Here is a 57274-nt window from a genome sequence, read left to right as displayed (position 1 = left end):
AAGCACCAGTTGCGGCCCCACATCTCCCGCACGAACGGGTGGGTATTGGACAGGCACACCTTGCCAACGTTGGCCTGGCGGATGTGGCCGATCACCACTTCGCTCTTGATCGGGTAACGCTGCACCAGGTTGGCCACTTCAGACTCGCTGCTCGCGGCCGGGTCCTGGAACAGACGCAAGCCACGGCCTTCGTAGAAGCCGATGCCCCAGCCATCACGGTGCGGCCCGGTTCGTCCGCCGCGCTGCATCAGGCCGGTGAAACTGAAAACGATGTCGGTAGGGACATTGGCACTCATGCCCAGCAGTTCGCACATCAGGCGTGTCTCCTGCGCTTACAGACGGGGCTCGACCCGGCCATTGCCGCGGGGTGCGGCAGGGCGTGGGTCGTCGCGGTAACGGTCGCCGCGTTCGGCAGCCAATGGCGCTTGACCGACGACCTGGTGATCTTCGTCCGCCAGCCGCTTGGCGGCCGCCTCGGCGTGCGCACGGCGCTCGCGGGCGCGCTTTTCCAGCGGCCAGCGCGCCAGCACGAAGAGAAAATACAGGCCAAAGGCGATCATGCCGTACATGGCGAAGTCGGACACCGCACGCCAGGCGTTATTGCCAACCTTGAAGGCGACATCCAGGGCGGTGATGGCGATGGCCGGGGCGAAGCTGTCCTTGACCGGATCGACCACGGTCGGGGTCAGCAGCAGCACCGCCAGCACCACCCGCAGCGGTTCGCGCAGCCAGCGCCACATCCAGCCGGTAAGCTTGAAGCCCACCAGCAGGCAGCCCAGCGCGGCCACAGCGTACAGGCCCCAGGCGAAGGTGTAGTCGTTCTCGGTCATGGTGTTCGTGCAAGCCAGGCAAAGAGATGCCTATGATAAACACTTTTCCGGGCGCAGACAGTGTTTGCCTGTCCCTAGCCAAGAGATCACCAATGCCCAACAAGCCTCTGCCGCCCATCGCCCACGCCGACAACGCCGCCGACCCATACGCCTGGCTGCAACAGCGCGACACCCCCGAGGTACTTGCCTACCTGCAAGCCGAAAACGCCTACCAGGAAGCCTGCCTGGCCGACCAGGCACCGTTGCGTGAACAACTGTTCGAAGAGATCAAGGGCCGCATCCAGGAAACCGACCTGTCACTGCCGTCGCCCTGGGGCCCCTACCTGTACTACACCCGCACCACCGCCGGCGACGAATACCCACGTCACTACCGCTGCCCGCGCCCGGCCGACGACTCCAACACCGTCGATGAAAGCCAGGAGCAACTGCTGCTCGACCCCAATGCCTTGGCCAATGGCGGCTTCCTGTCGCTCGGCGCGTTCAACGTCAGCCCCGACCACCGCCTGCTGGCCTACAGCCTCGACACCAGCGGCGACGAGATCTACGCCCTGTACGTCAAGGACCTGGCCACTGGCAACGTCACCTCCCTGCCCTTCGACGACTGCGACGGCAGCCTGACCTGGGCCAACGACAGCCAGACGCTGTTCTTCGCCGAACTGGATGACACCCACCGGCCATGGCGCCTGCGTCGCCACACCCTGGGCAGCGACGCCGCGCAGACCGTCTTCGAAGAGCCCGACGGGCGCTTCTTCCTGCACTGCTACCGCACCAGTTCCGAGCGCCAACTGGTGCTGCTGCTGAACAGCAAGACCACCAGCGAGGCCTGGGTACTGGACGCCGAAACCCCGCAGGCGCCGTTCACCTGCCTGGCACCGCGCGTCGAAGGCCACGAGTACTTCCCCGACCATGGCCAACTCGAAGGTGAGTGGCGCTGGTTCATCCGCACCAACCAGGACGGCATCAACTTTGCGCTGTACCACGCCCCCGTCACGCCAGTGCCAGGCCGTGAGCAATGGCAGGTGCTGGTGGCGCACCGCGATACGATCATGCTCGAAGGCCTCAGCCTGAATGCCAGTGCCCTGACCCTGAGCCTGCGCGAAGGCGGCCTGCCAATCATCGAGGTATGCCCACAAGGCCTGCCGACCTATCGCGTCGAGCTGCCAGACGCCGCCTACAGCCTGTACGTGCAGGACAGCCTGGAGTTCGCCAGCACCCGCGTGCGCCTGCGTTACGAAGCGCTCAACCGCCCGGCACAAGTGCGCCAACTGGAACTGGCCACAGGCGCGCAGGCGGTGCTCAAGCAAACCCCGGTGCTGGGTGCGTTCGATGCCGACGATTATGTCAGCGAGCGCCTTTGGGCAACCGCGGCGGACGGCACCCAGGTGCCCATCAGCCTGGTACGCCGCCGGCAGGACCAGGGCCAGACCGTGCCACTGTACCTGTACGGTTACGGCGCCTATGGCGAAAGCCTGGACCCGTGGTTCTCGCATGCGCGCCTGAGCCTTCTGGAGCGCGGCGTGGCCTTTGCAATCGCCCATGTGCGTGGCGGCGGCGAACTGGGCGAGGCCTGGTACCGCGCCGGCAAGCAGGAGCACAAGCACAACACGTTCAGCGATTTCATCGCCTGTGCCGAGCACCTGGTCGCCGAGGGCGTGACCACGGCCGACCGGCTGGCGATCAGCGGCGGTAGCGCCGGTGGCCTGCTGATCGGCGCGGTGCTCAACCTGCGCCCCGAACTGTTCCGCTGCGCGATTGCCGAAGTGCCGTTCGTCGACGTGCTCAACACCATGCTCGACCCCGAGCTGCCACTGACCGTGACCGAATACGACGAATGGGGCAACCCAGAGGAGCCGCAGGTATACGAGCGGATCAAGGCGTATGCACCTTACGAGAACGTGAAGGCCCAGGCCTACCCAGCGCTGCTGGTGGTGGCGGGTTACAACGACAGCCGCGTGCAGTACTGGGAAGCGGCCAAGTGGGTGGCGCGGTTGCGCACACACAAGACCGACGGCAACCTGCTGCTGCTCAAGACCGAGATGGGGGCGGGTCATGGGGGCATGAGCGGGCGTTACCAGGGGCTGAAGGATGTGGCCCTGGAATATGCGTTCGTGTTTGGCGAGCTGGGTGTGGCGTAAAGACAGATTTGCGCGGTGGCTGGCACCGGCTTCGCCGGTGTTCGCGGCGGTTCGACGCCTCGACAAGCCCGCTCCCACAATCTGGGTTTTACTCAGGCCTGCTGTTCCCACAGGGGCAAGGCAGGTTGGCTGTACTCAATCATCCTCCACCGCCGGTTTCGGCGGCTCTGGCCGCAACCCCGGCAATGGCTGGTCCTTCGGCGGCCCGGGCACCGGCATCGGTGGCAGCAGCGGTGCTCCCGGCTGGTTGTCATAGGCCTTGGGCGGCGTACTCGGGGTTATCTGCGGGTAAGGCGTGGGCGTCGGCGTACCGGGGGCGCCGGGTACCGGAGTAGTGAGCCGGGGTGGCGTGCTGGCCGCTTCGGCCATGGGCAAGCCAGCCAGCAACAGCGCGGTGAGGATCGCGTGAAACATCAGCAACCTCCTGTCGGGAACCTTCCTACAGGCTACGCCTAATTCAAAGCTTTCGCCTGTCCGCCTGCCCTGCAAGCGCGCTAGACTCAATGGCATAACCGTCACCTGCCTGATCAGAACAAAGGAAACACCATGAGCTCCACCTCTTCCGCCGCCGCCACCGCGCGCCTCGACCGCATCCTGGCCGATGCCAAGCGCGACAAGGAAATGGGCTATCGCGACAAAGCCCTGAGAATGTACCCGCACGTCTGCGGCCGCTGCGCCCGCGAGTTCGCCGGCAAGCGCCTGAGCGAGCTGACCGTGCACCACCGCGACCACAACCACGACAACAACCCGCAGGACGGCTCCAACTGGGAGCTGCTGTGCCTGTACTGCCACGACAACGAGCACTCGCGCTACACCGACCAGCAGTACTTCAGCGAAGGCTCCACCAGCACGCCGAGCATCGCCAAGGCCACCCACAACCCGTTCGCCGCGCTGGCGGGCATGCTGAAAAAAGACTAACCATCGATTCGCCCCCCGCTGCTACCGGGCAGCCCGTATAATCGCGCTTTTTTCGCGAAGGGCCCCGGTACGTGGCAAACAAACGATACAGCTGCATCGGCCTGTTCAACCCCAAGTCGGCAGAAAACGTCGGCTCGGTGATGCGCGCCGCGGGCTGCTATGGCGTCAATTCGGTGTTCTACACCGGCAAACGGTATGAACGCGCGCGGGACTTCGTCACCGACACCAAGCGCGTGCACTACGACATCCCGCTGATCGGCATCGACGACCTGCAGCGCATCATCCCGCTGGGCTGCACGCCTGTGGCGGTGGAACTGGTGGACGGTGCGCGACCATTGCCGGAATACACCCACCCGGACCGGGCCATCTATATCTTCGGGCCGGAGGATGGCAGCCTCAGTCCCGAGGTACGGGCGTGGTGTGAAGAAACCATCTACATCCCCACCGAGGGTTGCATGAACCTGGCGGCGACGGTGAATGTGGTGCTGTATGACCGTTTGGCCAAAGGGCTGAATACCCGCTCAGGGCCCAAGTTCAAATAATGAAAAGGCCGCCACTGCGACAGCAGGGCTGGCCTCTTCGCAGCGCAAGGCTGCTCCTACAACAGCGGGCAGTGTGAACCCTGTAGGAGCAGCCTTGTGCTGCGAAAGGGCCGGCACTGACAACACAGGGCGGCCAGGTGCCGAACTCCGTCAGAACAGCACCGGTCTTGCTCAGGTCACGAAGCGTTGATCCAGATGGTCTTCAGCTCCGTGTATTGGTCATGGGCCCAGATGGACTTGTCGCGCCCACCAAAGCCGGACTCCTTGTAGCCACCGAACGGCGTGGTCACGTCGCCTTCACCGAAGCAGTTCACGGTCACCACACCCGCGCGGATTTCCCGCGACAGGCGCAGCGCATTGCGCAGGCTGCCGGTGTAGGCCGAAGCCGCCAGGCCGTAGACGGTGTCGTTGGCCAGTTCGATGGCTTCATCGATGGTCTCGAAGCTGGTCACGCTCAGCACCGGGCCAAAGATTTCCTCGACGAACAATTTGTCGTCGCGGCCAACGTTGTCGACGATGGTCGGCTGCACGAACACGCCGTCCTCGGTTTCGCCCCCCTGAACGATGCTGAGTTTCTGCTCGGCAGCGTATTCCAGGTACGACCTGACCTTCTCGAAATGCGACTTGCTGACCATGGCACCCAGGCGGTTGTCCGGGTCCAGCGGGTCGCCCAGCTTCCAATCCTTCAGGTGCTTGGCGATCAGGCTCAGCAGCTCGTCCTTCACGTCCTTGTGCACGATCAGGCGCGACGAGGCCGAGCAGTTCTCACCCATGTTCCAGAACGCACCGGCGGTGACGAACTGGGCCACTTCGTCGAGGTCCTCGACGTCGTTCATGACCACTGCCGGGTTCTTGCCACCCAGCTCCAGGACGATGCGCTTGAGGTTGGACTCGGCGGCGTATTTCAGGAACAGGCGGCCTGTGTCGGTGGATCCGGTGAAACTGACCATCGGGATGTCCATGTGGCGGCCGATGGCCTCGCCCACTTCGCGGCCACCGCCCGGCACCAGGTTGAACACGCCGGCCGGTATGCCGGCCTCGTGGGCCAGCTCGGCCACGCGCAGGGCGCTGAGGGTGGTTTCCTTGGCCGGCTTGACCACGATCGAGCAACCGGCGGCCAGCGACGGGGCGATCTTCCAGGCCAGCATCAGCAGCGGGAAGTTCCACGGCAGCACCAGGCCGACCACGCCGATGGCCTCGCGCACCACCAGGGTCACGGCAGCGTTGCCGGTCGGGGCGGTGGCGTCGTAGATCTTGTCGATCAGCTCGGCATGCCAGCGAATGGTATGGATGGTTTCCGGCACGTCGACGGTCTGGCACTCGCTGACCGGTTTGCCGCTGTCCAGCGCTTCCAGCACGGCCAGCTCGTGGGCATTGTCTTCCAGCAGCTGGGCGAACTTCTGCAGCACATGCTTGCGGTCGTTCGGCTGCATCTTCGACCAGGTGCCCGCTTCGAACACACGCTTGGCAGCGGCCACGGCGACGTTGACGTCGTTGACGTCGCAAGCGGCGACCTCGGCCAGCTGCTTGCCAGTGGCCGGGTTGGTGGTAACGAAGGTCTTGCCCGAGATCGCATCGCGGAATTCACCGTCGATGAAGGCCTTGGTCCGCAGTTGCAGTTCGGCGGCGATGGCCGCGTATTGTTCCTTGCTCAGCAATTCAGCCATTTTTCCGGCCTCCTTATTGGATCTGGGCGATGGTGGCCTTCAGTTCGGTGACCACGCGCTGCAGCGCCTGCTTCTCGGCAGCATCGAGGTCGTACAGCGGCTTGCGCACGCCACCGGTGCTCAGGCCGTTGAGGGCGCAACCGTACTTGATCGACTGGACGAACTTGCCACCCTCCAGGAAGTCCATCAGCGGCATCATGGCGGCCATGATCCTGCGGCCTTTGTCGAAGTCCTTCTCGATCACGCAGGCCTCGTACAGGGCCACATGCTCGCGCGGGATGAAGTTGGAGCCGGCGCAGACCCAGCTCTTGGCGCCCCAGGCGAAGAACTCCAGGGCCTGGTCGTCCCAGCCGCACGACAGCTGGATGTTCGGGCGATGGATGGCCAGGCGGTGCAACTGGGCCATGTCGCCGGAGCTTTCCTTGATGGCGACGATGTTTTTCACATCGGCAACGGCATCGAAGAATTCTTCACCCATGCTCACGCTCATGCGGCCTGGGTAGTTGTAGAGCATGATCGGCAGGCCAGCGGCGGCGTCGACGGCTTTGACGTGCAGGGCGATTTCCTGCTGGGTCGGCAGCGCGTACGGCGGGGTGCCGACCAGCAGCGCATCAGCCTTGATTTCCCTGGCGTGCTGGGCGAACGCCATGGCGTCTTCGGTGCGGATACCACCGGTACCGACGATCAGCGGCAGGCGGCCGTTGAGCACGTCCTTGGCCTGGGCTGCCAGCTCGATGCGCTCCTGAGTAGTGTGGGCGTAGTACTCGCCGGTGGAGCCACCAATGATGACGCCGTGGATTTTCGACTCGACCAGGTATTCGAGGACCTCGGCGAACGCCGCCTTGTCGATCGAGCCGTCCGCAGCCAGCGGAGTGATTGCCGGGGTGTAGATGCCTTCGAATTTCACGGTAGGTTCTCCAGTGCGTTGCTCAGTGTGGTAAAGGCCGCAACGCAACGACGCTGCGGTGGGTTGTAGGGTTTCAGCTCAGCGAAGCCGCTTGTTGCAGGTTCAACGAACGGGTTTCCGGGGCCAGGGCAACCGAGAAGGCCAGGCCAACGAAGGTCACGGCAGCAGCGGCGTACATGGTGGCGCCGATGCCGTAGCTGTCGAGGGCGATAGGTACCAGCCAGGTGCCGACGGCGGCACCGACCCGCGACATGGAGGTGCCCACGCCCACGGCGCCGGCACGGATTTCGGTGGGGAACAATTCGTTGGGGTACACCAGCTGCAGCACCTGGGCGCCACCGATGAACAAGGCATAGGCACCGAACAGCACCAGGATCAGCATCTCGTTGCCGTTGCTGAAAGCGCCCAGGCCCAGCAGCGCCAGCCCCGACCAGAAGAAGCTGTGCAGCAGCGTGGTACGCCGGCCGAGGGTGTTGAGCAAGCGGGTGCCGACGATGCAGCCGACCACGAACAGGAACGTGATGGCGATGGAGCCGATCGATGCCCAGTCACCCTTCAGGTTCAACGCGCCCAGCACTTTCGGGGCGAACGCGTAGACGGCGAACACCGGAATCACCGAGCAGGTCCAGAACATAGTGACGAACAGCATGCGCTTGCCGTACCCGGAGTGCAGCAGGCTGAGGAACGACAGCTTGCGGGTCTTGGGCTCTTCCGGCAGGTTTTTCAGCGAGAAGCCATTGCCGTAAACCCGCTTGATCACCTGCTCGGCCTCGGCCGAGCGGCCTTTGCTGATCAGCCAGCGTGGCGATTCCGGGGTACCCAGGCGGACGGCGAACAGTAACGCGCCGATCACTGCGGCGCTGGCCAGTACCAGGCGCCAGGCATCGTCGCCGCCGTGGCGCAGGATGGCCTCACCGACCAGATAGGCCGTGGCGGCACCGGCAAACCACAAGACCGTCAGGGTGGCCAGGCGCGGGCCGCGGTTCTTCTTGGGCAGGAACTCCACCAGCAGCGACGTGGCGACCGGATACTCGATACCCACGGCTATTCCAATGGCGAACCGCAGCAGGAACAACGCCAGCGCCGACTCGACCCAAAGCTGCGCGACCGAAGCCAGGATGAACAGGGTTGGGCCAACGAAGAACACACGCTTGCGGCCGAAGCGGTCAGTGAGCCAACCGCCGAAGAAGCCACCGAAGAAAATGCCGATCAACGCCGAGGCGGCGATCATGCCTTGCCAGAAGCTGGTCAGCTCAAGCCCTGCGGACATCTGCACCATGGCCACGCCAATGATGCTCAATACATAGCCGTCGACGAACGAGCCGCCACCGGAGCGTAGGGTCAGCAACTGGTGAAAGTTGTTGATCGGTACATCTTCAATCGAAACATTCGGACTTGTCATTATTGTTCCTACCATTTCTGCTACATGCACATTTGCAAGGCGAGCGCGTCCGCGAAACTGAAAACCGCCTTCAGCCCCGGGTGATCGGACTGCGCATCTCGATCATCGAATTCGGGCAAGCCGCGCCCGTGCCGGCCAACTAACGCCGACGTAAATGTTCTATTGGCCTAACTCAGCTGACGATCAGCTTTCTTTGCCGGCGCGGTACTGTCCCCACATGAGGTTGGCGTTCAGCCCCAGGGAAACCAGGGGTTGCGGCGGGTTTGCACAGGGCCCGGGGGCCTTGAGCAAAAACTCGATCAGTTCGTTCTTGTCGCCGGCCAGCCAGTCGGCCAGCAACTTGCCGCTGACGGTGCCACGGGTAACGCCCAGGCCATTGCAGCACAGTGCGCCCACTACATTGGGCGCCAACTTGCCAAAGAAGCCCATGTGGTTGCGCGACAGTGCCAGTGCACCGCCCCAGGTATATTCGAAGTTCACCTCGGGCAACATCGGGAAGCGCCGGGTGAACGATTCGCGGTGGCGCTGGACGAAACGCTCCAGGTACTTGCGGTTGCTGCGCCCGTCGGGGTTGTAGCTGAAGCTGTTGCGGATCAACAGGCGGTTGTCGACGGTGCGGCGCATGGTGGTGCCGAACGGGTCGGCCGGGATCACACCCCAGTAAGGTTTGCCGCCCAGGCGCGCCTGTTCGTCCTCGCTCAGTGGGCGGGTGATGCTGCCGTAGGTGAATACCGGCAGCATGCGCCCCTTGAGGAAGCCGAAACTCATGCCGAAGGCGTTGGTGGTGAGTACCAGCTTGTCTGCAGTGATCGAACCGTTGGCGTGGCGCAGCACCACCTTGTCGCCGTACTCGACGTCGGTGATGGGGGTGCGCTCGTACAGCGAGACATTGCTCGGCAAGCTGTCGGCCAGGCCTTTGACCAGCGCCGAGGGCTGCAGCAAGGCAGTGCCAGGCGTGAACAGGCCTTTGCGGTAGAAGTGCGTGCCGATGTGCTCGGGCAGGTCGCGGCCTTCGATCACTTCGTAGGGCTGGCCAAGCTTGTCCAGACCACGGCGGTAGGCATCGAGCACGGCGATGCCGCGGTCTTCGATGGCCGCCTGGTACTTGCCGCAGTGGCGGAACTGGCACTCGATGCCGTAACGCTCGATCAGGTCCTTGAGGTACTGCTGGCCACCCAGGTTGAGCTTGAGCACGGTCTTGGCGATGCCGATGTCGCCAATGTAGTCCTCGGCACCGATATCGTGCGGCAAGTCGATGGCAAAGCCGGCATTGCGCCCGGAGGTGCCGTAACCGACTTCCTGGGCCTCGACCAGCACGATCTCGTCGTGGGGAAAGTTCGTTGCCAACTGCCGCGCGGCAGCCAGGCCGGTAAAGCCGGCGCCGACCACCACCCAGCGCGCCTGGCTGTGGCCACTGTGGGCCGGCCGTGGCGTGCGGGGCTGGCTCAGGTGATACCAACCACAGCTGGCATCATCGGCGGGTAACGAACTTATTCTTGTCATGTCACTAACCTGGTTCTTGTAGTCGTCGGATGGTCAGCACCGGCGGGGCTTACCTGTGTAACTCATAGCTGAATCGGCACATCCAGCCCTTGCGGCGCGGCGTACTCGGCCATGCGCCGGCGCGACAGCTCGAAGTGCTCGCGCACCAGCTGGCCGGCGGCTTGCGGGTCGCGGCGCTCGATGGCCTGGATCATCTGCTCGTGCTGTTCACAGGCCAGCTCGAGGTCGCGCTGCATGTCGTCGGTGGTCGGGTGGCGATAGAAGATCTTGCCCAAGCGGGTGTGGTCGATCAGCAGCCGACGCAGGCTTGGCATCAGGTAGTCGTTGTGCGCCATCTTGCCGATTTCCAGGTGGAAGGCGTCGTTGTAAAGCACGCGGTTTTCCACATCGCGCTCTTCGATGGCCTGGCGGAATTGGGCCTGGATAACCTTGAGCGCTTCGATTTCTTCAGCGCTGGCGTAGGTGGCGGCCAGCTGGGTAGTGGCCACGTAGATAAGCGGGGCGGCAACGTAGAAGCTGTGCAGCGACTCGTGGTTCATGGCCGCGACGCGTGGCGCGCGGTTGGCTTCCAGTTCGATGTAGCCTTCGGCGGCAATCTGGCGCAGCAGTTCGCGGACCGGGGGGCGCGACAGGCCAAATTCGTCGCACAGGGCCAGTTCATCCACCACGGCGCCCGGGGCCAGTTCCATGCTCAGGATCCGGCGGCGCAGCGCTTCGGCGAGGACGGCTTTGCGGTCCTGCGGCACTTCTGCGGCGAGTGGTTGGACGGTGGCTTTCATGGCGGCCTTCTTTGTTGTCATAGCGCTGTGTCTACTATTTGTATAACGACTATAGGGCACTGTTAGACAATGTGTCTACAGCATTTTCGATGAACGGTGAAATCTGTCTGGGCCTTTGTTTTCAAGGGCTCCAGCGGATTCAGGGGTGAGATTAAACACCCTCGACGCTGCATTGCCAAACCGGACAAGAAATTCTCCCGATGCGACATGGCGAGCATTTTTGGCGCCTGTACGATCGAGCGCCGCCCGCGCGGCGCATCGCGAGCGAAGCTCGCTCCTACATTTGTTTCGGGACAATTATTCCTGTGACAGCCGCGCGCGACCGCCTTGGTGCATGGCTCGGTATCGAGTCGAACCAACAAGGCGGCCGCGCGCTGTTTTTACAGGCATAACTGGCCCGAAACAAATGTAGGAGCGAGCTTCGCTCGCGATGCGCCGCGCGGGCGGCGCTCGATCTCACAGGCGCCGAAAACCTCTCGGCGTACACCCAGCCATTACCTCAACCGTTCACGAAACCGCTAGCGCCTCCCGCCGCGCATGGCGCTTGCTGGTAATCACCCCCAGCAGCAGAATCACCAGCGCCAATGCCAGCGTCAGCGACACCTCCATGCGGTGCTTGGGCATGACGAACATGGTGCCCAGGGCAAAGATGATGAAGCCGATCACCGCATAGGTCAGCCACGGGTACAGCCACATGCGCAAGGCAATCTCGACATTCTGCCGCTGCAGGATGGCGCGCATGCGCAGTTGCGAAAAGGCAATCGCCAGGTACACCAGCAAGGCAATCGACCCGGAACTGGCCAACAAGAAGGCAAACACCTCGGCCGGGGCGAAATAATTGACGATGGTCGCCAACAGGCCGATCAGCGTACTGCCAATCACCGCCGCCCGTGGCACACCCACCTTCGAGGTACGCTGGATGAAGCCCGGTGCATCGCCACGTTTGCTCAGCGAATAGAGCATCCGCGACGAAATGTAGATCGACGAGTTCAGGCAGCTGGCCACCGCCACCAGCACCACGATGTCCACCAATTGCTTGGCGTAGGGGATGTTCATGATTTCCAGCGCGCGCTGGTAAGAACCCTGCACGGGTAGCAGCGGGTCGTTCCACGGCACCATCGAGATGATCACGAAGATCGACAGCAGGTAGAACACACTGATACGCCAGATGACCGAGCGCGTGGCCTTGGCGATGTTGCGTGCCGGGTCATTCGATTCGGAGGCGGCGATGGTTACCGCTTCGGTACCCAAGTAGCTGAACATGGTGGTCAGCAAGGCACCGATGATCGCCGTCCAGCCATTGGGCATGAAGCCGCCCTGCTGTTCCAGCAACAGGGGAAGGCCACTGACTTCACGCCCCGGCAACACACCGGCCAGGGCTGCTGCGCCGAGGGCGATGAACGCGACGATGGCGATGACCTTGAGCATGGCGAACCAGAACTCGAACTCACCGTACTTGGCCACGCTGAACAGGTTGGTAGCGGTCAACAGCACGGTCATGCTCAGGGCGAAGAACCAGGCATCGATGTGCGGGAACCAGTTGTTGAGGACCACGCCAGCGGCGATGGCTTCGATGGGGATCACCAGCACCCAGAACCACCAGTACAACCAACCGATGGTAAAGCCGGCCCAGCGGCCGATGGCGCGGTCGGCATAGGTGGAGAACGAGCCCGTATCGGGGCTGGCGACAGCCATTTCCCCGAGCATGCGCATCACCAGCACCACCAGCGCACCGGCCAGGGCATAGGCGACGATGGCCGAGGGGCCGGCCGCGGCGATGGCGTGCCCGGAGCCGATGAACAACCCGGCACCGATCACCCCGGCGATGGAGAGCATGGTCACATGGCGTTGCTTGAAGCCTTGCGCCAGCTGATTGCCGGCGCCACTCGCGCTTGTCATTGTCATCCTGATCCCTGCTTTTGTTTTCTTTGTGGGGGGACGTGAAGCTCCTGGATCGAAACCCAGCGTGGATGAGCTTCGCGCCCGCTCACGGTACGCCAGCGAGGGGGCGGTCAAGTTGACTGGATCCGCCACGGACTTGACCATAAATGACATCGGCACCGCTGAAAGGCGGCTTTGCGTTGCCTGTGCCGACCTCTTCGCGGGCACGCCTGCTCCCACAGGCTAGCAACACGCCTGTAGCCATAAGGTCTCTGTGGGAAAGGGCATGCCCGCGAAGGGGCCGGCCGCTCCCTCAGGCTAGCGACACGCCTGTAGCCATGAGGCCTCTGTGGGAAAGGGCATGCTCGCGAAGGGGCCGGCCGCTCCCACAGGCTAGCGACACGCCTGTAGCCATGAGGGCTCTGTGGGAGCGGGCATGCCCGCGAAGGGGCTGGCACCCGCAATAGAGATTCCTAGCGCAGAGCCTTGCTCTGAAGCACCTCGGACTTGCGCCCCAGCACGTTCTCGCTGATCTGCACGAAGTCTTCGGTGCTGACGCTGGGCAGGCGCATCAGCCCGCGCACCACATCGTCCAGCGAACGCTTGGCCTGGGTGTGAATGCGGATTTCCTTGTCCAGCGCCTGCAGCAAGATCACCCCACGGGCCACCTGGGCCGGGCTTGCGCGCTCGCCTTTCAACCGGGTCACCTTGGCCCCCTGTTTGCTCAGGCGGGCCTGCCAGGCCTGGTAACGGTCATCACTCACCCCACCCGCTCGGCGCAGCAACTCACTGGCGTAGTAGTCGGTCAGGCTCTCCACCAACCAGTCACTGCCATCGTGGCCATGGATCTGCGCAAACAGCTGCACCACTTCGCGCAGCAACGGGCTGCTGCCGTTCTCGCTGACCATCGGCCGGGCACTGTGCAGGTACAGCGAGCCCTGTGCAGCCATCGCCCCACGCCACATGCCGTCACGCGCCCCGACCAGCAGCAGCTTTGGCGGGTTACGCGGGAACACCGCCTGCAATTGCGGCCAGACGAACGTGAGCAAGGTCAGGCTGTCCATGCGCCGCATGCCCTGCCCCACCGGCGCGGCCACGGTCACTTCGGTATCGCCCAGCCGGGCGCGGCGGCTGCCCAGATCACCGGCCAGCATCCAACCGGTGGGGCGATCGAACAGGCGCGAAACATTGTCGATGCGGAACTTGTCCTTGCCGATACGCGGCCAGGAGGTCTCGATGCTCTTCCAGCCTTCGGGCAGGTCGAACGCCAGGCGCGCCACCAGCTCGGTGCCATCCTGCTGGTCGAGGCGCGCAGGCGGTATCAGTTGGTCGCCGAGAAACAGCGCCCAGTGCGGGGTGATGCGCGATGAATAAGCGCCGCTGGTCAGCTTTTGGTCCAGTTGCACACGGTAACTGAGGCTGGTCTTGCCGGCCGCTGGCTGCCATACGCCACGCTGGCCCTTGAGTTGCCATTGGCCATCGGCCTGGAAACCACTGTAGGCACCGGCCTTGCCCAGGTCGAAGTCCAGGCTGCGCACGGCGCTACCCTCGGCCAATGTCACACGGACTTCAGCCTGGCCACTGGCTGGCAGCAGGCGCACCTGGTAGTCGAGGTCGACCTTTTTCGCCCAGGCTGGCGAACTGGCCATCAGGCCCAACAACAAGAACAGCTGGCAACGCATACAGAAACTCCTTGTTTCCCCGTGGCAGCGGGCCGCGCCGGTCAGCTGGCGCGGAAGATCAGGTGGTCTTCCCAGTCGTCTTCGTGCACATCCTGCTCCCTGAGCATACGCCCCGACTGGGAAATGCGCTGTTCATGGACCTGTTGCCGATCGCCACAGACCAGGTGATGCCAAGCCGGCAGGTCCTTGCCCTCACTGACCAGGCGGTAGCCGCAGGTGCTCGGCAGCCACGTGAACTGGTCGGCCTTGCCTGGGGTGAGCTGAATGCAGTCCGGCACCTGGGCGAAGCGGTTGGGGTAGTCGCTGCACTGACAGGTTTCCAGGTCCAGCAGTTTGCAAGCGATGCGCGTGTAGTAAACGCTGTTGTCGTCTTCGTCCTCGAGCTTTTGCAGGCAGCACAGGCCACAGCCGTCGCACAGCGACTCCCACTCTTGCGGGCTGAGTTGTTCGAGGGTCTTGCGCCGCCAGAACGGCGCGTTTTCAGCGGTCATCACACGGGGTTCCTGCATTCATCTTGGGGCCACGGCGCGCGGCGGCGCCAGTCTAGAGCCTGGCCTTCGGCAAAGCCAGACCGCTTGTCAGTCGCGACGGGACGCAGTAGCGTGCGCTTTTCCGTCCTGTTGCAGGAGCCGCCATGAGCGCCAACCCCCGCATTGCCGATTACGCCATCAACGAGCAGTTCATCAACCGTTGGTCGCCACGCGCCTTCACCGCCGAGCCGATCAGCGAAGAAACCCTGCTGAGCTTCCTTGAAGCCGCTCGCTGGGCACCGTCGGCGTACAACTCGCAGCCTTGGCGCTTCCTGTATGCCCGCCGCGACACGCCGAGCTGGGAGCGTTACCTGAGCCTGCTGGTGCCGTTCAACCGCAGCTGGGCGCAACAGGCGTCGGCGCTGGTGCTGGTCATTTCCAAGACCACTTTCGCCGCCCCGGGCGCCACGGAAGAAAAACCGGCGCTGTGGCACACCTTCGACACCGGCTCCGCCTGGGGGCACCTGGCCCTGCAGGCCAGCATCAACGGCTGGCATACCCACGGCATGGCCGGTTTCGACCAGGACCTGGCGCGTCAGGAACTGAAGATTCCTGAAGGCTACGTGCTGCATGCCATGGTGGCGATCGGCAAGCTGGGTGACAAGGCCAGCCTGGACGAAGCGCTGCAGGCGCGTGAAGTGCCGAGCCCACGCAAGCCGTTGAGCGAGCTGGCTGCCGAGGGTGATTTCAGCTTGTAAGCCTTTTGCTGGCTGCACTGGCCTCTTCGCAGCGCAAGGCTGCTCCTACAGGCAGCGGATATCCCTGTAGGAGCAGCCTTGTGCTGCGAAGAGGCCGGCAAAGCCCCTACCAATCAATATCCCCGAGCGAAGTCGACCTCGCCACGCAAGCCCTGCCCCGCTTCATAAGCCCGCACATTCTCGACAAACAACCGCACCATCGCCGCCGGCGAGGTAGGCGCCGAGCTGTGCCCGGTCAGCAGCAAGCCCCAGGCGGTCCAGAACGGGTGCTGCCTGGGCAGCGGCTCTTGCCGGCAAACATCGATCACCGCCCCCGCCAGATGGCCTTCTTTCAGCGCCTCCACCAAGTCGGCATCGACCACCGCCACCCCGCGTCCGGCATTGATGAACAACGCCGAAGGCTGGAAGCACTTGAATAGCGCCGCGTCATACAGGTTATGAGTGGCCGGGGTATCGGGCAGCAGGTTGAGCACGTAGTCGACCTGGCCGACCATGCGCGGCAGGTCGGCCAGCGCCGCCACCTCGACAAACGGTGCCTGCTCACGGGCGCTGCTGGCAACCCCGTACAGCACCACGCCAAACGGCTGCAGAAACTCAGCCACACGCTGGCCAATGTCGCCGGTACCGACAATGAGCACCTTGCGCCCTTCCAGGCTGCGCCCTGGGCGGTCATCCCAGCGCCGCTCGACCTGGCTGACCAGGCGCGACAGCACCTCGCGCTCGTGGCCAAGCATGTAGGTGAGCATGTATTCGGCCATCACCTGGCCGAAGATGCCCACGGCACGGGTCAGGCGGTAATCACGCGGCAGGCCATCGGCCAGCAACGGCGTGATACCGGCCCAGGTCGACTGCATCCAGCCCGGCTTGTGGCCCTGGCGCAACAGGCTCGCCAGCAGGTCGGGCTGGCCCAGCCACACCGCGCACTGCGGTGCCTGACGGGCCAGTTCGGCAGAGTCGCCACTGGTCAGAACTTGCACTTCAGGTGCGGCTGCGCGCAACAGCTCGGCGTATCGAGCATGATCATGCTCAGCAATCAGTACACGCATGGTCAGACCGGGTCGTTACGGCGCAGCAGCTCTTCGGGCAGGTGCTCGATGTACTCGTCTTCCACCGGCGGCATCTGCAGGTGGTAACCCTGGCTGTCGAGGTTCTCCAGCACCTTGGCGATGTCCTCGCGGGCCAGCTTGCGCTCAGGGCTGAGCACCAGGTCGAACGCGTGAATCGGGGTGCCGAAGAACGGTAGCAGGCCTTCGGGCACGCGCTCCAGGCCGTCAGCCTTGAGCACGTACAGGTACATTTCGTTCTTGCGGGGGCTCTTGTAGATCGAGCAAATGCGTTTCATCGAATCTCTCCGGCACCTGCAAGGTTGTCCAGCAGGGCCTGGCCCATGCGCTCACGGCGCCAGCCGCGCAGCGAATCGGGCAGTTGATAAGGGCCATGGGGGTAACCGCTCTTGAGCAGCGCCTCCAGGGTTTTCTTGCGCAGCATCAGCTCGGGGGCAATCCCCAGGCGCTCGCCTTCGGCCTGGCCGATGGCACGCAGCTGCTTGAGGATGCCGGCGGCTTCGATCGGCAGCGGCTCGGGCAACACCTGCGGCCATTGCTCGGCAGGCAGGCTGGCGGCGCGCTTGATCAGCTGGATGAGGCACTCACCGTCCTGACGAATGGTGCGCGGGTGCATCTCGTCGATCTTGGCCAGTGCCGACAGGTTGTTCGGCTGGCTCTTGGCCATGGGCCACAGCGAGTGCTCCTTGAGGATGCGATTGCGCGGCACGTCGCGGTGGCGCGCTTCGCGCTCGCGCCAAGCGCACAGCTCACGCAGCACCGCCAGTTGCTGAGGCGCCAGCTTCCAGGCCAGCTTGACGTCGCGGTACAGGGTTTCAGGCTCGACTTCACGGCGCAAGGCCGCCACCAGCTCGGCGCCGTCTTCCAGCACCCAGGCGTACTTGTCGTCACTCAAGCGCGGGCGCAGCACACTGAACAGCTCGGCCAGGTGCACGGCATCTTCGGCAGCGTAGCTGACCTGGGTTTCCGAGAGCGGGCGTTGCAGCCAGTCGGAGCGGGTTTCGCCCTTGGGCAATTCGATGCCCAGCACTTCTTGTACCAGGCGCGAATAGCCCATGGAGAAGCCCAGGTTCAGGTAACCGGCGGCCAACTGAGTGTCGAACAGGGGTTGGGGCAGCTTGCCGGTCAGGCGCAGCAGCACTTCGAGGTCTTCGCTGCAGGCGTGCAGCACCTTGACCACGCCTGTGTCTTCCAGCAGGTCGGCCAAGGGTTGCCAGTCGCCGATCAGCAATGGATCGATCAGGAAGGCCCGTTGGCCGTCGCCGATCTGGATCAGCCCGGCTTTCGGGTAGAAGGTGTCGACCCGCATGAATTCGGTGTCAACGGCGACGAAGGGCAGTTGGTGCCAGTCGCGGCAGTGTTCGGCCAGGCTCTGGTCGTCACGGATCCAGTGAATTTCGATGGCCACAAGGCTCTCCCACTAACATTGGCGCGCAGTATATACGGCGCGGGCACTGCTGGTGAAACCTGCGCCATCCCTGGAATCGATAAATGGTGCTGCAACCGGGCCTTTTTGTAGGAGCAGCCTTGTGCTGCGAAAGGGCCGGTGCAAGCATTTGAGTGATGTGGTGGCTGTACCGGCCCTTTCGCAGCACAAGGCTGCTCCTACAGGGACAAGGTACAGGCATGGATTCAGCGCTTGGCCGCCAGCCAAGGCCGGCAACTGGCGAACATGTCCAGGGACTGCCGGTAGACCTCGGTGCGCACCTGCAACAGGCCGAGCATGGAGTGGAACAGGTTGTCCTGCGACAGCGGGGCATCGCTGAGCTTGGCCAGGCAGTCGGTATCGATGCCAAAGTCCTCCTTGTAGCTGTCGGAGAACCAGGTCAGCAGCGGTACGTGCTTCTGCTGCTCGGGAGCAATGGCGTACGGCGTGCCGTGCAGGAACAGGTTGTACTCACCCAGCGATTCGCCATGGTCGGACAGGTAGATCATCGCGGTATCGACCTTGTCCTGCTTGCTGCGCAGGGTGTCGATCAGCGAGGCCAGCACCTGGTCGGTGTAGGCCAAGGTGTTGTCATAGCCGTTGATGATTTCCTGTTCGCTGCACTGGTTCAGCGCGTTGCTCTGACACACGGGGGTGAAACGTTCGCTGCCGCTGGGGTAGCGCTTGAAGTACTCGGGGCCGTGGCTGCCCATCTGGTGCAGCACCAGCACGGTGTCTTTGTCGAGGTTGTCGATCAGCTCGTCCAGGCCCTGCAGCAAGATCTGGTCATGGCATTCGCCATTGGCGCACAGTTGCGAGTCCTTGAGGTTGCTGACATCGATGAACTGCACGCGGTCGCAGGTGCCCTTGCAACCTGACTGGTTGTCACGCCACTGCACGGCCAGGCCAGCACGCTGGAGGATGTCCAGCAGCCCTTCGCGGTTTTTGGCCACGCGAGCATCGTAGTCCTTGCGCGCCATGCCAGAGAACATGCACGGCACCGAGACCGCGGTTTCCGTGCCGCACGAGTGCACGTCGGAAAACGCCAGCAGGCCTTGTTGCTTGGCGAGGTTCGGCGTGGTGTCGCGGTCGTAGCCCAGCACACCGAAATGGTCTGCCCGGGCACTTTCCCCCACCACCAGCACGGTCAGCGACTTGCGCTCATGTTTTTGCCAGGCGGCATCACGCTTGGCATCTTCGCCATAATGCTGGAACGGGCGCGAGGCGGTACCGACACGCTCGCTGACATAACCAATGGAGGCCCCGACGATATTGCTTGGGGTCAGCATCAGGCGCAGTTCATGGTGATTGCGAAACAGCGACGACAGCCCTTGATAATTGACCAACGCTACCGAACCCAGGGCCACCACGCAGGCACCACTGACCACCAGCTTGCCCAGCAGTTCGCGGTGCCAGGCACGGTAAGCGATGGGGGCCTTCCACAGCAGCACCGAAGGCAGCACGCCCAGCAGCAGGATATAAGCGGCAAACTTGAACGACATCAGGTCGCGCACTTCCGCAATATTGGTTTCTGCCATATTACGAAACATGCCGGAGTCAATAAGTACGCCGTACTGGTTCATGAAGTAAGCCACGCCCGCGCCACTTATGAACAACACGATAAGTACCGGCTTCAATACATAGCGAAAAGCAAACAACGTGAGGATCAGGTTGAAGGCGAACAGCATCAGCACGGCAAACGCCAGGCTCAGCCACAGCCCCGACAGGCCGGCGGGCACAACCTCTTGCAGATGCCCCCAAAGGAACATGTTGAAGCCGATCAGCAGGTAAAGGCTGGCCAGCAGCGTGACCCATTCAGTCCGCAGGGATTTGAAGTTGAGCATCAGCGTTCGCAATCAAGAGTGATTATCAACCCCCAGGCCAGTTGGCACCGTGGGAAAGTTGGGCGAACTCTAGAAAGCGCGTCATCAATTTTTTGTGAAAAAGTCGGTAACAATTTCGTGAAGGCGCGTCTTTTATCAATTACCTGAAAGTCATTCAGCTGCCATTCAGCCTGGGCAGCCGCCGCAAGCCTGCGCAAAGGCAGCTATCCTCAGTGGTCAGGACCTTACCGACAACCCTGACAGAGGTGAAGAAATGCCAGTTCCGCATGATCTGCTCGCTGACCTGCACGTTACCGCTGATGCATTCCAGGCGCTCATAGACAAGGACCAGGACCTGCACAAACTGCACAAGGAGTACAACGCCAAGGACAAGGAGGTGGTCGCCGCCGAAGGCAACGGCACCAACGACGAGGCCGTCAACCGCCTGCGCAAGGAAAGGTTACTGATCAAGGACAAGATCGAACGGATCATCCATCCGCCTAAACCGTGGGGGGCATCCGTCGCCCCGCGCGCCCCCTCCGGGGGCCGCCCCGCGGAGAGCCCGGCAGCCCTTACACAGCAGCCAGCGCGTTCAGCGCCCCATCCAGGTCCTCGACCAGGTCGCGGTAATCCTCGATCCCCACCGACAGCCGCAGCAGGTTCTCGCTGATCCCCATCACCCCTTTCTGCTCAGGGCTCAACGAGCAGTGCGACATGCTCCAGGAGTGGTTGATCATGCTTTCCACCCCGCCCAGCGAGTCGGCCAGCACAAAGATCTGCAGCGCCTCCACCAGCCGGTTGAGCGCGGCGCGGTCGCCCTTCACCTTCATTGCCACCACCGCCCCGCCACTGCGCATCTGGCGCTTGCACAACGCATGCTGCGGGTGGCTTTCCAGCCCTGGGTAGTACACCTGCTCGACCTGCGCGTGGCTTTCGAGGAAGCGCGCCACCTGCAAGGCATTGGCGCACTGGCGCTCCATGCGCACATCCAGGGTCTTCAGACCGCGCAGGGCCAGGTAGCAATCGAATGGCCCCTGCACCGCACCAATCGCCATGCTGATGCGCCGCAGGCGCGCCAGCAGCGCATCATTGGCTGCCACAACCACACCGCCGGTAAGGTCGGAGTGGCCGCCGATGTACTTGCTGGCCGAGTGCATCACCAGGTCCACGCCCAGGGTGATCGGGCGCTGGTTCCATGGTGAGCAGAAGGTGTTATCGATGCAGGTCAGAATACCCCGCGCCTTGGCCAAGTCGCACACCGCTTTGATGTCGACCAGGTGCAGCAACGGGTTGGTCGGCGACTCGATCCAGATCAGCTGGGTTTGCGGCTTGATCGCGGCGGCCACCGCCTCAAGGTCATTGAGGTCGACATAGGTGGTGGTCAGGCCCGAGGTGCGGCTGCGATAGTCTTCCATGATACGGAAGGTGCCACCGTACACGCCGTTCATCACCACCACGTGGGCATCCTTGGGCAGCAGCTCCAGCACGGTCGCGGTGGCATTCACCCCCGAAGCGCAGGCCACTGCGCCCACACCTTCTTCCAGGGCGGCAACGCAGGTTTCGTAGGCATGCCGGGTCGGGTTGCCGACGCGGCTATAGGAGTATTCCGGCTTGTCGTCAAGGCTGCGCTTGGTGAACGAGCTGGCGGTGACGATGGCCGGGAAAATGGCGTTATCGGCGACGCTGAACTGCTCGCCGGCGTGAATGGTGCGGGTGGCGAAATTGCGCGGCTTGTCGGACATGGTCAGGCCCATTGGCAGAGTGAAAGCTGCCACTATCGCACAACCCAAATCTTCCGGGCTTGGGGTAATCTGTGAAATATTTTTCTGCACGGCCCGCACGCGATATGGACAGTTTCGACCAGCACATTCTTACCCTGCTTCAGCGCGATGCCTCGATCTCGCTGAAGGACCTGGCCGAGGCCGTCAACTTGTCCACGACGCCGTGCTGGAAGCGGGTCAAGCGCCTGGAGGAAGAAGGCTACATCCTCGGCCGTGTCGCCCTGCTCGACCCGGAGCGGCTGGGCTTGGGGCTTACCGTGTTCGTCCAGCTCAAGACCCAGCGTCACGACAGCGCCTGGCTGGAGCAGTTTGCCGCGACCGTGACGGGGTTCGAGGAAGTGATGGAGTTCTACCGCATGTCGGGGGACTGGGACTACATGCTGCGGGTGGTGGTGGGGGATATCGCGGCGTATGACCGGTTCTACAAAAAGCTGATTACCCGTACCGATGGGCTGTCGAACATTACGTCCAGCTTTGCCATGGAGCAGATGAAGTACACCACGGCCTACCCGGTGCATCGTTCCTGAATCGGCTCTGGATTCTTCGCGGGCAAGCCCGCTCCCACAGGTACAGCTCAGGCCTCGAACCTGTGGGAGCGGGCTTGCCCGCGAAGAGGCCGGTACAGGCAACCAATCAATCCGCTGCCAACACCGCCGCAATCCGGTTCCCCGCCTTGGCTTTCTCGACCTTGATCGCCACAAACTTCGACGTCGGCGTATAGGTCCCCTCGCCGTAGCTTTCCAGCGGCACCAGCGGGTTGGTCTCCGGGTAATACGCCGCCGCCTGCCCTTCTGGCACGTCATACGCCACCAGGCGGAAGCCTGAGACCCGCCGCTCCACGCCATCCTCCCACAGCGACACCAGATCGACGTGCTCGCCCGGCTCGAAGCCCAGGCGACGGATGTCGGCTTCGTTGACGAACACCACTTCACGCAGGCCGAACACCCCACGGTAGCGGTCGTCCAACCCATACAGGGTGGTGTTGTACTGATCATGCGAGCGCAAGGTCTGCAGGATCAGGTCCGGCTTGTCACCACGGGCCAGTACCTTGGCGTTGACCAATTCCTCAGGCAGCGCATGAGGCATGAACCGGGCCTTGCCCGTGGCGGTGCGGAAGTTGCGATCGGCGGCATTGTTACCCAGGTGGAAACCGCCAGGGCTATGCAGGCGTTCGTTGAAGCCAGTGAAACCAGGGATTACCTCGGCGATCATGTCGCGAATACGGCTGTAATCGGCCACCGCATATTCCCAGTCGATCGGCTGGTTGCCCAGTGTGGCCTTGGCCATGCCAGCGATGATCCACGGCTCCGAGCGCAGGTGCGGCGAGCGCGGGCGCAACTGGCCGTTGGAGATGTGCACCATGCTGAAGGTGTCCTCCACGGTCACGCCTTGCGGCCCTTCGGCCTGCAGGTCGATTTCGGTACGGCCCAGGCACGGCAGGATCAGCGCATCGCGGCCGGTGACCAGGTGCGAGCGGTTGAGCTTGGTGGAAATCTGCACGGTCAGCGCACAATTCTGCAGTGCCGCGTGGGTGCGCGGAGTGTCTGGGGTGGCTTGTGCGAAGTTGCCGCCCAGGCCGATGAACACCTTGGCCCGCCCCTCTTCCATGGCCTTGATCGCCAGCACCGCGTTGTGCCCGTGAGCACGCGGCACACGGAACTGGAAGCGCTTTTCGATGGCGTCGAGCAGCGCCGCCTTGGGCTTCTCGTCGATGCCCATGGTGCGGTCACCCTGCACGTTGCTGTGGCCACGCACCGGCGACAGGCCGGCGCCGGGCTTGCCGACGTTGCCGCGCAGCAGTTGCAGGTTGACGATTTCCTGCACGGTCGGCACCGAATGACGGTGCTGGGTGACGCCCATGGCCCAGCACATGATGACCCGCTCGGCCTTGCGGTACATGCGCGCAGCCAGCTCGATCTCGGCCAGGGTCAAGCCCGACTGCTTGACGATGTGCTCCCAGGAAGTGGCGTCCACCGCCGCCAGGTAGTCATCGACGCCGCTGGTGTGCTCGGCGATGAAGGCATGGTCGAACACCGCCGGCTCGCCCTTGGCCTGCGCCTCACGCTCCCATTGCAACAAATACTTGGCAATGCCGCGCATGGCGGCCATGTCGCCACCCAAGGCCGGGCGGAAATAGGCGCTGGAGGTCGGCTCGGAGCCGTTGCTGAGCATTTCAAAGGGGTGCTGCGGGTGCTGGAAGCGCTCCAGACCACGCTCTTTCAGCGGGTTGAAGCAAACCACCTGGGCACCGCGCTTGACCGCCTCACGCAGCGGTTCGAGCATGCGCGGGTGGTTGGTGCCGGGGTTCTGGCCGATGACGAAAATCGCGTCGGCCAGCTCCAGGTCGTGGAACACCACGGTGCCCTTGCCCACCCCGAGGGTTTCCGACATGCCCGCGCCGCTGGCCTCGTGGCACATGTTCGAGCAATCAGGGAAGTTGTTGGTGCCATAGGCACGCACAAACAGCTGGTAGAGGAACGCCGCCTCGTTGCTGGCCCGGCCCGAGGTGTAGAACTCGGCCTCATCTGGCGACTGCAGCGCCCGCAGGTGCCTGGCGACCAGCTCGAAGGCCTCCTGCCAGGTGGTTTCGACATAGTGGTCGGTCGCGGCGTCGTAACGCATCGGGTGCGTCAGGCGGCCCTGGTATTCGAGCCAGTAGTCGGTCTGGTCCTTCAGCGCGCTGACGCTGTACTTGGCGAAGAACGCCGGGTCCACCGAACGGCCGGTGGCCTCCCAGTTGACCGCCTTGGCGCCGTTTTCACAGAACTTGACCATGTCGCTTTCCGGCGACTCGCCCCAGGCGCAGCCGGGGCAGTCGAAGCCGCCGTTCTGGTTGGTCTTGAGCATGGCCCTCAGGTTCTTGAAGGCGTTTTCGCTGCCCAGCCAGCTTTTGGTCACGCTTTTGAGCGCCCCCCAGCCGGCGGCGGCGCCTTTGTAGTCCCTGATGTGTTCGTCCTGGCTCATGCGATGAATCCTCACGCTTCGATGCTTTTTTTCAGCCTATGGAGCGTGAGGTGGAGCGTCCAATCGAAAGATCTTACGGGGTGATAAACGCTCTCGATCACGGGCTGAAACCAGCGCCTGGCCATCATAGAGGCCATTGATCAATCAGTCGGGCAAAGCAATTTGACGGCCCTTCGGCCAGGTTATAGCTTGGAGTTGTGTCCAAACCCATTCGAGCGCGAACGTGGAACAGAACAGCCGGGCCCTGATCGACGGCTTCAACCGGAAAATCGACTACCTGCGGATGTCGGTCACTGACCGCTGTGACTTCCGTTGCGTGTACTGCATGGCCGAAGACATGCAGTTTCTGCCGCGCCAGCAAATCCTCAGCCTCGAAGAATTGTTCCAAGTGGCCGAGCGCTTCGTCGCCCTTGGCACCCGCAAGATCCGCCTGACCGGCGGCGAGCCACTGGTACGCCAGGGCATCGTCGAGCTGTGCGGGCGCATCGCCGCCCTGCCCGGCTTGCGCGAGTTGTGCATGACCAGCAATGGCTCGCAACTGGGGCGCCTGGCCCAGCCGCTGTTCGACGCCGGCGTGTCGCGCCTGAACATCAGCCTCGACAGCCTGGATGCCGAGCGTTTCAAGCAACTGACCCGTACTGGCGACCTGGCCCAGGTGATCGCCGGTATCGACGCCGCGCGCCAGGCCGGTTTCAAACGCACCAAGCTCAACTGCGTGGTACTCAAAGGCCGCAACGACCATGAACTGGTCGACCTGGTGCGCTTTGCCATCGACCGCGAGCTGGACATCACCTTCATCGAAGAAATGCCGCTGGGGGTCATCAATGAGCATGAGCGTGGCGAATCGTTCTGCTCCAGCGATGAAGTACGTGCACGCCTGGCCGATCAATTCACCCTGATCGAATCGACCGAGTCATCCCAGGGCCCCGCCCGCTACTGGCGCTTGGCCGAAGCGGCCAACACCCGGGTCGGCTTCATCTCACCCCACAGCCACAACTTCTGCGCCACCTGCAACCGTGTGCGCCTGACTGTCGAAGGCCGCCTGCTGCTGTGCCTGGGCAACGAGCACTCGGTAGACCTCAAGCATGTTCTGCGCGCCCACCCAGGCAACGCCGAACGCCTGGAAAAGGCCATCCGCGACTCGCTGCACCTCAAGCCCTACCGCCATCACTTCGAAGTCGGTGGCGAGGTGCAGATCCTGCGCTTCATGAACATGACCGGCGGCTGAACGGCTGTCTCTGGATTTCCATGATCGTCCACCCAACCCCCGATGTGCTGCGTGTGCTGTTCACCCTCAAGGGGTCGATCGTCAAGCGCATTGCCCTGCGTTGCCTGATGGTGACCCTGCTGGCCGCGCTGATCGTGCTGGTCGAGCGGCATTTCCCGGCGTTTTTCTACCCGGTCAGCGCCACGCCATTTACCTTGCTGGGCCTGTCGCTGTCGATCTTCATGAGCTTTCGCAACAACGCGTGCTACGACCGTTGGTGGGAGGGGCGCAAGGCCTGGGGCAAGCTGATCATCGAAACCCGTTCGTTCGTGCGTGAAAGCGTGGTCATTGCTGACCAGCAGCTGCGAGCCGAACTACTGCGCAGCCTGTGCGGCTACGCCCATGCGCTGAATGCCCGGCTGCGCAACGAGGACGACCTGGCGGCCGCCCGCCCCTGGCTGGCCCGGCCGGAGGCTATCAGCCCGCACAACGTGTGCGACGGCATCCTGCGGGAAATAGGCGAGCACTGCTCGCGCCTGGCCGAACGACAACAGATCAGTGATTGGCGCTACAGCCTGCTGGAACAGCGGCTGGTAGGCCTGACCGAGGTACAGGCCACCTGCGAGCGGATCAAGTTCACACCCTTGCCGTTCCCCTACACGCTGTTGCTGCACCGCACCATCTACATCTTCTGCATTCTGCTGCCCTTTGCCCTGGCCGAGCCGCTGGGCTGGCTGGCGCCGCTGTTCACCACCATCGTCGGGTACACGTTCTTCGGGCTGGATGCGATTGGCAACGAGCTGGAAGACCCGTTCGGGCGCGATGAGAACGATTTGCCGACCGATGCCATGGTGCGCACGGTGGAACGGGATATCTTGGCTGGGTTGGGAGAACAGCAGCTGCCGCCGGCGTTGTTGCCGGTAGGGTATGTGTTGAGCTGAGTAAAAGCGCTGTCCTGTGCTGGCCCTTTCGCGGGTGAACCCGCTCCCACAGCTACAGCGCTAGGTTCAAATGCAGTTGAGATCCTGTGGGAGCGGGTTTACCCGCGAAAAGGCCAGTGCACGATCAACCTCGGCTTGCGCAGGCCTCGATCGGCAGCAGGTGTTTGACGAAGTTGCACGGCCGGTGCCGTGCATCCAACTGCTCGGCCAAGATCCCCTCCCATGCAGTACGGCAGGCCCCGGTGGAGCCCGGCAGGCAGCACACCAACGTACGGTTGGACAACCCAGCCAATGCCCGGCTCTGCACGGTCGAGGTGCCAATGTCGAGAATCGACAACGCTCGGAACAGCTCGCCAAAGCCATCGATTCGCTTGTCCAACAGGCACTCGACCGCTTCTGGCGTGCTGTCGCGCCCGGTAAAGCCGGTTCCGCCGGTAATCAGCACCACTTGCACCTGCTCGTCGGCAATCCAGGTAGCCACCTGGGCGCGGATCTTGTACAGGTCGTCCTTGAGCAACGCCCGCGCCACCAGCCGGTGGCCGATCTCTACCGAGCGGCTGGCCAGCAGCTCGCCAGAGGTATCGTTGTCGTAGGTACGGGTGTCGCTGACAGTCAGCACGGCGATGTTCAGCGGTACGAAGACCGCATCGGGTTGGACGCGCACGGTAAAGCTCCTTGAATGGCATTGTCACCACGCTAGAGGCATGGCCCCGGGTGCGTCCAATCAATATGGCGTACCGGCCGATCAATGACATCTATCGCAGACGTGAGTTATGGTCTGCACAACAAGACGCCAGGCACTTCCATGGACATCAAGCAGCTCAAGTTCCTCATCGCCCTCGACCAGACCCGCCACTTCGGCCAGGCGGCGGCGCTCTGCCATATCACCCAGCCGACGCTGTCCATGCGCCTGCGCAACCTGGAAGACGAACTGGACCTGGTGCTGGTCAAGCGCGGCCAGCGCTTCGAAGGTTTCACCGAGGCCGGCGAGCGCATCCTGGCCTGGGCCCGCACCCTGCTCGCCGCCCACGACGGCCTGCAGGCCGAGGCTGCCAGTTGCCGCGGCCAGGTGGTCGGTAGCCTGCGCCTGGGCACGGTGCCGCTGGCCAGCTTCAACCCCATGCACCTGCTGCTGCCGCTGCGCGAAAAATACCCCGAACTGCACTTTCAGCTCAGCTCGCTGAGCTCCGAGCAGGTCATCGACGGCCTCAGCCGCAACCAGCTCGACCTGGGCATCTGCTACCTGGACCAGGTCAACACCAGCTTCTTCGAAGTGATCGAACTGGGCATTACCACCATGGGCCTGCTGCACGACACTCGGCACTTCCAGTTCGCCAGCGACACGCTGCGCTGGGACGAGCTTGCCAACCTTCCACTAGGGCTGTTGAGCAAAGGCATGCATTACCGCCAGTCGCTGGACCTGAGCTTGCGCAGCCGCGGCCTGGAGCCCAATGCGGTACTGGAAAGCGACTCGAGCTTCCAGCTGATCCAGGCGATCAACACCGGCATGTGCTGCGCGATCATGCCCCTGGACTGCGGCCTGGAAGACCTCAGCGAGCACCTGCGCATCCTGCCGGTGGCCGACGCCGCCATCCACAGCCCGGTCGGCCTGCTGCTGCGCCGCAGCGAGCCGCGTTCGGCAATTGCCGAACAGTGCTTTGCCGAGGCACGAGGGCTGTTTCAGGCCACCTGATCGGCAGTCGCCTGGCGGTATTGGCGCGGGGTGAAGCCGGTCAGTTGCTTGAACTGGCGGCTGAAGGCGCTGTGGTCGGTATAGCCGCAGCTCATCGCCACTTCGGTGATCGGCAGCGCCGAATGCAGCAGCCGGTGGGCGTGCTCCAGGCGCGCCTTGTGGATCATTTGCCGGGGCGTAAGGTGAAACACCCGTTTGCAGTAGCGCTCCAGCTGGGCCACGGAAATACCGGCGATGCGGGTCAGTTCGCCCATGCTGATCGGCTGGTGGAAATGCCCGCGGATGTACTCGTCCACCGCGGCCAGGCGCTGGTAGGCAGGGTGGCTGTCGGCAGCTGACTGCAGGTCGACCGAAATGCCGACCAGGCCGATGATTTCGCCGGCCTGATTGTACAGCGGGCGTTTGTGGGTCAGGCACCAGCCGGGCTCGCGGCTGCCGTACAGGTGCAGCTCCAACTGATCCTCCAGCACCAGGCCTTCCTTGAGTACCCGGCGGTCCTGCTCGGTGTAGCCAGGGCCCAGTTGTGCCGGGAACACCTCGGCGCTGGTCTTGCCCAACAAGGGCTGCAAGCGCTTGAGGCCGCAGCGCTGGACCAGGGTGTTGTTGGCCAGCACGTAGCGGGCGGCCGGGTCCTTGATGAAGATTGCGGCGTTGGGGATGGCGTCGAGGATCGGCAGCAGCAGGGATACACCGGCCAGCAAGGCTTCGAGGGTGGCGGGGCGATGCTGGTCGAGGGACTGGTACAGGGTTGCCAGGGGGGTGTCGGTCATCTGTCGGTTCTCTGCTGGCTGTGCCGGCCTCTTCGCAGCACAAGGCTGCTCCTACAGGGCAGTGAGGTCGCTGTAGGAGCAGCCTTGTGCTGCGAAGAGGCCGGCACTACCTCTACATCTCTCAAACCCTTATCCGGTATGGCCTTCAGCCTATCCCCGAGCTTTTCGCCTTACCACTTCTTTTCTGCAACTGTGCCGATTTCGTCATCCCCTCTGCAGAAAACCATCAAGAACCGCTGCCCCGACCGGTTCACTCTATGCCCCACGCAAGCCGCCCAAGTCCTACAAGAGCGCGGCCCACAAAGCCGCATCTCGTGACATCAGACCTGCCTATCCAATAACCAACAAAAAGGCGAACCCATGTCAGGCAAATTCAAAAAACAGTTATCACTGCTGGACCTCACCTTCATCGGCCTAGGTGCCATCTTCGGCTCCGGCTGGCTGTTCGCCGCCAGCCACGTCTCGGCTATCGCCGGCCCGGCCGGCATCCTTTCCTGGTTCCTTGGCGGGTTCGCCGTTCTGCTGCTGGGCATCGTCTACTGCGAACTGGGCGCCGCCTTGCCCCGCGCCGGTGGCGTGGTGCGCTACCCGGTGTATTCGCACGGCCCGCTGCTGGGCTACCTGATGGGCTTCATCACCCTGATCGCCTTCTCCAGCCTGATCGCCATCGAAGTGGTCGCCTCACGCCAATACGCCGCCGCCTGGTTTCCCGGGTTGACCAAGGCCGGCTCCAGTGACCCGACCGTGCTCGGCTGGCTGGTGCAGTTCGCCTTGCTGGGGCTGTTCTTCTTCCTCAACTACCGCAGCGTGAAAACCTTCGCCAAGGCCAACAACCTGGTCAGCGTATTCAAGTTCATCGTGCCGCTGCTGGTGATCGGCGTGCTGTTCACCTTTTTCAAACCGGAAAACTTCGAGGTTCAGGGCTTTGCCCCGTTCGGCCTGTCCGGGGTGGAAATGGCGGTATCCGCCGGTGGCATCATTTTCGCCTACCTGGGCCTGACGCCGATCATTTCGGTGGCCAGCGAAGTGAAGAACCCACAACGCACCATCCCGATTGCACTGATCTTGTCGGTGCTGCTGTCCACCGCCATCTACGCCCTGCTGCAACTGGCCTTCCTCGGTAGCGTGCCCACCGAAATGCTGGCCAACGGCTGGGCCAGCGTGACCAAGGAGCTGGCCCTGCCCTACCGTGATATCGCCCTGGCCCTGGGTGTGGGCTGGCTGGCCTACCTGGTGGTGGCCGACGCGGTGATCTCGCCCAGCGGCTGCGGCAACATCTACATGAACGCCACCCCCCGCGTGGTCTATGGCTGGGCGCAGACCGGCACCTTCTTCAAGTACTTCACCCGCATCGACGCAGAGTCCGGCATCCCACGCCCGGCGCTGTGGCTGACCTTTGGCCTGTCGGTGTTCTGGACCCTGCCGTTCCCGTCGTGGGAAGCGCTGATCAACGTGGTATCGGCTGCCCTGGTACTGAGCTACGCCGTCGCCCCGGTCACCGTCGCCGCCCTGCGCCGCAACGCCCCGGACATGCCGCGCCCGTTCCGGGTCAAGGGCATGGGCGTGCTCGGCCCACTGTCGTTCATCATCGCCGCGCTGATCGTGTACTGGTCGGGCTGGAACACCGTGTCGTGGTTGCTGGCCCTGCAGATCGTGATGTTCGTGCTGTACCTGCTGTGCGGCCGCTTCGTGCCCACCCAACACCTGTCGCTGGCCCAGCAAGTACGCTCGTCGGCGTGGCTGATCGGCTTTTACGCGGTGACCATTTTGCTGTCGTGGCTGGGCAGCTTCGGCGGCCTGGGCGTGCTAGGCCACCCGTTCGACACCGTGGCCGTGGCCGCCTGCGCGCTGGGCATCTACTACTGGGGTGCCGCCACTGGCGTACCTGCGCACCTGGTGCGCCTGGAAGGCGAGGACGAAAGCGAAGCCAGCGCTGAAGCCTATGCCGACCACCCTGCCGCCGTCGCTTCCTGATCTTTACGCAAGGGACAAGCCCATGAAACAGATTCACGTCATCGACTCCCACACTGGCGGCGAACCAACTCGCCTGGTGCTCAAGGGCTTCCCGCAACTGCACGGCCGCAGCATGGCCGAACAGCGCGACGAGCTGCGCGAGCTGCACGACCCGTGGCGCCGCGCCTGCCTGCTGGAACCACGCGGCAACGATGTGCTGGTCGGCGCGCTGTACTGCCCGCCAGTTTCGGCCGACGCCACCTGCGGGGTGATCTTCTTCAACAACGCCGGCTACCTGAACATGTGCGGCCACGGCACCATCGGCCTGGTGGCCTCGCTGCAGCACCTGGGCCTGATCGCACCGGGCGAGCACAAGATCGACACGCCGGTCGGCCAGGTCAGCGCCACCCTGCATGAAGACGGCGCCATCACCGTGGGCAACGTGCCCGCCTACCGCTACCGCCAGCAGGTGGCGGTGGACGTGCCTGGCCATGGCGTGGTGCGCGGCGACATCGCCTGGGGCGGCAACTGGTTTTTCCTTGTTTCCGAGCATGGCCAGCGCATCGAACTGGATAACCGCGAGGCGCTGACCGAGTACACCTGGGCCATGCTCAAGGCCCTCGAAGCGCAAGGCATTACCGGCGAAAACGGCGCGCCCATCGACCACGTCGAGTTGTTCGCCGACGACGCCAACGCCGACAGCCGCAACTTCGTGATGTGCCCCGGCAAGTCCTACGACCGCTCGCCCTGCGGCACCGGCACCAGCGCCAAGCTGGCCTGCCTGGCCGCCGACGGCAAGCTTGCCGAAGGCCAAACCTGGGTGCAGGCCAGTATCACCGGCAGCCAGTTCCATGGCCGCTACGAGCGCGACGGCGAACGCATTCGCCCGTTCATCACCGGCCGCGCCTACATGACCGCCGACAGCACCCTGCTGATCGACGAACAGGACCCTTTCGCCTGGGGCATCTGACCCTCGGCCTTTTTCCGACTGAATATTGCTAGGAGTGATCACAATGACTGACAACATCTTCACCGGCACCATGCCCGCCCTGATGACCCCGTGCACCGCCGAGCGCAAACCGGATTTCGACGCCCTAGTGCGCAAAGGCCGCGAGCTGATCGAGGCCGGCATGAGCGCCGTGGTGTACTGCGGTTCGATGGGCGACTGGCCGCTGCTGACCGAGGCCGAACGCCAGGAAGGCGTGGCGCGCCTGGTGGCCGCCGGCATTCCGACCATCGTCGGCACCGGCGCGGTGAACACCCGTGAAGCGGTGTCCCATGCCGCCCACGCCGCCAACGTCGGCGCCGCCGGCCTGATGGTCATCCCCCGCGTGCTCAGCCGTGGTGCGTCGCTGATCGCCCAGAAGCACCACTTCTCGGCCATTCTTGCCGCCGCGCCGAAGCTGCCGGCGGTGATCTACAACAGCCCCTACTACGGCTTCGCCACCCGCGCCGACCTGTTCTTCGAGCTGCGCCGCGAATTCCCCAACCTGATCGGCTTCAAGGAATTCGGCGGCGGCGCCGACCTGCGCTATGCCGCCGAGCACATCACCTCCAAGGATGACGATGTCACCCTGATGGTCGGCGTCGACACCCAGGTGGTGCATGGCTTCGTCAACTGCAACGCCACCGGCGCCATCACCGGCATCGGCAACGCCCTGCCCCGTGAAGTGCTGCAACTGGTGAGCCTGAGCAAGCAGGCCGCCAAGGGCGACGCCCGTGCCCGTCGCCTGGCGCGCGAGCTGGAGGCGGCGCTGGCGGTGCTGTCGTCGTTCGATGAGGGCTGCGACCTGGTGCTGTATTACAAGCACTTGATGGTGCTCAACGGCGACACCGAATACAGCCTGCACTTCAACGAAACCGATGTGCTGACCGACGCCCAGCGCAACTATGCCGAGCAGCAGTACGCGCTGTTCCGCAGCTGGTATGCGAGCTGGTCGGCCGAGCAGAACCTGGCCTGACGCCGCCACGGCTTTCTCTGTGGGAGCGGGCTTGCCCGCGAACACCGGCGAAGCCGGTGCCAGGCACCGAGTCGCCTGCTTCGCGGGCCCGCCCGCTCCCACAGGTTAAGCAGCACACCCTTGCAACAGCATGTGATTTCCCAAGGAGGCTCCATGACCCTGACAGGCAACCTGCTGATCGGCCAGACGCCGGTAACCGGCAGCCGCGAAGCCATCCACGCCATCGACCCGGCCACCGGCCTGGCGCTGGAACCCGCCTACCTCGGCGGCACCGGCGAACACGTGGCCCAGGCTTGCGCCCTGGCCTGGACGGCGTTCGATGCCTACCGCGAAACCTCGCTCGAACAACGGGCACAGTTCCTCGAAACCATCGCCGCGCAGATCGAAGCCCTCGGCGATGCCCTGATCGACCGCGCCGTGGCCGAGACCGGCCTGCCCAAAGCGCGCATCCAGGGCGAGCGTGGCCGCACCTGCACCCAGTTGCGCACCTTCGCCCGTGTGGTGCGGGCCGGCGAATGGCTCGACGTGCGGGTCGACAACGCCCTGCCCGACCGCCAGCCCCTGCCCCGCGCCGACCTGCGCCAGCGCCAGGTAGCCTTGGGGCCGGTGGCGGTGTTTGGCGCCAGCAATTTCCCCTTGGCCTTCTCGGTGGCCGGTGGCGACACAGCCTCGGCACTGGCCGCCGGCTGCCCGGTGGTGGTCAAGGCTCACAGTGCCCACCCCGGCACCAGCGAACTGGTCGGCCAGGCGGTGGCACAAGCCGTGAAGCAATGCGGCTTGCCAGCCGGCGTGTTTTCGCTGCTGTACGGCTCGGGCCGTGAAGTGGGCATTGCCCTGGTCAGCGACCCGCGTATCAAGGCCGTTGGCTTCACCGGCTCGCGCAGCGGTGGCGTGGCGCTGTGCCAGGCCGCCCAGGCGCGCCCGGAACCCATCCCGGTGTATGCCGAAATGAGCTCGATCAACCCGGTGTTCCTGTTCGATGCCGCCCTGCAGGCCCGTGCCGAAGCACTGGCACAAGGTTTCGTCGCCTCCCTGACCCAGGGCGCCGGCCAGTTCTGTACCAACCCCGGCCTGGTCATTGCCCGCCAGGGGCCGGCGTTGCAGCGGTTCATCACGGCAGCCAGCGGGCATGTGCAGCAGGCCGCCGCGCAAACCATGCTCACCCCAGGCATCTTCGCTGCCTACCAGGCCGGCGTCGCGGCCCTGGCGGGCAACGACAATGCCCAGGCCGCAGCCAGTGGCCAAGCGGGCCAGGGCCCCAACCAATGCCAGGCACAGCTGTTCGTCACCCAGGCCGAAGCCTTCCTAGCCGACTCGGCGTTGCAAGCTGAAGTGTTCGGCGCAGCGTCGCTGGTGGTTGCCTGCGACAGCGATGAGCAGGTGCGCCAGGTTGCCGAACACCTGGAAGGCCAACTGACCGCCACCCTGCAACTGGAGGAGGCCGACATCGACAGCGCTCGCGCCCTGCTGCCAACCCTCGAGCGCAAAGCCGGGCGTATTCTGGTCAATGGTTGGCCGACCGGCGTCGAGGTTTGCGATGCGATGGTGCATGGCGGGCCATTCCCAGCCACCTCCGATGCCCGCACCACCTCGGTGGGCACGGCAGCGATCCTGCGGTTCCTGCGCCCGGTGTGCTACCAGGACTTCCCCCGATGCCCTGCTGCCGCAGGCGTTGCAGCACGGTAACCCGCTGCGGCTGCGGCGCCTGCTTGACGGTAAACGGGAAGGCTGAGCATGGTCGAAACCGCTGAAACCGATATCGCCGTGGTGGGTGCCGGCATCGTCGGCGTCGCCTGCGCCCTGCAGCTGGCCCGCCAGGGCCGCCGGGTAACGCTGATCGACCGCCAGGCGCCAGGCCTTGGTGCGTCCTACGGTAACGCCGGGCACCTGGCCACCGAACAAGTGTTCCCGATTGCCGACCTGTCAATCCTCAAGCGCTTGCCCCGCATGCTGCTGGACCCCATGGGCCCACTGCGGCTGGACTGGAAATACCTGCCCAAGGCCATGCCATGGTTCACCCGGCTGCTGCTCAACCTGCGCCCGGCGCCATTCCAGCGCAGCGTGGCCGGCATCCGCACGTTGAACGAACCCAGCTTGAGCGCCTGGCAGCGGTTGCTGGGTTCGATCGGGCGCAGCGAACTGTTCCAGGAAGATGGCTCGCTGCTGGTGTTCGAGCGGCCCGAGTCACGCCAGGCGCTGGAGGCATTGCGCGCGCGCATGCAACAGCAGGCAGTGCCCGTGGATTTCTGGTCGGCGGACACCGTACGCGAAGCGGCGCCACAACTGAGCCCGTCTTTGCTGGGCGGGCTGTTTTTTCCGAAGACTGGGCATTTCATCGACCCGTTCCGTGTAGTCTGCGAGCTGTTCGAAGCGGCCAAGGCCAATGGCGTGCGTTTTGTCCAGGCGCAGGTCGATGGCGGGCAGTTACACAGCGGCGGGGTCAGCCTGGCCAGCGACCAAGGCCCGCTCAATGCCCGCCAGGTGCTGATCAGCTGTGGTGCGCATTCAGCTCGGTTGACTAGCGCACTGACTGGCAAACGGGTGCCGCTGGATACCGAGCGTGGCTACCACCTGATGCTGCCAGGTGAGCACCAACGCTTGCCGTTTGCGGTCACTTCGCTGGAGCGCAAGTTCATCATGACGCCCATGGCCGACGGCTTGCGCCTGGCTGGCACGGTGGAGTTCGCCGGGCTGGAGGCACCGCCGAGCATGCAACGGGCATGGCAGTTGCACCGGTTGAGCAAGGGGTTGTTCCGGCGCGACTTGAGTACCGAAGGGGCGACACCGTGGATGGGCTTGCGGCCTTCGCTGCCCGACTCGTTGCCGGTGATCGATCGGGTGTGCGATGGGCGGGTGCTGCTGGCGTTTGGGCATCAGCACTTGGGATTGACCCAGGCGGCAGTGACGGCGGAATGGGTGGGGCGGTTGGCTGAGCGGGCCGGAGGGGCTGAGATGGGCGCCTACCGGTTGGATCGGTTTTAGGTGCTTGGGGCCGCTGTGCGGCCCATTCGCGGCGCAAGGCCGCTCCTACAAAGTGCACACGATCCCCTGTAGGAGCGGCCTTGCGCCGCGAATGGGCTGCGCAGCAGCCCCGGCATCCTCAGCGATAACGCTCAAGCCAGTGCGCATAGGGTGCTGGCAAGGTCCAGGAAGCTTTCTCGACCCCGAGTTCCTTGGCGGCAAAGTAAGCCCAGTGCGGGTCGGCCAGGTGCGCGCGCCCTACCGAAACCAGATCCAGCTGGTTGGCCTGCAACGCGGCCTCGGCCAGCTGCGGCGTGCCAAAGCCCCAGGCCGACGTCACCGGCAGCTTCGCTTCGCGGCGCACACGCTCGGCAATCGGCCCCATGAACGCCGGGCCCCATGGGATGTTGGTGTCGGGGATGGTGAAGCCGACACTCACGCTCAGCAGGTCCAGGCCACCGGCCTTGAAGCGGCGCGCCAGCTCGATCGACTCTTCCAGGGTCTGCTCATCGCGGCCATCGTATTCCAGCACACCAAAGCGCGCGGTCAGCGGCAGGTTCTCCGGCCACACTTCACGCACCGCGGCCAGGGTTTCCAGCAAGAAGCGGCTGCGGTTGTCGAAGCTGCCGCCGTAGGCATCGGTACGCTTGTTGGAATGCTCGGAGAAGAAGCTCTGGCCCAGGTAGCCATGGGCAAAGTGCAGCTCGATCCACTCGAAGCCGGCATCGCGCGCACGGCGGGCGGCATCGACGAAGTCCTGCTTGACCCGGGCGATGTCGTCCAGGGTCATTTCGCGCGGCACTTTCGGCAAGTGCGCACCAAACGCGATGGCCGACGGGGCGATGGTTTCCCAGCCACGGGCATCGTCGGCGGCAATATGGTCGTCACCTTCCCAGGGGCGGTTGGCGCTGGCCTTGCGCCCGGCATGGGCGATCTGGATACCCGGTACGGAACCGGCAGCCTTGATCGCCTGCACCACCGGCACGAAAGCCTGGGCGTGGGCATCGCTCCAGATACCGGCGCAACCGGGGGTGATGCGCCCTTCCGGCGCCACCGCTGTGGCCTCGACCACCAACAGACCGGCACCACCACGGGCCAGGCCGGCCAGGTGCACGTGGTGCCAGTCGTTGATCATGCCGTCTTCGGCCATGTACTGGCACATTGGTGGAATGGCAATGCGGTTACGCAGGGTGACGTCTTTGAGGGTGTAGGGTTCGAACAGTGCGGACATGGGAAACTCCGGGTTCATCTGAATACTGTTGTTCGATCATAATCGAACTATGGCAATTAATGAAACCCCCGTTATCATGCGAGCCATGCGAGCCTATAAACATCCCAACCCTGAAGACCTGATCCTCGAACGCCTGCTCTATGCGCTCAGCGACCCCGTGCGCCTGGAAATCGTCCGCCATCTGGCCGGCGTGGCAGAAGCCAGTTGCGGCGAACTGGACGGGGGCCGCCCGAAATCGAGCATGTCCCACCACTTCCGCGTATTGCGTGATGCCGGGTTGGTGCAAACCCGCAATGTGGGCACTACCCATATGAATTCGCTGCGTAGCGAAATGCTGGGTGAGCGGTTCCCCGGGTTGCTGGAGTGCATCCTGCGCCAGCAATGATGCCTTCAAGCCTGACACGTCCCCGGTGGGAGCGGGCAAGCCCGCGAAGAGGCCGGTGCAGCCGCTATCTATCCTGCTTTTTGCCCAGGGCAAAGCGGCACACCTGCCCGCCCCTGAGCATGCATTCTTCATGGCTGACTTCAGCCCCACCCAGCGCGCCGATCAGCGCCAGATCGAGCTCGCACACCACCGGGTGCGCCTTGGCCAGATGATGGAACACACAATTGTGCGCCACGATCTGCGGCTCCCCCGCCGAGCGGAAGAACACCTGCGCTTCATAGCCGGCATCGTTCATATGCTCGACGATGCGTGCTTCGTCCACCACCTTGTGTTCGAGGTCAGCCGCCAACTTGCGCCCCAGTTGGCGCATCAGCGCCAGCAACGCCTCTTGGCCTAGCAAACCTGCCACCTCACCAATCAGTAGATTGGCCAGCAGTGGGTACTGACGGGGGAACTGTTCGCGGGCAAGGTCCGTCAGCTCATGCAGCTGCTCTGGGCGCCGCCCGGTAGGCCGGGTGGCGCCGCGCTTGACCAGGCCATCACGCTCTAGCGCCGCCAGGTGCTGGCGCACCGCCGTGCGGGTAATGGCCAGGGCCTGCGCCAAGTCGTCGATGCTCATGCCGGCGGGCTGATGCAGCAACGCGTGGAGCAGGTCCCGTTGGGTACGGCCCAGGCCTTCGAGCATCAGAACTTGTCCGGGAATTGTTTGACCAACGCCGCGGCGAGGGCGTCGGACAGGGTCAGGATATGCTCGCGCATCATCCCCCAGGTACGCGCTTCGCCCGCGTAGTCACCGGCCGCCAGCTGGTCGATCTGCGCCACATGGTGGCCGCCATGGGCACTGAGCAGCGTCAGCAAGGTCGCCTCGGGCAAGTTCGGGTTGGCTTTGGCCAGGAATGCAGCGATGGCCTTGGCATTGCTGGTCAGCTCGCCGACGGCAGCTTGCTGGCCTTTGTTGTCCTTGGCCACAGTGGCGTCGCTGTAGTGCTTGATCGCGCCCCAGTGGCCAGCCAGCAGTTTCAGCAACTGGTCGGCAGCGGGCTGGCCATATAACGGCGCGATGCTGTTGGCGATTCGCGTGGCGTCGCTGACCACTTCGTTGGCCGCGACTTCAGCTTGTTTGGCGTTGCCGGCCTGGTTGGCCACGGCGTAGTTGCGGACCCAGAAAATGTGCTCGACCCACAGGTCGCGCAGGGCCATGCGCGTGGTCATTGCAGCGGATTCGGCGGGTTTGCTGGCGGGGGTCGGGGTGGAGTAGCTCTGGCTCCATGCCGGCTGGGCGCACAGGGCGAGCAGCAGTAAGGCGGCAATCTTGGTGTTCATGACGGCACCCTCCTGGAGGGATCGACTGACAAGATTAATTTAAGCATCAAAATATGTTTTTATTGGTCTGCGAACAGGTTTCCGATCAGTGGTTTCCTGTGCGGGCCCCTTCGCAGCACAAGGCTGCTCCTACACAGGCGAACGTTACCCTCTGGTAGGAGCAGCCCTGTGCTGCGAAGGGGCCCGCACAGGCAACAAAAAAGCCACGAGGTTTCCCCCGTGGCTTCTTTCACAACAATGGCCCGTTACAGCGCCATGTCGTTCTCAGGCTTGCTTTCGACCGGCTGGCTAGCCGCGCCACCGAAATCGACGCTGGCGTCGATCACCGGCGGTTTTTCCAGCTGCAGCACTTCTGCGGTGTAGTTCCACTCTTTCTGGGTGGCCGCTGCCGAGTCGTTCAGCTTGGTGCCGTAGCTCGGCACGATTTCCTTGATCTTGGCCTGCCACTCTGGGGTAGCGACCTTCTCCTTGAACACGGTTTCCAGCACGTTCAGCATGATCGGCGCAGCCGTCGAAGCACCCGGCGAGGCGCCCAGCAGGCCAGCGATGGTGCGGTCTTCGGAGGCCACCACTTCGGTGCCCAGCTTCAGCACGCCGCCCTTCTCGGCATCACGCTTGATGATCTGCACGCGCTGGCCGGCCTGCCACAGGCGCCAGTCTTCCTTCTTGGCATTCGGGAAGTAGGTGCGCAGCGCTTCGAAGCGGTCATCGTCAGACAGCATCAGCTGGCCGGCGAGGTACTCGACCAGCGGATACTGCTCGATACCGACCTTGGTCATCGGCCACACGTTGTGAGTGGTGGTGCTGCTCAGCAGGTCCAGGTACGAACCGTTCTTCAGGAACTTGGTCGAGAAGGTGGCGAACGGGCCAAACAGGATCACGCGCTTGCCGTCCAGCACGCGGGTGTCCAGGTGCGGTACCGACATGGGCGGCGCACCGGTCGAGGCGATGCCGTAGGCCTTGGCCATGTGCTGCATGGCCACGGTCGGGTTCTCGGTCACCAGGAACGAACCACCTACCGGGAAGCCTGCGTACTCCTTGGCTTCAGGAATGCCCGACTTCTGCAGCAGCTTCAGTGCGCCACCGCCGGCACCGATGAACAGGAACTTGGCATCGGTGGCCGACTCGGTACCGTCCTTCAGGTTCTTGTACTCGACGTGCCAGGAGCCGTCCTCGTTGCGGGTGATGTCCTGCACTTCGCTGGACAGCTTCAGGTCGAAGCCTTTCTGGGTTTGCAGGTGGCCAACGAACTGGCGGGTGATCTCGCCGAAGTTGACGTCGGTGCCGATTGGCGTCCAGGTGACCGCCAGCTTCTGGTTCGGGTCACGGCCTTCCATCATCAGCGGGACCCACTTGGCGATCTGCGCGTGGTCCTCGGAGTACTGCATCGGCCGGAACAGCGGGCTGGCCTGCAGTGCGTCGTAGCGCTTCTTCAGGAACTTGATGTTGTCATCGCCCCACACGAAGCTCATGTGCGGAGTGGTGTTGATGAACGAGTGTGGGTTCTTCAGCACGCCCTGGCGAACCTGCCACGACCAGAACTGGCGGGAGATCTGGAAGGCTTCGTTGATTTCGATGGCCTTGGAGATGTTGACGTTGCCGTCTTTGTCTTCCGGGGTGTAGTTCAGCTCGGCCAGCGCGGAGTGGCCGGTACCTGCATTGTTCCAGCCGTTGGAGCTTTCTTCGGCCACGCCGTCCAGGCGCTCGACCATCTCCATCGACCAGCTTGGCTCCAGCTCGTGCAGCCACACGGCCAGGGTGGAGCTCATGATGCCGCCGCCGACCAGCAGCACGTCTACTTTCTTGGTTTCTGCGGCGTGCGCTTGCATGACGCTTGCAGCGACTGCCAGACCCAGCAAGGTCTTGCCAGCTTTCTTGAACATTGATCAATTCCAGTCAGGAGAACAGAGTGAGGGCCTGTGGCTGGCCCCGGTAAAACGTGTTCTTCAGCGCAGGCTTGTTGTTGATCATTGTTCAGCAGCCAGAGAACCAGAAAACGACTCGGCCTATTGTCGAATTGACCGACAAGGCTGAATCGTTTTTCCGATTGTATCTGAATTGCCAGCACAAACAAATTGCAGGTCCTTGCGTCAAGGCGACGGGTTGCCCCAGCGGCAGATTGTCACGTAAAAAACAAAAACCCCCGGTCATGTACATGCCCGGGGGCCTTGGATCACGCCGCAAGCGTCGCGATCAGGGTACCGCCAAGATTACTGCTGCTGAGGCAGTTTATCGATCGGGCCGCAGCCACCGATGATCTTGGAGATGGAAACCGAAGGGTGGAACAGGTAGTCGTAGGTGCAGTTTTTAGGTTGGTTGTAAACCTGGCCAGTGCAACCCGACAGCAGGGCAACACCCGAAACGACGGCAACGGCAACGGTGGCCTTGAACAGCTTTTTCATTACTCAGTCCTTTAAATGAATCATCTTCGGCCATCGTCTGATGGCGGCCGGATGATACAGAACCTGAGCATTGGATCCAAGTCGCGGGCGGCATTGATGCTTTGCGTGTATGCAACAACCGGTTGTAAAGCACGCAGTTGGCGACGATAGTCATACTTTGCCTTCGCACTGCCCAACAGGAGTTCACCATGCTTGGCGTTACCGACTACGGCGCATTCGTCATCGCCTTCATCATCCTCCTGGCCATCCCCGGCCCGGGCAATTTTGCGCTGATCACTGCCACCGGCAAGGGCGGTATCAAGGCAGGCCTGGCCGCTACCTTCGGGGTGATCGTAGGTGACCAGGTGTTGTTGTGGCTGGCGGTGGCCGGCGTCGCCACCTTGCTGGCCGCCTACCCTGCAGCCTTCCATGTGGTGCAGTGGGCGGGCGCCGGGTACCTGGCCTACCTGGGTTTACGCATGCTGCTGAGCAAACCGAGTGACGCGCCGCGCACCAGCCGCATGGACAACGGCCAGTACCTGCGCCAGACCATGCTGATAACCTTGCTCAACCCCAAGGCGATCATGTTCTACATGGCGTTCTTCCCACTGTTCATCGACCCGTTGCAACACCAGGGGTTGGTGACGTTCGGCTTCATGGCCGCGACAGTGGCGGTGATCACGTTCCTGTACGGGCTGATTGCCGTGGTGCTGACCCACCGGCTGGCCGAACGCATGCGCGCCAACCCGCGGATCGCCAATATGCTCGAGAGATTGGCGGGGGCTTGCCTGGTAGGGTTCGGCATTAAACTGGCCGCGATGCGCTGAGGGCATGATCGGCACGCCCCCCGTAGGAGCAGCCTTGTGCTGCGAAATGGCCAACACGTATGTACTGCCGGTCAGGGCCTCTTCGCAGCGCAAGGCTGCTCCTACAAAGGCCTTGCAAACCTGAAAGCGACTGTAAAAAAAGCCCCCGGCAACTCGAAGTTCCCGGGGGTTTGTTCAACCAACCATTACCCAGTCAATTGGTTTCCAGTTGATATGCCTTGCTCACGAACAACGCCGCAAACAGGCTCTTGCCTTCCTTGAAGGTGTACTGCTCTTCGAACTTGCCTTCCTCGACCAGCTTCTGCCCGATGGCACATTCCGAGTCGCTGTGGCTCTTGCCCTTGGCGCCGAAATCACTGCTCCACGACGACAAGCCAACTTCTGCGCAGAACGCCGCGAACTTCGCCTTCGGTACCTGCTGCTGGAAGTCGCTGAAAGCCTCTTTCAACGGCTTGAAGCCGCTATAGCTCACGCTGTAGTTCTCAACCTTGGCCTTGCGCGCAAAGCCACTTACCGCTTCGGCCAAAACGGCCTGGCCGGTGTACGGGCTGTATGCCCCGATCAGCATGGCGCTCAAGGCACTCTTGAGCTGGGTTTCGACATCGTCCAGTTCAGGCAGCGACTGGAAGTCGGCCTTGCGCACGATCTCCCCCACCTTGGAGCCGTCGTTGCGATGGGTCACGACAAACGCCATCGAGCCTTCACCGTCACTGGAACGCTTGATCGTGAAGTCCAGGTCGACCGTGGTGCCAAAATCACCCGTGCTGCTGACCAGGAACGCACCAGTCACCGGCTGGCGCACCGCCATGTTGGCCCCCCAGTCGAAGCTCGACTCCGTGGCCCGGCCATTGGCGGCCAGCTCGGCGCGCGGCTGGATTTCGTCGCTGACATCAGCCACCAGCACCACTTCAGCGCCCTTGCTGGCCACGAAGGGGTTGCCCATCTGCATGCCGAGCAGTTGGATGTGAATGCTGCCGTCCTTGCTGTCGCCGTCGTGGGCCAGCTTCAGCGCATCCGCCTTCAGGTACACACCGCCCACATTGCGGCTGACATTGAGCTGGTACTTGGCCCAACCCGCCAGGCCATCTTCCGCCGAACTGCCGCGAACCGATTCCATCAGGCCCGACAGGCCACGCATGAACTGCTGGGCGCCATTGGTCTGCGCCGCGGCGACGCGGATTTCGGGATCGGCGACGGTCAGGTTGCCTGAAAATGCCGAGTAGGAAATGTCGCCCTCAGCCAGTACGTCCTCAAGGAAATAGCGCTCCTTGAAATCGTCGTAGTAAGCCAGCGCAGCCTTCTTGCCCGAGCTGGAGACCATCGCATAGCCACCGCCGAGCACCAGCACCGCCGCGGCTACACCGCCAATCAGCAGCTGCTTCTTGTTCATCTGTTTGATCATGGTGTTTGCCTCACTGGACCATGGCGGAAGCGTTGTTCCAGTCGTTCACGTACTTTTGGGAGACCTCGGGGGTCCAGCTGAAATCGATACCGGCGTTGGGGAACTCCTTGGCCAGTACGGCACCGAACGACACGCGATCGGCACAGTGGTCCTGCTGGCAGGCCTCGGGCTCACCTGCACTGTAGGCACGGTAGGTGGGCACGGCGCGGCCATCGTCCAGCGGGTAGTACGGCGTGGCATTGGCCACCTGGGTCACGTACCAGCCTTCGCTGTATTCCTCGTCCGCCACCAGGCGGCCTTTGCTCGGGAAGTCGAGGGTGAAGAAGTCGCCCTTTTTGCCGGTGACGTGCACCATCATCGGCGCAACGCGGGCCGAGGTCGCAGGGTTTTGCTGCTCCAGCGGCGAAGCGAAGCGCACCTTGATGCCGGCCATCTGCGCCAGGGCCTCGGTTTCGCGCCCCTTGAAATCGCTCATGCCGTCTTGCAACTGCTGGTAGCGTTCCAGCACACGGGTGTGCACGTGGGCCAGTTCCTGTTGGCGCTGACGCTCTTCACGCACACGCTGCTGCTCACGCTGAACCGCCCAGTTGGCACCATCGCGCACATCGAAGAACAGGCCTTGGCGGTTGATGCCGATGCGGTTGCGGGTGATCTTCTGTGCGTCGTTGCCCCACATGCTGTTCGAAATCGCCGACAGGTTCTTGACGATGAACAGATTGGCCACATCGGTGGTGGTCGGCGAGGTGGTCTTGATCAGCTCGAAGATTTCCACCGCGGCTTCCTTGTACTTGGCCGCGTCCAGGGCGAACGACTCGTCAGGCGTGACGGCCACGTAGTAAGGGTCGCTGCCGAACGGGCGCAGCACACCGTAACTGGAGCGGGTGAAGGTCAGGTAAACCTTCATCTGCCGGGAAGGGATTTCGCCAACCAGGAACGCAGCCTGGTCAGCATCCGCCGTGAGGTAGGAAACAGCCTTGTCTTTTACCGCAGCTTCAAGGTTCTTGTTGAAGATCAAGCCGCTCGGGTGAGCGTATACGCGGGTCCAGTTATCACCACGGTAGGTGCCCACGGCCTTCCAGCTGATTTTTTCGAAATTGCCTTCGCCAAAGCCCGACGCCGGGCACGGCATGGCCGGAGTGGTGCCGAACGACAGGGTATCGCCATTGCTGATGATTTCGCGGCTGAGCACCCATTTGCAGCCCGCGCCGTCCGTTACCTGCATCAGGTTGCGGTTCTCCAGCACCACGCTGCGGCCAAAGTCCGAGGTAGGCGCTGCGGCTACGGCAGCGGCCGGGGCTGGAACGGGCGGAGCGACAGGCGCTGCGACCGGGGCTTCGGCAGGCGGCACCGGTGCGGGCTCTGCTGCGACAGCTGGAGCTGGCACGGGGGCCGGCTCTGCTTTCGCAGGCGCTGCTTCGGCTATCGCAGGGGCCGGCTCAGGGGTTGGCGCGGCGGCGGGAGCGGGGGCAACGGCTGCCGGCGTTTCTGTCGGCGTAGGCGTAGCCGGAGCGGGTGCTGGGGCAGCGGCAACAGGCGCGGCGGCCAACGTCACCAGGCCCAGGTTGGTAGCATTGCCGGAACCGCTGGCGTAGAGATTGCCTTTGGCATCAACGGCTTTCCAGCTCACCTTGGCCGTCGAGCAATCCTTGGCGAACACGAACGGCAGCTTGGTCAGCAGGCCGGACAGCAACTCCTGATTGTCCCAGGCCGGGCGGGTGATGGTCAGTTCGACCTCGGGTTTGCACCAGGTGGTGGCGTCCCCGGGCACTTCGACCTTGATGTTTTCTTTCTTCGAGAAGGCCAGCTCGTGGGCGAACGCCTGCGGTACCAGACCACAAGCGCCGATCACTGCCAGCGCGAGCGCGTGCTTTTTCATGGAATTCCTCAGATCAGTTCCCAGGTGCCGTTGGCTTGCTTGCAGAAGGTGTTCTGCTCTTGCTCAGTCTTGCCGCTTTGCGATTTCAGGCTGACCGTGACCGGGCGGCAGGCGGCTTCGGCGGCGACCGTTTCGGTCGGCAGCGACTGCAGCGAGTCCAGGTCGAAGCCTTGGGTTTCCTTGCTGGCGGCAACGTCCAGCTCATCCAGGTTCACTGCCGGCGTCACGCGCTTGGCCACGGCCTGCGCCTTGGGCTCGACATAGTTCTTGTGCACATAACCCACGGTCACGCCCTTGCGCCCGACCAGGATCCAGTCACCGGTGGAGCCGACGGCGGTGAACTCGGTGTGGTTCTTCAGGCTGCCGACTTTTTCGCCGCTCTGGTTGGGTGCGGCGCGTACATTCAGGTTGTCGCTGATGGTCACGTACGGTTCGTTGATCAGCTTCATCGACGGCACCGCCTGGATCTTCGGCGCGCGCTTGACCTCGACCTTCTTGGTCTGGGTGTATTCCTTGCCCGGCACGATCTGCGCGGTGGCGCCCGAGTGGTCGGACTTCCAGGTAACCGGTTGGGCGCTGGCGGTAGCCTGCTGCTGGCTCAGCACTTCCTGGGTACGCAGCGCCAGGGCCTGTTGGTCCTTCTCGTCCAGCATGTGGCCGATGCGGTTGCCCACGTAGGCGCCAATGCCACCGGCGATCAGGGCTGCGGCGATCTTGCCGTTGCCACTGCCCATGGTCGAACCGATGGCCACACCGGCCAGGCCACCAATCACGGTGCCCGCTTGCTCTTTGCTGATCCCGAGCTGTGCACAGGCCGTGGTAGAGGCGATGGCGACCGCCAGAAGGGACGCGACGAATTTCTTACGCAAGTGGAGCACTCCATTTTCGGTGGGGCGCACAGCCGCGTACCGCAGCCAGGCTCTGGCGGCAGCATTGGAAGTTGTGCGGGGATTTCAGAGAGGGGGCAGCACTGACCGCGAACGGCAATTCAGCCGTCCAGCGAAGGGCGCAAAGGGAGACCAGTACGGCGCGAAGCATCCAACGAATCCATGTCAGGAAGAGTTCATCGCCCAGCGCGCGTAATCATTACGGCGTTTGGCCTGGGCGTGAGTGGCGTATTAGCGGGCGCATTGTAGCGCAAGGTGCCATTGACAGTTCAAGACAAAATGTTGCGAGAAACCGCTCTAGAGCAGGCCGTGATTCATGGAATGGAGGCGGTCCACGGACTGGTCGAGTCGGCATCGATGCCATTGCAAATGCCGACCTTGCATTAGCAGGCCCGGCCTCTTCGCGGGCTCGCCCGCTCCCACAGGGTTCTCACTGCCCTCACGTTGTGCACTGTACCGGTGGGAGCTGATGGACGGTGACCAGAGGCTGATCTGGACCTCGCACTACTTCAGCGCGATGGCCAGGGCACTGCTGGACGATGCCGAATTAGGGATGATGAAAAAATAAGCCGCAACGAAAAAGCCCCTGAAAGCTTTCGCTTCCAGGGGCTTCGTCTTGTATGGCGGAGAGATAGGGATTTGAACCCTAGGTACTGTTGCCAGTACAACGGATTTCGAATCCGTTTTCGACCTCATATTTTTTTGAGCTGATTTTGCAAAACCCAATAAAATCAGGCACTTCAACGCAGCATGACACAACAGCACTCCACACCATTGGGGGGATTGATTCCCCCAAAATTCCCCCAGGCCTGCCTATCAGAACAACTGGCCGAGTTGTGACGGCTCCCAGCTCATGATCACCAGCTCACCGGTCACATCGGCCTGGCCATGCCGCTGGTTCGCGGTGGTGTACCGGATATCCAGCTGCTCGAAGTGGAACCCGTCAAAGGCTGCTCGAATGTCTGGATGATCGTTGATGCTGACCATCACCTTGCCTTTGCAAGTGCGCATGAACTCGGCCATCTGCTCATATTGTTCGAACGGGAAATCGACCCCATAGCCGGCGGTCTGCCAGTATGGGGGATCCATGTAGAAGAAGGTGTGCGCTCGATCGTAGCGCCGCGCACAGTCGAGCCAAGACAGGTTCTCGACGTAAGTGCCGGCCAACCGCTGCCAGGCGGCGGACAGATTCTCTTCGATGCGCAGCAGGTTGATGGCAGGTCCGGTGGTGGCGGTACCGAACGTTTGCCCAGTGACCTTGCCGCCGAAGGCGTGCTGCTGCAGGTAGAAGAACCGGGCGGCGCGCTGGATATCGGTCAGCGTCTCCGGTCTCGCCATCTTTTGCCACTCGAAGATCTGCCGGGACGACAGCGCCCATTTGAACTGCCGGACAAATTCCTCCAGGTGGTTCTGCACCACCCGGTAAAGATTGACCAGATCGCCGTTGAGATCATTCAAGACCTCCACCGGGGCTGGTTGTGGTCGCATGAAGTAGAGGGCAGCGCCGCCCGCGAAGACCTCGACATAGCACTCATGGGCGGGAAAAAGCGGGATCAAGCGGTCGGCCAGGCGGCGCTTGCCGCCCATCCAAGGAATGATTGGGGTAGTCAATTTGCAAACCTTTACTGTATGGATGAACAGGTGCTAGGCTCGCCGTGCTTTGTGCACAGAGCGGGAGCCTTGGCTGGGCTTGCAGGTATGGTCTGCGGGTTCGGCGGTCAGCAGGGATGTTGACGCATCCCCGGTGGCCGCTCTCTTTGCATGAAGCCTTCGAATTACTGGCGGGGCCGTTCGGTCCCCCCTCTCATGACCAAGGCGTCGTACTCGGCGGCGCACTGGTTCGCAACGATGCGGGCGTTGTCATAAGCTTTCGCCAGCTCTCCCGCTCGCGCATCAGCCCGTCGGAACAGGTCGGAGAGCACCATGGCGGCGCGGGTGGCATTCTGGCCTCGGGCGATAGCGGCGGTATCCGGGCCGGGGCAACTGACGGCGGTGGCGAACTGGGCCGCGTCGCGCTGCACCCGCTGGCCAGCAGCGTCAGCGCCAGCAGCGCCAGCATTAGCAATCGTTCGTTCTTCCTGGGCATTGGCTCTCGCCTCCTCCTGCGCCGTGGCGCGTCGTTGTTCTTCCTGTCGGGCGCCGCGCTCGCCGATCACTTCCGCCAGCCGGTCACCGCTGTCTCGTTGAGCTGTTGCCTGTCCGGCGTTCGCTCGCTCCACTGAGCGGCCGTGCTGGTAGGCCGCCCAGTGGGATGCCAGCAGCACAGCAACAGCCAATATGGCCCAGCCCTTCATGCCAGCGCCCGCCGGATGCCCTCGTCGATCACCTCGGGCTTGTACGGGTTGCCGCCGTTCTCGTGGACGATGATGCCGACCACGGCTTCGCGCAGCACCTGCGGCTTGGAGATGTCGATTGAGTTGCGCACGCCAACGCCGAGGCGCTTGGCAATGGCCTGCGCGTAGGCCAGGGTGTTGTTCTCGCTGGACGGCGCCCAGCGACTGATGAACTCAAGCGGAGTGTCGATGCCTGGCCGGCCAACGCCGGGCATACCGTCCTTGCCCCGGTAGTTCAGCAGCAGCTTGCCCAAAGCACGGATGCCGTTCTCGGCCTGGTCGAACCTGGCGAAGCGCGGCTTGGCCACGCCCTCCTCCATGCCCAGCTGACCCTGCCAGGCGTTCCGTGGATTGAAATCGATGTTGCCGTGGTTGTTGTTGCGTACACCGCGTGGTGTTGCCATTGGTTTTCTCCAGGCACAAAAAAGCCCGCGCTGGGCGGGCGTTGATATGAGGCAGGACCTACGGTTTCAGGACCTTGCTTGCCGAAACTGCGAACGCTCGGCGGATTCGCCACTCGTCCATGTAGCGCAGGGTGGCAACCATGCCGTCCGGCAGGCTGACCGGCCCCCAGGAGTAGCCACCTCGCCACTGGTATGATTTGCCGGCCTCCAGCCGCATCGCATTGGCGGGGTTTCGCTGCAGGAATTTGTGGATGGCTGACGTGTACTGCTTGGTGCTCGCCGAACCGCCACCGATGATCTTCCCGTAGCCCTCGTAGATATGCTCCTCCGCAGCCACCCCGTAGTCCCGGTCGATCCATGCCGCCAGCTGGCCATTGGCGCTGGTAGTCAGCACGGCCCACGCATCGGGATACGCCGAAGGCGCGCCAGAGTTGACCGTGCCGTCGAACGGGATCGGTGTGGGGAACTGGCCGCCAAGGTAGAACATCGTGTCGTTGACGCCACTCGTCACGATCTGGCAGGCGTAGTCGATGTAGATATCCAAGTCCTCCAGCGCCATGATCTCGGCGTGAACACCGGCCACACCGGGCATGAAGTCGACCTGGAAGGCCTGCAGCAGCGGATACCTCCCCAGGCTCACGGTGTTACCCGCCATCAGCTTGTTGATGATGCGGCAAGTAACCCTGCTGGCCGTTCCGCTCGACCCTGGCACCAGGGTGACCCCATCGGCCTCGATCACATAAGCGACAGACGCAGCCGTCACCTTGCCGTCCACCAGGTGGTTGCCACCGGTGAACTCAAGGTTGGGCCAGCCGTCGCCGTCGTTCACGGCGTCGAAGATCATGGGCGGCAGCCAGTCGGTGGCGAACGAACTGATCACCCCGCCGTTCAGGATTACCTTGGCAAAGTTGGCCAGGCTATTGGCCCCGTTCAGGCCAAAGACAAAGCCCCGAGTGCCAACCCCATCCGGCCAGCTCAGGGTGAGACGCCCCGTCGAATCGACGCTATAGGTCACTCGCGAGGGCGTGCCCCCGCTTGTTACCGGGAATTCGTAGCAGGCCGGGTCGATCACCTGCGAGTAACCGTTCTGGAATGTGGCGTTCATTCCGTACTGGGTGCCATATGCCTGCAGCTTGGAAGCGTCCAGCACCACCTCGATGCGCACATCGGTCTTGGTGTTGATCAGCAGCGTCTGGATGCCCAAGGTGCGGTCGATCGCCGGCTGCGGATCGGCCAGGGCCGAGATGCTGTTACCGGTGGTGATGACCGAGGCGTCATAGCCTGCGATGTCTACTTCTTCCACGATCCAGCCATCAGCTGCCGGTACCACGGCGGCGTTGCCGTTCTGGAAGTAGCGAAGGCCGTAGTACTTGCCGCGCTTGGCGTTGATCACCCGCGCGTTGAGGATCACGTTGGTCTGCAGGGGGCTTGGAGTCGATACCGAGCCGCCGCGACTGGTGTTGCGGAAAGGAACGATCTGTCCAGCGTTGAGGCTGATCGAGTTGGTCGATTCGCTTTTCGCCGGGATGTAGCGGCTCGGGTCGATGATGTAGCTGTAGCCCGGGTTGATCGTGTTGGCCGCACCGATAAAGGTGCCATACGCCGGCAGCTGGGCAGTGTCCAGGGTGATCAGGATTCGCAGGTCGAGCGCCACGGTGCTGGCCAGCACCACGGTCTGGATGCCGTCCCGAGTGATGGTCGGGGTTCCCGCGTCTGTAACTGTAATGACTTGGGTAGCAACGTTGGCGGCCGTCGCGTAGTTGGCCTGGTCGATTTCCTCGATGATCCAGCCATCAGGCTTGGCCGAGGGCAAAGCGGTGCTGCCGTTCACGAAGTAGGCCAGGCGATAGTACTTGCCTGGGCGTGCGCCGATGATGCAGATGTTCAGGATCGCCTTACTGAAGGCGGTCGGCTCAGCACTGGTGGTGCCGTTGCGGGTCATCTTGCGCAGCGGATAGACCTTGCCGCGATTGATGGTCAGCGAATCACCCAGCCCCGCGACACGCAGGTAGCAGGCCGGATCGATGATCCACGAATAGGCCGCGTTGCCGGCTGTCAGGGCGTTAATCGGCGTCCCGGCCGCCGGCAAGGCAGCAGCGTCAATGGTGATAATGAAACGAAGAAGCGGCGCCCCAGGCGGCACGATGACGAACGTTTGCACACCACCAGTCCGCACGATGGACGCTGGGGCGTCGGTGTTGTTGTTGATGATGGTGGCCGTACCTGCCGATGCGTAGGTGGCCGCATCGAACTGCTCGATCACGATGCCCTGGTCCGCATTCGAGCCGATGGTGGCGTCGTTCTGGAAGTAGGCGATACGGAAGTACTTGCCGTCGATATCCGCCTCGTCGCCGATCACCTTCACGTCGAGGATCAGGTTGTTGAGCACCGTGCTGGCTGCAGAGGTGGTACCGCCACGGTTCATCTGCCGGAGCGGGAAGGCTTTGCCCCGGTTGATGGTCAGGGCATTGGCAATGAACGACAGGATCGAGTTGATTTCAACGGCGACACCAGCGTCGTTGCGGTAACGCGTCTCGGCCTTGTCGCCCGTGGACGGCACCGTGAAGAACCGGTTGTCAGTCCCGGTGCCGTTGGTCTTCGTCAGGCCTTCGGCAACTGTTGGGTAGGTGCCAATGCTGGCCAGGAACTCGGCATAGATCTTTTTGAGGGTCGGCTTCTGGATTCCGTCAACGGTGACGAAATCAGCATCAGATACGAACAGCGCGTTGGCGGTGGTCACCAGCTGATGGAACAGCTGACTGTCGGTAGCTCCGCTCATATAAACTCCAGGCGAAAAAAAACCCGCATCAGCGGGTCTGTATTCAGGTGATCTGGGCGCCAGGCCAAGATTTTGTGTACCAGCGGATAAGCTCGGTGCTAATCGCGGCGTTCATCTGCGGAAGGGGCATGCCGAGCAGGAGTTCCATGAACGTGGCTTCATCCGGCACCGGCAGGTCGAATAGCTCCAGCTCAGCTGTGTAGCGCCAGAGCCTGCCGCTCACCAATGCCGGGCCGGTGTAGATATCCACGAACTGCGCTTTGGTCATCTTGAGCCCCATCGGGCTCTTGATCGGGCAGAGGAACCAGTCCACCGCATTGATGCCCCAGCGGTACCAGCCTTCGAACAACTGGGCTTGTTTGTCAGTCAGCAACCAGCTCACGCTGACCCTGGTTGGAGTACTCCGGTAGATCCGGCGCCGGAGCGATCTACCCGTGATCATCTGCGTGCTGGACACAGGACTCACCGGGGCAAATGCGTATCCCTCCTGCAGCGGGAGAGGCAGCCCATCGGGAATTGGCAACATGGGGATTCCTATACGCCCCTACTCCGGGGCCATGGCGTTGTCATAGGTGTAAACCCGCTCGTCGTATGGCATGCCCTTCATCGCAACATTGCCACCCGATGGGTCAGAACTGGTTACCAAAACGGGGTAAGCCCACCTCGACCACGGGCCGAACAGCAGGTGTGGCGGCTCAAGGTCCCAGCTAACGTCTGGCTCAAAGTCCAGTTCGGCAATCCGCACGCGCACATCGTCGACCTGGGTGGCCGGGTAAGGCCCCGAAAGCGTCCCGTCCTGCCGGCGCACCCCGATGCGGTGATCGCCGCCAGCAGACCAGTCCAAAGGCTCGGACGACTCAAGCACTACGCCCAGGTCGTCGCGGACAAAGTCCACAAGCAGCGCGCTCTGGCAGCGACCAGGCGAATCGGAGGCCACCGCGCAGAAACTCAGGTAACCCGAGTTTCGCCCCGACAACTCGGTTGACCACTCATAGGTATCCAGCCTGAACTTCTGGTGACCGCGCCGGCGCATGCCAAAGCGGTACGCGCGATCACGGTCACCACAGCCAGGGAGCCTGACGATCTCGACCTTGACCCCCTCATCCCCCGGCCATCGGCACGGGACTGTCTCCCATGCCCAGGTCTTGGTTGAGTAGTACTCAACGTCCACGCCGTCGTAGTCGTTGATCGACGGCAGCGGCCCCTGAATGGCCAGGGCCTTGGTCATGTTCTGAGGCGAGTAGGTCTGAGTTTTCAGCCCATACTCACGATCGAACGCTGCCCTTGGCACATCCTGCACCGGCCTGATCTTGCTATTGACCACCACCAACTCGGCCCAGCCGCAGGCCAGAGCGTTGTTCAGGGCGTCCTTCAAGGTCATCGACTCGTCGATGGTCTCGTCGTAGAACTGGCCCGCTGCGTTCCAGATGGCGTCCAGGCGATCGAACTCCTCCAGATCGATGTCGCTGTCCTTGTAGCCGACTGCCTTGAGCCGGCTCAGGCACCAGGGCGCAATCCCGCGAGTTGCCACGGCAGCCTGCCAGGCCCCAGCGGATCTGACCGGCAACACCCGGGTGGCCTCGACGCTGATGTCGCTCTCCGACTGCGCTGATATCCGGTCACCGCCACGGATACGCACCGCCATGGTGGTCATGCCCGGATAGGTTGCGGGGCGTGTCTGCCGTAGCCCGTACAGCGAGTACCAACTCGAATCATCGTTGGCCTCATCGTTGGCGCGGCCCGGCAACGCGACCCAGCGCTTCTTGATTCGAGCCTCGGCCCGCATCGGATACGGCAGGTTTACTCGGTGCGTGAAGCCCAGGGCATCGCGCGTGTCACCGACATGGCCACCCTCAACCACTGTCCACTCACCGGCGATATCCATGTCACGGTATTCGAACGTGTGGAAGGACTGGGTCTGGTAGATCTGCCCTTCCCGCCCAAGGCCGAACAGCCCATTGGCGTAGAAGACGGAGTACTCGATCGCCGTGACCTTCTGGCCTTCGGGCTGGCAAGCGTAGGGTCCACGGTAGCCCCCCTCCAGATTGGAGGCGTCCAGGGTAATAACGGCGTTGACCGTGTTCAGCAAATCGAAGCCTGGCCAATCATCATCTACCGAGCCAGATGCCGTGAGGCGCTCCAGCGTCATGAGCGCGGTGTTGTAGGACGTGATCCGGTAACGCATGCCGCGCGGGCCAATGGCGGCCATGCCGGAGCCGGCGGCAAGGCTATTCACCGGCGCGCCACCGTCGAAGTTCAGCGTCATCTGGGCCGGCTGCTCGGGTGTGCCACTGGTAGTGGCTGTGCCGGTAACTCCCACCGGAGTCGAGCCCAAGATGGTAGCGGCACCCGTGGCGGTGACAGCCTGGCCGGCAAACGGCGTCACTTCAACGAAACGAACCCGCCCGCTGCTCTGCTGCGCCTGGAGGGGCGAGCCGCTCAGCTTGGTGTTCAACGCTGACACCAGGCCAGCCAGATCGGTGGTGGCGGTGTTCAGGGTGATCGGGTAAGTCGACGAGCCGCGCGCCAGCGTAAAGCTCAGCGGGGTGACGTTGAAGTCATACCGGGTTGGTGCAGCCGAGCCGGTCAAGGTCGATGCCGTACCTGGGTTGGCTGGCACGGCAGGGCTGAATGGCGTGTAGCTGTGCACGACATAGTCGCCCGCGTTCACGCCCTGTACCTCAATGGGCATGCCCACATAAGGGTTCAGCATCCCCAGCGGCCCCTGGACGATGTCCCGATCGGCGCCGCCGTCGATTACGGTGTACTGGTAGTAGGGCAGAACCCTGATCACCAGTCCGCTCTCCCAGTCCGCTGGCAGCTGGCCGGCGCCGGCGGGCACCGATACCGACTCGCCATTGAACTGGTAGGCGGACGCCGTGGCCGAGCGGGCAATAGTGGTGGCCACCGTGAGCTCGAGGCCCGCGTTGCCGCTGGAGCTAGCCCCTACTTCGGTCACGTTGTACCAGAGCATGGAGGCCGGATCGCCCAACACACTCTCCCCCGGGCCGTAAACCGCCACCTGGGCGTCAGCGCCAAGCGAGATCAGCGGCGTATCGCCGACCTTCATCCTGCTCAGCGGAACATCCACCTCGCCCTTGGAGATATACAGGAACATCTCCACCCACTGCTCGCGCGGGGACACAAAGTAGCGCCGGGGCTCAGTCAGGTAGGACGGATAGACACGCTGCCAGCCGGCCACCTCGCGAATCCGGTCGCCGAGCTTAACCTTGTTGCCCTTGGCACTGGCCTCGTTGATCGGGTCGCCGGAGGTGGTGTTCACTGTCGGCATGCCGGGCATTTTCGGCTGCATCCACTTGATGACAGCCTTGGCGCCCTTGAAGAGTGCGTAGGTGATGGTGAACGGGTCTGTACCCTTGGGCTCGAAGTAGATCTCGACCTGGTCGGATGGCTTGAACTTAACCTTGTGCCAGGCACGGTGGCAGATCACCTCATCATTCAGCACCACGCTGATTGGCGGGCTTTCCCGGCGATCGTAGGACGGGGCCATGGATTTCAGCCACGCCTCGATGGTCATGCGGCTACTTGTGGTCCAGGTGCCGATCGGCGCGGCATTGCTCATCTTGTTGGGATAGAACGCGATCACGGTAGAAAACCACCCTTGGGTAAGCGTCTCGGAAATCTTGAATGGTGCTGAGCCGTGGGCCGCCTGGGTTGGTGTCCAGCACCTTCAGGCGGCCTTCGACCTCGACCACTACCCCGACATGCAGGCAAAGCGCGCCGCGAAACACGGCGGCAATGGCGCCTGGCTGCGGAGTGCATTCGTCCATCCCTTGGCGGAGGTCGTGATAGGCCGCCGTGTTCTCCCTCACCTTGTCCTTCCCTACCGCGCCAAGGCTGGGCAGCAAGGGGAGCCCGAACACCTGGTGGCGGACATGGATGCACAACCCCCAGCAATCGAACGCAAGGGGACCCCGCGCACCTTCTCGGTAGGGCGCGGAAAGGAATTTGTTCAAGGTCATAGGAACATGATGCCAGGGGCGATATTGGTGGTCAGAACGTCACGGTTGAAGATCGTGTTCAGCAGGTCGAAGAACCCGCAGGTGAAGCGTGCCGCATTGTTCGAGTACTCACGGCTGAGCACGGTCATGTAGAAAACGTTGGACGGGTAGGTCAGGTCGCTCAGCAGGTACTCGCGGTAGATGATGTCGATCCGTTTGCCCGCCTGTTTGTATCCCTCAACAACCTGCTGGACCTCGCCCTTCGTGTTGTCGAGGGCAATGTCCAGGCTCTGGTAGGCGCTGTTGTCGTTCTTCGGCAGCGCCTCCTCCATGGCCAGTGCGGTGAATGTCAGGGTGCGGCCGTCCTCGGTGGTGCAAGTGGTGTCGTCATACCCCTGGCAAAACAGTAGCGATACCGCTTCGCCCTCCGCCCTCGCCTCCACGGTCTTGATCAGGAGATCACCGCCCGAGGCAAAGGCCCTTTCGATTGGATTCATTGAGCCTCCTCAGCTACCCACGGTTTTGAGCCCGTACTTCGCAGCGTTGGCGTCGTGTATGCGTCCGTCCTGATTGACATTCGAGACATAGATGTCGACGACATCCTCCGCCGTGAGCTGCTGCCGATTGACCTGGCCAGCCTTGGAGGCGTCTTCGTGGATGTTCACGGTCAGCCCGCGACTCGACTGGCCTTGGCCCTGCTGGATGGAACTGAGGGTTCGGTCCAGCTTGGCGCTGGTCTTCTCGGTAGTTACCCGCTCACCCTTTTTGAGGTTCCAGGTGCCGTCGGCCGGAACGTAGTCGATGCCATCGTGCGCCTGACCATCCAGCGCAGAGCCCACTGCGGTCATCAGGACGCCAGCTGCAGCTGCAGCTGCAATCGCAGCACCTGGTGCAATCGCTGGCCCCACGAACGGAACGCCGATCATTGCGGTGAACGCACTCAGCGCCGCCATGGCCACCTGCGCGGCTGCGTAGGACAGCAACGCATGACCGATGGACTGCATGAAGGTCGCCGCGAAGCCCTTGACGTTCATCTTCCCGGTTTCGGCCCACTCGGTGACCATGTCGGTTAGCGAGCTGAATGCACTCGCGCCGACGCTCTGCATGTTGCTGTACAGATCCATGGCGGCGTCGGCCTGGCTCGCAAAGCCGCTGATGAAGCCAGCACCGGCGTTCTGCTGCAGCTTGTCGATGTCCTGGTAGTACTTCTCCTGCATGGCCAAGCGCTTTTCGAGGGCGTCATTGAGAATTGCCGTCTCGCGCTCGTACGCCGAATCAGACACGTCGCCGGCGTCATGCCGCTGCCGGAGATCCTCGAGCTGATCCTGGTAGTCCTGCTCGATCGCCAGCAGTTCGAGGGCCCGCTCCTTCACCTTGTCGGTGTCGTAGGCGTTGAGCAGGGGAGCGTCCAGAGCGCGCTGGTCAATGGTCAGCTGCCGGTTGACGCTGGCATCGAAGGCCGCGAC

50 protein-coding genes and 2 pseudogenes (2 of these 52 running past the window's edge) are annotated in these 57274 nt (G+C 63.2%); 16 read left to right on the top strand and 36 right to left on the bottom strand.

Going from position 1 to position 57274, the window contains the following annotated elements:
• Together ACNFBR_RS21700 and ACNFBR_RS21695 are read right to left on the bottom strand one after the other, a co-directional pair.
• Positions 1–314: the beginning of a class II glutamine amidotransferase gene (locus ACNFBR_RS21700; protein WP_416736709.1), read on the bottom strand. 460 nt of this gene lie to the left of the window's left edge; 314 of the gene's 774 nt are visible here — the first part of the coding sequence; it begins with the start codon at positions 312–314; the stop codon falls past the left edge of the window.
• Positions 315–332: 18 nt separating this feature from the next.
• On the bottom strand, positions 333–830 hold the full coding sequence (locus ACNFBR_RS21695; protein WP_416736708.1) for an MFS transporter: 498 nt from the start codon (positions 828–830) through the stop codon (positions 333–335).
• A 92-nt stretch (positions 831–922) separates the two neighbouring features.
• Between ACNFBR_RS21695 and ACNFBR_RS21690 the strand changes: the two genes are divergently transcribed.
• Complete coding sequence (locus ACNFBR_RS21690) at positions 923–2965, top strand: S9 family peptidase (RefSeq protein WP_416736707.1); 2043 nt, start codon at positions 923–925, stop codon at positions 2963–2965.
• A gap of 135 nt (positions 2966–3100) precedes the next feature.
• Here the strand turns inward: ACNFBR_RS21690 and ACNFBR_RS21685 are convergent, their stop codons facing one another.
• Positions 3101–3379 (bottom strand): hypothetical protein, encoded by a 279-nt coding sequence (locus ACNFBR_RS21685; RefSeq protein ID WP_416736706.1) that lies wholly within the window; start codon positions 3377–3379, stop codon positions 3101–3103.
• A gap of 132 nt (positions 3380–3511) precedes the next feature.
• Between ACNFBR_RS21685 and ACNFBR_RS21680 the strand changes: the two genes are divergently transcribed.
• The gene (locus tag ACNFBR_RS21680; RefSeq protein ID WP_016488597.1) at positions 3512–3883 is read left to right on the top strand and encodes a YajD family HNH nuclease; all 372 of its coding nucleotides are present in this window, start codon (positions 3512–3514) and stop codon (positions 3881–3883) included.
• A gap of 71 nt (positions 3884–3954) precedes the next feature.
• Positions 3955–4425 (top strand): RNA methyltransferase, encoded by a 471-nt coding sequence (locus ACNFBR_RS21675; protein ID WP_416736705.1) that lies wholly within the window; start codon positions 3955–3957, stop codon positions 4423–4425.
• A gap of 176 nt (positions 4426–4601) precedes the next feature.
• On the opposite strand, the gene ACNFBR_RS21670 is transcribed toward ACNFBR_RS21675, so the two are convergent.
• The 8 genes from ACNFBR_RS21670 to ACNFBR_RS21635 all read right to left on the bottom strand — a co-directional run bounded on the left by ACNFBR_RS21670 (position 4602) and on the right by ACNFBR_RS21635 (position 14737).
• The gene (locus tag ACNFBR_RS21670) at positions 4602–6092 is read right to left on the bottom strand and encodes an aldehyde dehydrogenase (RefSeq protein ID WP_416736704.1); all 1491 of its coding nucleotides are present in this window, start codon (positions 6090–6092) and stop codon (positions 4602–4604) included.
• 13 nt (positions 6093–6105) lie between these two features.
• A complete protein-coding gene (locus ACNFBR_RS21665) occupies positions 6106–6999 on the bottom strand; it encodes a dihydrodipicolinate synthase family protein (RefSeq protein WP_416736703.1) in 894 nt (297 codons plus the stop codon).
• A gap of 73 nt (positions 7000–7072) precedes the next feature.
• Positions 7073–8401, bottom strand: coding sequence for an MFS transporter (locus ACNFBR_RS21660; RefSeq protein ID WP_416736702.1), 1329 nt, complete (start codon positions 8399–8401; stop codon positions 7073–7075).
• A 183-nt stretch (positions 8402–8584) separates the two neighbouring features.
• Complete coding sequence (locus tag ACNFBR_RS21655; protein ID WP_416736701.1) at positions 8585–9904, bottom strand: NAD(P)/FAD-dependent oxidoreductase; 1320 nt, start codon at positions 9902–9904, stop codon at positions 8585–8587.
• 62 nt (positions 9905–9966) lie between these two features.
• Positions 9967–10683 carry a GntR family transcriptional regulator gene (locus tag ACNFBR_RS21650; RefSeq protein WP_416736700.1) on the bottom strand — a complete coding sequence of 239 codons (717 nt, stop codon included), beginning with the start codon at positions 10681–10683 and terminating at the stop codon, positions 9967–9969.
• Positions 10684–11190: 507 nt separating this feature from the next.
• Positions 11191–12588 carry a GABA permease gene (gene gabP, locus ACNFBR_RS21645; RefSeq protein ID WP_416736699.1) on the bottom strand — a complete coding sequence of 466 codons (1398 nt, stop codon included), beginning with the start codon at positions 12586–12588 and terminating at the stop codon, positions 11191–11193.
• A gap of 449 nt (positions 12589–13037) precedes the next feature.
• A complete protein-coding gene (locus tag ACNFBR_RS21640) occupies positions 13038–14246 on the bottom strand; it encodes a hypothetical protein (protein ID WP_416736698.1) in 1209 nt (402 codons plus the stop codon).
• A 41-nt stretch (positions 14247–14287) separates the two neighbouring features.
• Complete coding sequence (locus ACNFBR_RS21635; RefSeq protein WP_416736697.1) at positions 14288–14737, bottom strand: YcgN family cysteine cluster protein; 450 nt, start codon at positions 14735–14737, stop codon at positions 14288–14290.
• 143 nt (positions 14738–14880) lie between these two features.
• Between ACNFBR_RS21635 and ACNFBR_RS21630 the strand changes: the two genes are divergently transcribed.
• Positions 14881–15474, top strand: a complete 594-nt coding sequence (locus ACNFBR_RS21630) for a nitroreductase family protein (protein ID WP_416736696.1) — start codon at positions 14881–14883, stop codon at positions 15472–15474.
• 113 nt (positions 15475–15587) lie between these two features.
• On the opposite strand, the gene ACNFBR_RS21625 is transcribed toward ACNFBR_RS21630, so the two are convergent.
• The 4 genes from ACNFBR_RS21625 to ACNFBR_RS21610 form a co-directional block, all read right to left on the bottom strand.
• Entirely contained in the window at positions 15588–16520 is a 933-nt protein-coding gene (locus ACNFBR_RS21625) for a D-2-hydroxyacid dehydrogenase (protein ID WP_416736695.1), read from the bottom strand.
• A 2-nt stretch (positions 16521–16522) separates the two neighbouring features.
• Positions 16523–16816, bottom strand: a complete 294-nt coding sequence (locus ACNFBR_RS21620; protein WP_416736694.1) for a YcgL domain-containing protein — start codon at positions 16814–16816, stop codon at positions 16523–16525.
• Complete coding sequence (rnd, locus tag ACNFBR_RS21615; protein WP_416736693.1) at positions 16813–17946, bottom strand: ribonuclease D; 1134 nt, start codon at positions 17944–17946, stop codon at positions 16813–16815. The genes ACNFBR_RS21620 and rnd overlap by 4 nt, the downstream gene beginning before the upstream one ends.
• A gap of 224 nt (positions 17947–18170) precedes the next feature.
• The gene (locus ACNFBR_RS21610; protein WP_416736692.1) at positions 18171–19808 is read right to left on the bottom strand and encodes a phosphoethanolamine transferase; all 1638 of its coding nucleotides are present in this window, start codon (positions 19806–19808) and stop codon (positions 18171–18173) included.
• A gap of 253 nt (positions 19809–20061) precedes the next feature.
• Here ACNFBR_RS21610 and ACNFBR_RS21605 point away from each other — a divergent pair.
• Positions 20062–20292: pseudogene (locus tag ACNFBR_RS21605) on the top strand (YdcH family protein); the annotation flags it as partial.
• Between the two features lie 67 nt (positions 20293–20359).
• Here the strand turns inward: ACNFBR_RS21605 and ACNFBR_RS21600 are convergent.
• Positions 20360–21541 carry a trans-sulfuration enzyme family protein gene (locus ACNFBR_RS21600; protein WP_416736730.1) on the bottom strand — a complete coding sequence of 394 codons (1182 nt, stop codon included), beginning with the start codon at positions 21539–21541 and terminating at the stop codon, positions 20360–20362.
• Between the two features lie 92 nt (positions 21542–21633).
• On the opposite strand from ACNFBR_RS21600, the gene ACNFBR_RS21595 reads away from it, so the two are divergent.
• Positions 21634–22095 carry an Lrp/AsnC family transcriptional regulator gene (locus tag ACNFBR_RS21595; protein ID WP_016498365.1) on the top strand — a complete coding sequence of 154 codons (462 nt, stop codon included), beginning with the start codon at positions 21634–21636 and terminating at the stop codon, positions 22093–22095.
• A gap of 106 nt (positions 22096–22201) precedes the next feature.
• Here the strand turns inward: ACNFBR_RS21595 and ACNFBR_RS21590 are convergent, their stop codons facing one another.
• The gene (locus ACNFBR_RS21590; RefSeq protein ID WP_416736691.1) at positions 22202–24532 is read right to left on the bottom strand and encodes an FdhF/YdeP family oxidoreductase; all 2331 of its coding nucleotides are present in this window, start codon (positions 24530–24532) and stop codon (positions 22202–22204) included.
• A 223-nt stretch (positions 24533–24755) separates the two neighbouring features.
• Between ACNFBR_RS21590 and moaA the strand changes: the two genes are divergently transcribed.
• Both moaA and ACNFBR_RS21580 read left to right on the top strand, forming a co-directional pair.
• Positions 24756–25760, top strand: coding sequence for a GTP 3',8-cyclase MoaA (gene moaA / locus ACNFBR_RS21585; protein ID WP_416736690.1), 1005 nt, complete (start codon positions 24756–24758; stop codon positions 25758–25760).
• Between the two features lie 20 nt (positions 25761–25780).
• Positions 25781–26680, top strand: a complete 900-nt coding sequence (locus ACNFBR_RS21580; RefSeq protein ID WP_416736689.1) for a bestrophin family protein — start codon at positions 25781–25783, stop codon at positions 26678–26680.
• A gap of 124 nt (positions 26681–26804) precedes the next feature.
• On the opposite strand, the gene moaB is transcribed toward ACNFBR_RS21580, so the two are convergent.
• Complete coding sequence (moaB, locus tag ACNFBR_RS21575) at positions 26805–27344, bottom strand: molybdenum cofactor biosynthesis protein B (RefSeq protein ID WP_043204243.1); 540 nt, start codon at positions 27342–27344, stop codon at positions 26805–26807.
• Positions 27345–27485: 141 nt separating this feature from the next.
• On the opposite strand from moaB, the gene ACNFBR_RS21570 reads away from it, so the two are divergent.
• Positions 27486–28373 carry a LysR family transcriptional regulator gene (locus ACNFBR_RS21570; RefSeq protein WP_416736729.1) on the top strand — a complete coding sequence of 296 codons (888 nt, stop codon included), beginning with the start codon at positions 27486–27488 and terminating at the stop codon, positions 28371–28373.
• Here ACNFBR_RS21570 and ACNFBR_RS21565 read toward each other — a convergent pair.
• Entirely contained in the window at positions 28361–29143 is a 783-nt protein-coding gene (locus tag ACNFBR_RS21565; RefSeq protein ID WP_416736688.1) for a helix-turn-helix domain-containing protein, read from the bottom strand. The genes ACNFBR_RS21570 and ACNFBR_RS21565 overlap by 13 nt on opposite strands.
• Before the next feature lie 360 nt (positions 29144–29503).
• Between ACNFBR_RS21565 and ACNFBR_RS21560 the strand changes: the two genes are divergently transcribed.
• The 5 genes and pseudogenes from ACNFBR_RS21560 (at position 29504) to ACNFBR_RS21540 (ending at position 36039) form a co-directional block, all read left to right on the top strand.
• Positions 29504–31117 carry an APC family permease gene (locus ACNFBR_RS21560; RefSeq protein ID WP_416736687.1) on the top strand — a complete coding sequence of 538 codons (1614 nt, stop codon included), beginning with the start codon at positions 29504–29506 and terminating at the stop codon, positions 31115–31117.
• A gap of 22 nt (positions 31118–31139) precedes the next feature.
• Positions 31140–32066, top strand: a complete 927-nt coding sequence (locus ACNFBR_RS21555; protein WP_416736686.1) for a 4-hydroxyproline epimerase — start codon at positions 31140–31142, stop codon at positions 32064–32066.
• 43 nt (positions 32067–32109) lie between these two features.
• Positions 32110–33057 (top strand): dihydrodipicolinate synthase family protein, encoded by a 948-nt coding sequence (locus ACNFBR_RS21550; protein ID WP_416736685.1) that lies wholly within the window; start codon positions 32110–32112, stop codon positions 33055–33057.
• Between the two features lie 153 nt (positions 33058–33210).
• Positions 33211–34789 (top strand): annotated as a pseudogene (locus ACNFBR_RS21545) (aldehyde dehydrogenase (NADP(+))).
• A gap of 2 nt (positions 34790–34791) precedes the next feature.
• The gene (locus ACNFBR_RS21540; RefSeq protein ID WP_416736684.1) at positions 34792–36039 is read left to right on the top strand and encodes an NAD(P)/FAD-dependent oxidoreductase; all 1248 of its coding nucleotides are present in this window, start codon (positions 34792–34794) and stop codon (positions 36037–36039) included.
• Between the two features lie 118 nt (positions 36040–36157).
• Here the strand turns inward: ACNFBR_RS21540 and xenA are convergent, their stop codons facing one another.
• Positions 36158–37249: a xenobiotic reductase XenA gene (gene xenA, locus ACNFBR_RS21535; RefSeq protein WP_010952388.1), complete on the bottom strand. Its 1092-nt coding sequence runs from the start codon at positions 37247–37249 to the stop codon at positions 36158–36160.
• A 49-nt stretch (positions 37250–37298) separates the two neighbouring features.
• Between xenA and ACNFBR_RS21530 the strand changes: the two genes are divergently transcribed.
• A complete protein-coding gene (locus ACNFBR_RS21530) occupies positions 37299–37634 on the top strand; it encodes an ArsR/SmtB family transcription factor (protein WP_416736683.1) in 336 nt (111 codons plus the stop codon).
• 64 nt (positions 37635–37698) lie between these two features.
• Here ACNFBR_RS21530 and ACNFBR_RS21525 read toward each other — a convergent pair whose 3' ends face one another.
• The 4 genes from ACNFBR_RS21525 to ACNFBR_RS21510 form a co-directional block, all read right to left on the bottom strand.
• Positions 37699–38319 carry a helix-turn-helix transcriptional regulator gene (locus ACNFBR_RS21525; protein ID WP_416736682.1) on the bottom strand — a complete coding sequence of 207 codons (621 nt, stop codon included), beginning with the start codon at positions 38317–38319 and terminating at the stop codon, positions 37699–37701.
• Positions 38319–38957 carry a hypothetical protein gene (locus ACNFBR_RS21520; RefSeq protein ID WP_416736681.1) on the bottom strand — a complete coding sequence of 213 codons (639 nt, stop codon included), beginning with the start codon at positions 38955–38957 and terminating at the stop codon, positions 38319–38321. Before ACNFBR_RS21520 ends, ACNFBR_RS21525 begins: the two co-directional genes overlap by 1 nt.
• Before the next feature lie 245 nt (positions 38958–39202).
• Entirely contained in the window at positions 39203–40840 is a 1638-nt protein-coding gene (mqo, locus tag ACNFBR_RS21515) for a malate dehydrogenase (quinone) (protein ID WP_416736680.1), read from the bottom strand.
• A gap of 327 nt (positions 40841–41167) precedes the next feature.
• Positions 41168–41359, bottom strand: coding sequence for a YhfL family protein (locus tag ACNFBR_RS21510; protein ID WP_003254720.1), 192 nt, complete (start codon positions 41357–41359; stop codon positions 41168–41170).
• A gap of 188 nt (positions 41360–41547) precedes the next feature.
• On the opposite strand from ACNFBR_RS21510, the gene ACNFBR_RS21505 reads away from it, so the two are divergent.
• Positions 41548–42165, top strand: a complete 618-nt coding sequence (locus ACNFBR_RS21505) for a LysE family transporter (RefSeq protein WP_416736679.1) — start codon at positions 41548–41550, stop codon at positions 42163–42165.
• Positions 42166–42358: 193 nt separating this feature from the next.
• Here the strand turns inward: ACNFBR_RS21505 and ACNFBR_RS21500 are convergent, their stop codons facing one another.
• The 12 genes from ACNFBR_RS21500 to ACNFBR_RS21445 form a co-directional block, all read right to left on the bottom strand.
• Positions 42359–43567: a hypothetical protein gene (locus ACNFBR_RS21500; RefSeq protein WP_416736678.1), complete on the bottom strand. Its 1209-nt coding sequence runs from the start codon at positions 43565–43567 to the stop codon at positions 42359–42361.
• A gap of 10 nt (positions 43568–43577) precedes the next feature.
• Positions 43578–45443, bottom strand: coding sequence for a hypothetical protein (locus tag ACNFBR_RS21495; protein WP_416736677.1), 1866 nt, complete (start codon positions 45441–45443; stop codon positions 43578–43580).
• A gap of 8 nt (positions 45444–45451) precedes the next feature.
• Positions 45452–46312 (bottom strand): SH3 domain-containing protein, encoded by an 861-nt coding sequence (locus tag ACNFBR_RS21490; RefSeq protein WP_416736676.1) that lies wholly within the window; start codon positions 46310–46312, stop codon positions 45452–45454.
• An 834-nt stretch (positions 46313–47146) separates the two neighbouring features.
• Positions 47147–47941 (bottom strand): DNA adenine methylase, encoded by a 795-nt coding sequence (locus ACNFBR_RS21485; RefSeq protein ID WP_416736675.1) that lies wholly within the window; start codon positions 47939–47941, stop codon positions 47147–47149.
• Positions 47942–48105: 164 nt separating this feature from the next.
• Complete coding sequence (locus ACNFBR_RS21480) at positions 48106–48624, bottom strand: DUF2514 domain-containing protein (RefSeq protein ID WP_416736674.1); 519 nt, start codon at positions 48622–48624, stop codon at positions 48106–48108.
• A complete protein-coding gene (locus ACNFBR_RS21475; RefSeq protein ID WP_416736673.1) occupies positions 48621–49067 on the bottom strand; it encodes a structural protein P5 in 447 nt (148 codons plus the stop codon). The genes ACNFBR_RS21480 and ACNFBR_RS21475 overlap by 4 nt, the downstream gene beginning before the upstream one ends.
• A gap of 58 nt (positions 49068–49125) precedes the next feature.
• A complete protein-coding gene (locus ACNFBR_RS21470) occupies positions 49126–51846 on the bottom strand; it encodes a hypothetical protein (RefSeq protein ID WP_416736672.1) in 2721 nt (906 codons plus the stop codon).
• Positions 51847–51889: 43 nt separating this feature from the next.
• Complete coding sequence (locus ACNFBR_RS21465) at positions 51890–52228, bottom strand: hypothetical protein (RefSeq protein WP_416736671.1); 339 nt, start codon at positions 52226–52228, stop codon at positions 51890–51892.
• A 162-nt stretch (positions 52229–52390) separates the two neighbouring features.
• Complete coding sequence (locus tag ACNFBR_RS21460) at positions 52391–55453, bottom strand: host specificity factor TipJ family phage tail protein (protein WP_416736670.1); 3063 nt, start codon at positions 55451–55453, stop codon at positions 52391–52393.
• On the bottom strand, positions 55389–55829 hold the full coding sequence (locus ACNFBR_RS21455) for a hypothetical protein (protein ID WP_416736669.1): 441 nt from the start codon (positions 55827–55829) through the stop codon (positions 55389–55391). The genes ACNFBR_RS21460 and ACNFBR_RS21455 overlap by 65 nt, the downstream gene beginning before the upstream one ends.
• Complete coding sequence (locus ACNFBR_RS21450; RefSeq protein WP_227696336.1) at positions 55826–56305, bottom strand: DUF1833 family protein; 480 nt, start codon at positions 56303–56305, stop codon at positions 55826–55828. Before ACNFBR_RS21450 ends, ACNFBR_RS21455 begins: the two co-directional genes overlap by 4 nt.
• A gap of 9 nt (positions 56306–56314) precedes the next feature.
• Positions 56315–57274, bottom strand: partial view of a phage tail tape measure protein gene (locus ACNFBR_RS21445; protein ID WP_416736668.1) — the end only. Its footprint extends 1476 nt past the window's final position; 960 of the gene's 2436 nt are visible here — the last part of the coding sequence; its start codon lies off the right edge, out of view; its stop codon occupies positions 56315–56317.

The sequence above is a fragment of the Pseudomonas sp. NY11955 genome (assembly GCF_048068035.1).
Classification (GTDB): Bacteria; Pseudomonadota; Gammaproteobacteria; order Pseudomonadales; family Pseudomonadaceae; genus Aquipseudomonas.
Note: the sequence above shows the minus strand (reverse complement) of the source record. Positions and strands in the feature narration are given on the sequence as shown.

Bases quoted from the DNA above. Each gene is read 5' to 3' on its own strand.
- ACNFBR_RS21695 (WP_416736708.1), bottom strand. From the start codon at position 830: ATGACCGAGAACGACTACACCTTCGCCTGGGGCCTGTACGCTGTGGCC.
- ACNFBR_RS21690 (WP_416736707.1), top strand. From the start codon at position 923: ATGCCCAACAAGCCTCTGCCGCCCATCGCCCACGCCGACAACGCCGCC.
- ACNFBR_RS21685 (WP_416736706.1), bottom strand. From the start codon at position 3,379: ATGTTTCACGCGATCCTCACCGCGCTGTTGCTGGCTGGCTTGCCCATG.
- ACNFBR_RS21680 (WP_016488597.1), top strand. From the start codon at position 3,512: ATGAGCTCCACCTCTTCCGCCGCCGCCACCGCGCGCCTCGACCGCATC.
- ACNFBR_RS21670 (WP_416736704.1), bottom strand. From the start codon at position 6,092: ATGGCTGAATTGCTGAGCAAGGAACAATACGCGGCCATCGCCGCCGAA.
- ACNFBR_RS21660 (WP_416736702.1), bottom strand. From the start codon at position 8,401: ATGACAAGTCCGAATGTTTCGATTGAAGATGTACCGATCAACAACTTT.
- ACNFBR_RS21655 (WP_416736701.1), bottom strand. From the start codon at position 9,904: ATGACAAGAATAAGTTCGTTACCCGCCGATGATGCCAGCTGTGGTTGG.
- ACNFBR_RS21650 (WP_416736700.1), bottom strand. From the start codon at position 10,683: ATGAAAGCCACCGTCCAACCACTCGCCGCAGAAGTGCCGCAGGACCGC.
- gabP (WP_416736699.1), bottom strand. From the start codon at position 12,588: ATGACAATGACAAGCGCGAGTGGCGCCGGCAATCAGCTGGCGCAAGGC.
- ACNFBR_RS21640 (WP_416736698.1), bottom strand. From the start codon at position 14,246: ATGCGTTGCCAGCTGTTCTTGTTGTTGGGCCTGATGGCCAGTTCGCCA.
- ACNFBR_RS21635 (WP_416736697.1), bottom strand. From the start codon at position 14,737: ATGACCGCTGAAAACGCGCCGTTCTGGCGGCGCAAGACCCTCGAACAA.
- ACNFBR_RS21630 (WP_416736696.1), top strand. From the start codon at position 14,881: ATGAGCGCCAACCCCCGCATTGCCGATTACGCCATCAACGAGCAGTTC.
- ACNFBR_RS21625 (WP_416736695.1), bottom strand. From the start codon at position 16,520: ATGCGTGTACTGATTGCTGAGCATGATCATGCTCGATACGCCGAGCTG.
- ACNFBR_RS21620 (WP_416736694.1), bottom strand. From the start codon at position 16,816: ATGAAACGCATTTGCTCGATCTACAAGAGCCCCCGCAAGAACGAAATG.
- ACNFBR_RS21610 (WP_416736692.1), bottom strand. From the start codon at position 19,808: ATGCTCAACTTCAAATCCCTGCGGACTGAATGGGTCACGCTGCTGGCC.
- ACNFBR_RS21600 (WP_416736730.1), bottom strand. From the start codon at position 21,541: ATGGGCCTGACCATGTCCGACAAGCCGCGCAATTTCGCCACCCGCACC.
- ACNFBR_RS21595 (WP_016498365.1), top strand. From the start codon at position 21,634: ATGGACAGTTTCGACCAGCACATTCTTACCCTGCTTCAGCGCGATGCC.
- ACNFBR_RS21590 (WP_416736691.1), bottom strand. From the start codon at position 24,532: ATGAGCCAGGACGAACACATCAGGGACTACAAAGGCGCCGCCGCCGGC.
- ACNFBR_RS21580 (WP_416736689.1), top strand. From the start codon at position 25,781: ATGATCGTCCACCCAACCCCCGATGTGCTGCGTGTGCTGTTCACCCTC.
- ACNFBR_RS21570 (WP_416736729.1), top strand. From the start codon at position 27,486: ATGGACATCAAGCAGCTCAAGTTCCTCATCGCCCTCGACCAGACCCGC.
- ACNFBR_RS21565 (WP_416736688.1), bottom strand. From the start codon at position 29,143: ATGACCGACACCCCCCTGGCAACCCTGTACCAGTCCCTCGACCAGCAT.
- ACNFBR_RS21560 (WP_416736687.1), top strand. From the start codon at position 29,504: ATGTCAGGCAAATTCAAAAAACAGTTATCACTGCTGGACCTCACCTTC.
- ACNFBR_RS21555 (WP_416736686.1), top strand. From the start codon at position 31,140: ATGAAACAGATTCACGTCATCGACTCCCACACTGGCGGCGAACCAACT.
- ACNFBR_RS21550 (WP_416736685.1), top strand. From the start codon at position 32,110: ATGACTGACAACATCTTCACCGGCACCATGCCCGCCCTGATGACCCCG.
- ACNFBR_RS21540 (WP_416736684.1), top strand. From the start codon at position 34,792: ATGGTCGAAACCGCTGAAACCGATATCGCCGTGGTGGGTGCCGGCATC.
- xenA (WP_010952388.1), bottom strand. From the start codon at position 37,249: ATGTCCGCACTGTTCGAACCCTACACCCTCAAAGACGTCACCCTGCGT.
- ACNFBR_RS21530 (WP_416736683.1), top strand. From the start codon at position 37,299: ATGGCAATTAATGAAACCCCCGTTATCATGCGAGCCATGCGAGCCTAT.
- ACNFBR_RS21525 (WP_416736682.1), bottom strand. From the start codon at position 38,319: ATGCTCGAAGGCCTGGGCCGTACCCAACGGGACCTGCTCCACGCGTTG.
- ACNFBR_RS21520 (WP_416736681.1), bottom strand. From the start codon at position 38,957: ATGAACACCAAGATTGCCGCCTTACTGCTGCTCGCCCTGTGCGCCCAG.
- mqo (WP_416736680.1), bottom strand. From the start codon at position 40,840: ATGTTCAAGAAAGCTGGCAAGACCTTGCTGGGTCTGGCAGTCGCTGCA.
- ACNFBR_RS21510 (WP_003254720.1), bottom strand. From the start codon at position 41,359: ATGAAAAAGCTGTTCAAGGCCACCGTTGCCGTTGCCGTCGTTTCGGGT.
- ACNFBR_RS21505 (WP_416736679.1), top strand. From the start codon at position 41,548: ATGCTTGGCGTTACCGACTACGGCGCATTCGTCATCGCCTTCATCATC.
- ACNFBR_RS21500 (WP_416736678.1), bottom strand. From the start codon at position 43,567: ATGATCAAACAGATGAACAAGAAGCAGCTGCTGATTGGCGGTGTAGCC.
- ACNFBR_RS21495 (WP_416736677.1), bottom strand. From the start codon at position 45,443: ATGAAAAAGCACGCGCTCGCGCTGGCAGTGATCGGCGCTTGTGGTCTG.
- ACNFBR_RS21480 (WP_416736674.1), bottom strand. From the start codon at position 48,624: ATGAAGGGCTGGGCCATATTGGCTGTTGCTGTGCTGCTGGCATCCCAC.
- ACNFBR_RS21475 (WP_416736673.1), bottom strand. From the start codon at position 49,067: ATGGCAACACCACGCGGTGTACGCAACAACAACCACGGCAACATCGAT.
- ACNFBR_RS21470 (WP_416736672.1), bottom strand. From the start codon at position 51,846: ATGAGCGGAGCTACCGACAGTCAGCTGTTCCATCAGCTGGTGACCACC.
- ACNFBR_RS21455 (WP_416736669.1), bottom strand. From the start codon at position 55,829: ATGACCTTGAACAAATTCCTTTCCGCGCCCTACCGAGAAGGTGCGCGG.
- ACNFBR_RS21450 (WP_227696336.1), bottom strand. From the start codon at position 56,305: ATGAATCCAATCGAAAGGGCCTTTGCCTCGGGCGGTGATCTCCTGATC.